Source organism: Mycobacterium sp. 1081908.1 (genome assembly GCF_001673535.1).
Lineage (GTDB): Bacteria > Actinomycetota > Actinomycetes > Mycobacteriales > Mycobacteriaceae > Mycobacterium.
Genome location: NZ_LZLY01000058.1, coordinates 1 through 56,038, shown reverse-complemented (window position 1 = coordinate 56,038; position 56,038 = coordinate 1). Strand labels below are relative to the sequence as shown.

The following is a 56,038-nucleotide window of genomic DNA, read 5'->3' as shown; positions in this document are numbered from 1 at the left end:
ATCAAACGGGACGAGTTGGTGGTGATATATCTGGCCGCCGCCAACCGCGATCCGTCGGTGTTCCCGGATCCCGACCGCTTCGACATCGAAAGACCAAACGCGGGAAGGCATCTCGCGTTCTCCGGCGGACGGCACTTCTGCCTGGGGGCCGCCCTCGCGCGGGCCGAGGGCGAGGTCGGCCTGCGGACGTTCTTCGACCGTTTTCCGCAAGTGCGGGCGGCGGGCAGCGGGAGCCGGCGGGACACGCGGGTGCTGCGCGGCTGGTCGACGCTGCCGGTGGTGCTGGGGCCGGCGCGGTCGATGGCGCCGGTCGACGCCTAGTGGGTTGCCCAGGCGCTAGCGGCGCCGCCGACGTCGCCGGCCCGGCCAGCTTCTGTTACCGGAACAGGCCGCGATGAGCGTGGTGGGGGCCGCCGTCACGGCGACCAGCGCCAGCCGCCGGATAGCGTCTCGCCGAGTCAGCAGGCCGTCGACCGGATCGGCACCGATCTCCTCCGGGTTATCGCGCTGCGTTGTCACGTTGCCAAGTATGCAGCAAAGTCGCAGCGGGTGACTGCATTTGCGCGCGGTTGGTCGGCTTCCTAAGGGGCCTGGCCCGGGGACCGCGTCGCCGGCGGAACGCACCCGACGCGACAATGATCACCGCGGGCAACGCGCCGGCCGCGAAAATCCCGAATTGCCAAGCCCATCCGGTCGCCTTTTTGCGGAATTCCTCGTCGTGATAGAGCCCCGCGCCCGCGGGCGTTCGGGTGACGCAGCCGCGGGTCTTCGCCCACCAGTCGTCGCGCACCAAGTCGTAGCCGTGCGTGTTCGCCCAGTCGTGGCAATCCTCGCTGGTCCCCCAGAACCCGCATGGTCATCGAACGGCCGCGCACTGCGGGGCCAGTAGCGGCCGAACCAATCCAGCGTGGTCACCCTGGCGACTATCCGCCGAAAAGCCGGTGGTTGACACGTGTCCGGTAACCCGGTTTATTTGCCGCTATGACAGAGGTTTCTGAGCTTGCGGTCGAGGATGTCGTCATCGGGATGTGGCAGGCGCTCTCGCGGCGGGACTGGGATGCGGTGAAGACGTTCCTGAGCGACGACTGTCTCTACGTCGACATGCCCGTCCCCGCGCTGGCGGCGCGCGGCCCCGAAGACATCGTGAAACGGCTCAAGATCGGGCTCGAGCCGCTGGCGGGCTACGAGAACCATGACGGCGTGCTGGTGTCCAACGGCTCCGACGTCATCTACGAGCATTCGGAGACTTGGACTTTCGCGTCGGGTGAGCGGGGCGTGCTGCGGTTCGTCACCGTCCACAAGGTCGAGAACGGCAAGATCACGGTGTGGAAAGACTATTGGGACATGCAAAGCCTGGTCAGCTTCGCGCCGCCGAACCACTTCGAGAATTTGGCGACGGCGGACACCAGCTGGGTGTTTGACGCGTCAGCGCTCGTCTGACAACTCGCCGTCGAAACGGCTACCGCTCCAACCGATTCGTTATGCGATGCTGGCCGTCAGAGGTGCTCCATCAGGCGGGACATCAGCTCGTCCTCGAAAAACCGGGGTTCATGCAGCGGATAGGTCCGCGGCTCGGGCAGCCCAAGGTGAATGTGCCCGATCGCCGCGACAACCGAGGCGCCGCGCCAGTGGTGACGGGTCTCGGCGTCGGGCGCCGGAGCATCGGACGGCGTGTGGAGTTTGGGCAGCAAATGCAGCATGGTGGATGCCTTCGGGTCGTGGCTGGCTCCTACCAGTAGTCAAGCCTATTCAACACATGTTAGACAGGCATGGTGGCGTCGGCAAACGCCGACGGCCGACGTAGAACGAACCCGACCCCGATCGGAAGGGGCGCACGGATCCGATGATCACCCGGCGATGGAACGAGTCCGACGAGGCCAAGAGCAGCTACGTCAAGGATCTGTTTTCGGCGTTGGCGTCGCGCTACAACGTGATGACCGATCTGTGGACCCTCGGGCTGCACCGCCTGTGGAAGCGCCAGGCCATGGAACTGTGCGCACTCCGGCCGGGCGAACGCGTGCTGGACGTGGCCACCGGGACCGGCGACCTGGCGTTCCTGGAGGAGGCGGCGGTCGGGCCGGACGGTCAGGTCGTGGGGGTCGACTCCTGCGCGGCGATGCTCGCGGTCGCTCGCGGGCGGCACCTCGGCGGCGTCGAATTCCAGGAGGGCGACGCCATGGACCTGCGGTTCCCGGACGCGTCGTTTGACGTGGTCACGATCAGCTTCGGGCTGCGCAACGTCGCGGACCGCGGCCGGGCGCTGCGCGAATTCCGGCGCGTCCTGCGGCCGGGCGGCCGGTTGATGGTGCTCGATTTCAGCAGGCCGAACTCGAGGACGTTGACGCTGCTGCACGACGCGCTTTACTTCGTCCTGATGCCGGCGCTCGGCTGGGCCGTGGCCTGGCATCGCGACGCCCATCACTACACCTCCGATTCGATCCGCACCTGGCTGTCGCGGGACGGGCTGCGCAAGGCGATGCTGGAGTCGGGCTTCGTCGACGCCCGCTACGTCTCACTGAGCAGCGGGTTCGCGACCGTCCATTTCGGTTTGCGCGCGGCCGCCTGACGGCGCATACGGTCCGCGACGACGACTTCCGTTACGGCGCAACGACGGCGCCCGCGAGCGCGTTTCGGCATGTGCTGGGCCCCGATCCGCGCATATCGGAATATCAGGCCACCCAGACCGTCGCGGGGGCAGACATCGTGGTCGTCGGGGATCCGGACCGCGAGACCCTAATTTCCGCGCTGGTCGCCGCGCTGCGACGCTACGGGTTGGCCGAACCGGCGATTCGGATCCAGGCGGCCGACGGTCTGTCGCGCTATCGGGGCAGCGGGAAGCTGCGGCGGTTCATACCGCTTTCGGTTTCGGTGGCCACCGCGAGCAGACGCAAAATCGCCCCCTAGGGGCCGAAATTGGGCGATTTTGCGTCTGTTCGCGGTAGAACGGCTAGGACTCGGCCAGGCTCTTGAGGCACTTGAGGGTTTCGGACAGGTTGCGGCCCACCTGGCGCACGGCGATGCGGTCGGCGATGTAGCCGATCAAGCCGCCGGGCGCCTGGTACGACAGCCGGAACGTCACCTTGGTCTTGCCGTCGCTGCCGTCGCGCAGCCGGATCCGCCCGCGCAGGTTGACACCGGTGATGCCCACCCACGCCACGTCGCGGCGGTCGTCGAACTCGACCACCTCGATCAGCCCGCCGACCGGCACCGAACCGATCTTCCAGTGCACGGTGTAGCGCGCGCCCAGGCCGCGGTCGATGTCGTTGGACGACTCCCAACGCTCGAGGCTGGTCATGAACGACGGGTAGCAGTCCGGGTCGCTGACGATCTTCCAGACCGCGTCGCGGTCGGCGTTGATCACGCAGCGGCGTTCGACGCGCATCAGCCGATCACCGGGAATCGACGCTCGGCGGCCAGGCGGTCCACGCCGCCCTGCAGGCTGGCCATCACCTTGTCGTGCACGGCCTGGTCATCGCCGTCGACGTCGATGGGGTGCTGCACCTCGATGACGATCTTCGTCGGCAGCGGAATGTGGCCGGCGAGGTCGCTGATGTTGAGGCCCCAGGGCAGCGCCAACGAGATTGGGATGCTCTTGAGCCGCAGCAACTTGTCCGCCATCAGCAACTTGGCCAGCCACTGCCCGCGGTTGAGGAACAGCGCGCTCTCCTGGCCGCCGACGCTGGCGACGGGGACGATCGGCACACCCGTTTCGCGGGCCAGCCGCACGTAGCCCATGCGGCCGCCGAAGTCGACCCTGTGGCGTTCCCATGACGGGCGGAAGACCTCGTAGTCGCCGCCGGGATAGACGAGCAGCGCTGCCCCGGATTCCAATGCGAGGCGGGCGTTTTCGGGGTTGGCGGCGACGGTGCCGAACTTGCGCAACCAGCCCAGCGGCGGCGCGGAGACGACGAGGTTGTGGGCCAACTGATAGAAGGGCCGCTCGACGCCGAAGTAGGAGCAGAACGCGAGCGTGAACACGAACGTGTCCGGGGGCACGTTGCCGCCGCTGTGGTTGCCGACCAGCAGCACCGGCCCGTCGGCCGGGATCCGATCCAGGCCCCGCACGTCCGCCCGGAAGTACAGCGACGCCAGCAGCCAAGTTCCCGGAAGCTGGTCGCGGATGTAGTCGGGGTCGCGCTGATCCAGGTCGGCTTTGGGGACCCGCGACACGACCTGGTCGCGGGCCCAGTTCACGAGGTCCCCCATGGTCGCCATTGGGGCGGGGTACCCCGGTACTACCGCACGTCAAACGCGGTAGATGCGGGCGGCGTTGTCCCGGGCGATCAGATCAACCACGCGGATGGCGTCGTCCTGGCTCCAGTCCCCGTCGGCGACGAATCCGCTCAACACGCGGTGAATACCCTTGCGCCACAACGCCGCACCGAGATAGTGCAACTCCGCGGGGCCGTATCCGTCCGACGAGTACAGGATCCGGCGGAAGGGCGCCATTTCCAGCAGCCGCGCGATGAACGACGGTGCCCGCGCCCCCAGGTGATTCACGCTCAGGCCCCCGTCGACGTAGACGTTGTCGAAGGCCTGCGCGAGGTATCCGGCCTCGCGCTCGTAGGGATAGCAGTGCAACAGCACGATCGGCGTGTCCGCGGACTGGCGCAGGAAATCGAGCAGGAGCAACGGGTTGGCCTTATGCAGGTCGCAGTCCCGGTCGCCGAAGCCGACGTGGAATTGCAGGGGCTTGCCGAGCCGCAGCGCCTGGTGCAGCCCGAAACGCAGTAGCACCCGGTCGCGTAACCGGGTGCCGCCGCCTTCGCGCCACCGGGCCGCGGCGTCGACGACCTGGGGCGCCGGCGGTTCGCTCAGGTCCCCGTCGAACCCGCCCCGGTAGGCCAGGATGGATTTGGTGCCGACCGCGGTGGCCGCGCGCCGGTGCAGGATCTCCTCGAAGGCCCAGGCGTAGTCCCCCGGCGCCTGCGCGGCCTGCTCGGCCACCTGCTCGAGCCGGACGACCTCGTGGGCGCGGTTGCCGGACCACTCGCGAAGCTCGTCGACGCCTGCGACGCCGTCGATCCCGGTGTCGACGAGCCAGTCGCTCACCTTGGCGGCCGGTAGGAACAACCGCGCCAGCTCGGCTTCGGTGTGCTGGCTGCGGCGCTCCCAGTAGGCCTGCGGTTCAACGTGTTTGGGCAGCCCCAGGATGGGTGCGCAATGGGCGCGCACGGCGAAGCCGAGCTGAGAGTCGAAGCCCGAGTCCACGAGCGGCTCGGTGTTGGCCTCGTTCAGGGCGTTCTCGAACCGCCGCCGGTCCCCCGCCGTCAGCCAGCATCCGTGCGCGTGCTGGTCGATCAGTGCCACACCGCCGATGTGGTGCTCCAGCTCGGTCACAGGCTCCAGGCCATCCGGAATTTGTCCGCCAGCTGTTCCGGGTCGAGGTCGCCGTAGCGCTCCTGCTCCATGCGGCGTACCGCGACCACCATGTCGACCGCGTCATCGCCCAAGATGGAGCGCATCAGCTCCGAATTATCAAGTGCCGCTATCACTTCAGACTGGTTGTCGGGCAGGCGCACGATACCGGCAGCGTCGCGGTCCGCGTCGGAGAGCTTGGCCGGGTCGATCGTGGTTTCGGGTGGCAGGGCCGCCTCGTTAATGTTGCCGTCCAGGGCCAGCCCGAGTATCGCCGCCGAGGCGAGGTAGGGGTTCGCCGACGGATCGACAATCTTCACCTCGACATTCGCGCCGTACACCGTGCCGGGACCTTCCTTGACGAAACGCACTGCGGCTTCGCGGTTCTCGGTGCCCCAGCAGGCATAGGCACCGGCCCAATTGCCGGGGCGCATCCGCAAGCCGGACACGATAGACCCGCACAGAATGCCCTGGGCCTCGGGCAATCCACGCACTACCCCGGCCACCGCTGCCTCCCCCGCCGCGGCCATGCCCGCCGCGCCGGTGCCGTCGGAAAACATCGGCTCGCCGGGAATTCTCAACGAGAAATGCTGATGGGCGCCGGATCCGACGCCGTCAGCGAAGGGTGCCGGGGACAGGCTGACGCGTAGTCCGTGGCGGCGAGCGGCCCGGGCGATGATGATCCGGGTCAGCACCAGCTGGTCGGCGGCGGCCACCGGAGCCAGCGGTGTCAGTGAGATCTCGAATTGGTTGGCGCCGTACTCGGGATGGAACTGCTCGATCCCGACGCCGGCCATCGTGGCGGCGGCGGTCACGTCCCGAACGAATGCCTCGTGCTCGAGCACCCCGGCCAGGCCGTACTGGGCCCATAGCGTCGACGGCAGCCGGCCACCGTCGGCATCGACCAAAACAAATTCGATTTCGTGGCCGATGGCCGCGCTCACTTCGATGCCCGGCGAATCGAGGAAGCGTTCGATCCGGCTCAGCGTCCCGCGGGCGCACATGGGAACGGGTGTGCCGTCTTGTTCGTAGAACGCGGCGGGTGCCCAGGCCAGCCCGTCGCCGATGATGCGCAACGCCGGCAGGTCGATGCGGAGGCGCTGATCGCCGATCACGCCAACGTCTTCGGTGAACGCGATGCCAGTTTGGTCGATGGCGAAGGCATGCCAGGAGGGGCTGGCGCCCAGCCCGGGGTCGGCGAACGTGTTGGTACGCCGGATCGGAACGGTCTTGGCGAGCGTGAGCCCGGCGGGGTTCACGACGGTGCCGATCACGGTGTCGACGCCTTCCCCCTCCAGCTGGGCGATCGCGGCGGCGGCGAGGGGCGTGGCTGTCATGGCAGCCATTGTGGCAACTCGATCAGTTCTGGCGCGGGATCAACTCGGCGGCGAACCGGTCGAGGAAGCCGTCCAGCGGCGCTTGCCCCGCCGGCCGGATGACGAACTTCGTCAGTCCCGCGTCGATGTAGCCGTCGAGTTGGCGGTGCAGCCGATCCCAACCGGCGGCGATCAGCTCGCCCGGATCGAGTTCGGGGCGACGCCGGCGGACCGCCGCCACCAGCTCCGGGGACAGCTCGCCGTCGGCGACGGCCAGCGAGATGCCGTAGTGATCGGGCTCGATTCGCCTGCCGGCCCGCTCCGCGGCCCGTTCGATCGCCTCGCGCCCCGCGCGCGCCTCGGCCGGGGTGAGGAAACTGCCCAGCCAGCCGTCGGCCAGCGCGCCGATGCGCCGAAACGCCGCCGGCGCCGAGCCTCCCAACCAGATGTCCAGCGGCGGGGTGGGCCGCGGGGCGACCGCGGCCCCGCTCACCGTGAAATACCGGCCGCTGTAGCTCGCCGAATCGTCGACCAGCGCCGCGCGCAGCACCCGCAGCGCCTCGTCGAAGACCGCGGCGCGTTCCCCGTCGGGGACCACGAACACCTCGCGTTCGGCCGGGATCGCCGAGCGCAGACCGAAGACGGGCAGGACCCGCTTGGGGGCGACGGCCGCCAACGAGGCCAGCTGCTTGGCCACCAGCACCGGGTGCCGGCCCGGCAGCACGGCCACCGACGTGCCCACCTTCAGCCGGGACGTGCGGGCCAGCGTGTAGGCCATGCCGACGACCGGGTCGACCGCCGGGGAGTAGACCAGCTCGGAGAACCACAGCGAGTCCACCCCGCTGCTCTCCAGGTGGTCGACGATGCCGGCCAGCCGGGCCGGAGGGGTGTCCGCGCCCAGGCTGACGCCGAAACGAATCTTCACAGGTATCGCAACGCCGGCGGCGTGCCCGTTTGTGCCCGCGAAACTTAACCGGCTGCGACGTTTCCCGGCGCGCCGTCGCAGCCGTTGCAGTGTCGCGGCGGCTAGGCGCGGCTGGGCAGGGTGAACTTGCAGGCCTGGCCGATGTCGAGGGTGCGCAGCATCCGCCCCATCCCGACCCACAGGGCGCACGACATCGCGAGGTCGGCGAGCAGTTCCTCGGTGAAGTGCTCGTTGGCGCGGGCCCAGAAGTCCTCGTCGTCGCGCAGCTTGGTGTGCTCGGTGCCGAACCGGTGGGCGAACTCGGCGGCCAGGCGCTCCTGCTCGCTGTAGCCGGGCCAGGTGCGCCACTCCAGCGCGTGCTCGTAGAGCTCTTCGTCGACGCCCGCCGCGGGCCCGTCGGCGTCGCGGGTGTTCATGCACACCGTGCATTCGTTGTCGTGGGCGATCACGGTCCGCGCCAGTTCGCGGGTGCGCATCGGCAGCCGGTTCTTGGTGTAGACCGCCTGGCTGAAGTTGGCGATCGCGCCGCCCAGGTCCGGGGACTTCGCGGCCCAGCCATAGATGTCGTCGTCAGCGAATGTTCCGATTCGGCTCATTGCGTGATGGTACGCCCAGCCGCCGGATCCAACGCCTTGATGGCCGCCGTTGGTTGCTCGTCCTGCCAATCGCGTTGGGCCAGAACTCGATGCGCGACGCGTTCGAGCGCGGCTTGCACCTGGCGCCGGTCGGGCCGGCCCTCGAAGCCGGGCGAGCGTTCCAGCTTGTCGACGAGCCACGCCAGCAGCAGCGATTGGACGTAGTCGACCTGCTGCGTCCCGGCCGGGGTGAGCCACATTTCGTCGCCGTCGAGCACCACGTACCCGCCGGCGGCCAGGCGGGAGAAGGTGGGCTCCAGCACCTCGAACGGGATGCGCAACAAGTCGGCCATGTCGGTGAGCCGCGCGACCCCGTACATCTGCCGGTAGCGGTTGACGCGCAGGACGCCCCACAGCCCTGCCACGTCGAGCCGGCAGTCGGATCGCATCGCGATGCTGCGCAGCCGAATGCCGGGCTCGCCGCGCAACATCCGCGCGATGGCGACCTCAAGCATGTCGTCGGGTGACTGGCTGTTGGGCATGGCGAAGGCCTCGCCGATGTCGCCGCGGTTGTTGCCGATGCCCCGCAGCGGCACCTCGCGCAGGAACAGCGCCAGGACGAACCCGACCAGCGCGAACGGCACCGCCCAGAGGAACACGCGCGTGAGCGAATCGGCGTAGGCGGCCACGATCGGGGCCGCCTCCGAGTGCGGCAGCCGGTGCAGCGCCTCGGGTGAAGCGGCCGCGGCGGCCGGCGCGCGGCCGGCGGCCAGGGCCGGACCGATCCGGCTGTGCAGGAAGTTGGTGAACAGCGAACCGAATATCGCTGCGCCGAAAGAACTTCCGATGGTGCGGAAGAAGGTCACGCCCGAGGTGGCGACGCCGAGATCCTCGAAGTTGGAGGTGTTCTGCACGATGAGGACCAGCGTCTGCATGCACATCCCGATCCCCGCGCCGAGGATGACCAGGAACAGCGACTGCACTAGCGCCGACGTCGACGGGTCCATTCGCGACATCAGGAAGAACGCCACCGCCATCACCGCCGTGCCGGCGACGGGAAAGATCTTGTACCGGCCCGTGCGGCCCACGAGCACACCGCTGCCCATCGAGGTGGTCAGCATTCCCACCACCATCGGCAGCGTGCGCAGGCCCGACGTGGTGGCCGAGACGCCGTCGACGAACTGCATGTACGTGGGCAGGAACGTCAGGGCGCCCAGCATTGCGAACCCGACCACGAAGGACAGCACGCAGCACACCGTGAAGACCGGGCTGCCGAAAAGCCGGGTCGGCAGGATCGGCGCGGCGGCGCGGCTTTCCACCCAGACGAAGATCCCGAGGGCCACCGCGGATCCGGCGAACAGCCCGACGATGGCCGCCGAGCCCCACGGATACGTGGTGCCGCCCCAGCTGGTGGCCAGCGTCAGCCCCGAGGCGCCCAGCCCGACGAACAGGATCCCGACGTAGTCGATGACCGGCTTGCTGCGGTCGGCCAGCGCCGGGATGGCGGCGGCCGCCACGAAGAAGACGACGATCGAAATCGGCACGTTGATCCAGAACGCCCAGCGCCACGTGAAGTGGTCCGTGAAGTAGCCGCCCAGCAGCGGCCCGATCACGGTGGTGACGCCGAACACCGCGCCCATCGCGCCCTGGTAGCGGCCGCGATCCCGCAGCGGGATCACCTCGCCGATCAGCGCCATGGCGGTCACCATCAGCCCGCCGCCCCCGATGCCCTGCAGCGCGCGCGCCGCCACCAGCATGCCCATCGAGGTCGAGAGCCCGCACAGCACGGAGCCGCCGACGAAGAACACCACCGCCGCCTGGAACACCCGCTTGCGGCCGAACAGGTCTCCGAACTTGCCGACGAGGGCGGTCATGATGGTCGACGCCAGCAGGTAGCTGGTGACCACCCACGATTGATGGCCCGCCCCACCGAGATTCGCGACGATCGTCGGCAGCGCGGTCGCAACGATCGTCTGGTCCAGGGCCGCCATCAGCATGCCGAGCAGGACCGCCACGAAGATGAAATTCCGTCGCTGCGGATCGACGGCGACGTCGCCGGTCCCGGTATCCGCGGCCTGGCCGGCCGGGATCGCTGCGGGTGTCGTCCTCGTCATGCCTGCCTTCCCGTCGGCGCCCGATGCATACGGGTGCCCAGCGTCAGGTGACGGCAATCAGGGCGTCAGCTCGGCGGCCGCGACACGCACTGCGCCGAGTAGAGCTCCTCGCCCAGCTTTTCCATCAACTCCAGCTGGGTCTCCAGGTAGTCGATGTGGCTTTCCTCGTCGGCGACGATCTTCTCCAGGAGGACGGCGCTGGTGCTGTCCTGCTTCTCCCGGCACATGATGATTCCGGGCTTGAGCCGGTCCATCACCTCGTACTCGATGGCCAGGTCGGCCTCGAACTGCTCGCGCAGCGTCTGGCCGACGCGCAGCGAAAAGAGGCGCTGGTAGTTCGGCAACCCGTCGAGCAACAAGATGCGGTCGGTGATCTCCTCGGCGTGCCGCATCTCGTCGAACGACTCTTCGCGGGTCTTCGCGGCCAGCTCGGTGAAGCCCCAGTTGTCCTGCATCTTCGAATGCAGAAAATACTGGTTGATCGCGGTGAGCTCGCTGGTCAGTTGCTCGTTGAGCAGGCGCAGCACGTCCGGATCACCTTGCATGGTCACTCCTAGCGTCTGAGGGCTGTCACGTCTGGCCGCGGCGGCGGGCTGGGCTGAAACACCGGGCGCTAGCAGCACTTTGCCATGCCGATTTCGAATCTTCCAGCAAGGTTTGGCTGGGCTCAGTGCGTGTCGGGGGTCACCTACCTGGGGTTAGGCGTCGCTAACCTACTTAGGGTAGACTTCGCTAACATGCGGCTGGTTCGCTCGGCTTGTGCCCGCGCCCGAGGGGTGCGCTGATGTACGTATGCCTGTGCGTCGGGGCCACCAACCAGACCGTCTCGGACGTCGTCGCGCAGGGGGCATCGACCTCCAAGGAGGTCGCCGAGGCGTGCGGGGCCGGGGGCGACTGCGGGCGCTGCAGGCGCACCCTGCGCGCGATCATTGCCGCGTCGCGCCAATTTGAGCCCGCTCAGTAGCCGGTTAGCGCTTGTTGAAGTCCGCCAGGGCCGCGGCGTTGGCCTGGGCGCCCATCAGTTCGGCGAAGTGAGCGTTCTCGCGCGCGCTCGCCGCGGCGATTTCGGGACGGACCGGTTCCATCATCGTGTGCTTGACGGCCATCAGGCTCGAAATAGGCCGGGCCGCAAGGATTTCCGCGTGCCGGCGCGCCTCGGCTAGCAGCTCCTCCGGGTCGCAGACCCGCCAGACCAGGCCCATCCGCAGCGCCTCGTCGGCGTCGACCCACTCCGAGGACATCAGCAGCCACGCGGCGTTTTGCCGGCCCACCAGCTGCGGCAGCAGGTACGACGAGGCCGCCTCGGGTGCCACGCCCAGGCTAGTGAAGGGGCACTTCAGCCGCGCCGTCGACGACATGAACGCCAGGTCGGCGTACCCGAGGATGGTCGCGCCGATCCCCACGCCCACGCCGTTGACCGCGCAGATCAGCGGCTTGGGGAACGCGGCGAGCGCGTCGATCAGGCCGGGAAATCCGTGCTTTCCGGGGGTGAAGCCCGGGTCGGTGATGCGCGCCTGCATCTCGGCGAGGTCGGTGCCGGCGCTGAAGCCGCGGCCCGCGCCGGTCAGTAGGACGACGGCGACGTCGGGATCGTCGGCGGCCGCCAGCAACGCCTCCGCCGTCGCGTCGTACAGCGCTTCGTTGAACGCGTTGAGCGCCTCGGGCCGGTTCAGCGTGAGGGTGCGCACCCGGTTCTTGTCGTCGATCTGCAGCGTCACGGCTGCAGCCTAACGGGTGCGGTTCAGCCGTTGCTGTAGACGCGGGTCGGCGCGATCAACACCACCGCGCGACGCTCCTTGGCCATCACCCGGTCGTACTCGTCCCAGTCGTCGTGGGTGCCGCCGGCGGCGGCGAAGACCTCGCGCAGCAGCAGCCGCAACTGGTCGGCGTCTTTCAGCCAGGCCGCCGCGTCGTCCGGGCCGGCGAGCTCGGCGCGGCCCTCGACGGTCGCCCACTGCCAGCCGTTCTTGAACGTGACGGCCAGTTGCGGGCGGGCCCGCAGGTTGGCGAGCTTGACCTTGCCGTACGTGGTGAAAGCCAGGCAGGGCTCACCGGTGGCCGGGCTCGGCAGCAGCCCGACGTTGACCAGCGAAGCCTGCACGGTTTCGTCGGCGCGAATCGTCGAGACCACGGCCAGACCGCTTTCCCCTTTGGCGAGCGCCACCGCGTCGTCGAGCGTTGTCATGAGCGGTCCTCAATCCCGAAATGGTGTCCTGAACACGTAGCGGCTGGTCGGCACGGTGTCGATGTTCTCGTTCGCGCCGAATGCAGTTGTGCTGGCGACCATCCGGCCGAGCCGGTGTTGCAGGTCGTCGTCGTCGGCGGCACCGAAGAAGGCCTTGAGATCGGTGATCGCCTCCTCGGGGAACAACTCCTCGACGATGCCCGCGATTCCCGGGGCGTCCCGGGTGAGGGCCCGCACCACCCAGTTCTGGGTGTAGCCGAACGTCGACTGCGTCTCGATGGCCACCGAGGTGTGGTCCCCCTGCCAGCGGGCCAGCCAGGTCGCCTGGTCCAGATGCGCGGGGCGTCGCAGCAACGCGATGTTGGCCAGACCCGTTGTGCGACAACCGGGTTCGGTCGGCGGCGCGGCCAGCGGAACCGACTCGGTCACCAGGTAGGCGGCCAGCTGGTCGCATTCCTGGGCGAGGAACTTCAGCGCCGCCTGCGCCTGGTCGCCATAGCATTGCTGGGTCCACATGCTAACCACCGCGGCCGCCGGCGGGTCCATGGTCGTCAGCGTCATCAGCGAGTGACGCACCGCGCCGTCCCGAACGTTCACCTGGAGGCCGAACAGGCCCAGTTCCAACAGCGCGTCGGCGACGTGACCCCGTTGCCGGGCGCACCAGTCGTCGTCCGGCTCCGAGCGCATCAGGACCGCGATCACCTTTTCCATGCGCCGAACTTACCGCCGGCGGACGACTATTTGACCGGCTGTACCTGGTGTTGCTGGCCGATCAATTTGCCGATCGTCGCCGCCAGTTGCCGGTAGGACTCGTCGCGGCCGCTCGAGGAGCGAAACACCAGGCCGATCCGCCGGCCCGGGCGGGGCGCGGCGAACTGCGCGAGGCCGAGCCGGCTCCTGGCGGCCTCGACCGGCACCGCGCTCTGCGGGATGAGGGTCACCCCCAGCCCGCCGGTCACGCACTGCACCGCGGTGGCCAGCGACGCGGCGCGGGTGTTGGCCAGCTCCGCCCGAACGCCGGCCTTCTGGCAGACGTCCAGCGCCTGGTCGCGCAGGCAGTGGCCCTCGTCCAACAGCAGCAGCGGCAGCTCGGCCAGCGCGGTCGCCGGCACCCGGCGCTTGCCGGACAGCGGGTGCCCGGGCGGCAGCGCGAGCACGAAATCCTCGTCATAGATCGGGACGGCGGTCAACCCGACAGCGTCCGCCGGCAACGCGATCAGCGCTGCGTCCAGCGCCCCCTCGCGCAGCAGCCGCAGCAGCCGTTCGGTTTGGTCCTCGACCACCCGCAACGTGAGCGACGGCAGTTGTTCGGCCAGCCCGGCCAGCACCGTCGGCAGCACGTAGGGCGCCACGGTGGGGATCATCCCCAGCCGCACGCCGGCCTGCAGCGGATCGGACGCGCCCGCGGCGGCGGCACTGAACGCGTCGACGGCGTCGACCACGGCCTGGGCGCGGGGCAGGAGCTGCGTGCCCTCCGTAGTCAAGAAGACACGCCGGGTCGACCTTTCGATCAGCTGCGTGCCCAGACCCGCCTCCAGCGCCGCCAGCGCCTGCGAGAGTGTCGACTGGCTGACGCCGAGAGTTGTTGCGGCGCTGCTGAAGTGCTGCTTTTCGGCCACCGCGACGAACGCGCGGAGACCGGCGATGGTCGGCTGATAGGTCTTATCGGGCATGCCAATAAGTATAGTGTGATATATCACCTTTACTTCAAATCGGCGGGGCGGCATCATGGTGACAGACGGCTAATTTTGAATAATTCCAGTTAAGGAGCGGCATGTCCCTGCTGACGATCGGCGATCAATTCCCCGCCTACCAGCTCACCGCGCTGATCGGTGGCGACCTGTCGAAGGTCGACGCCAAGCAACCCGGCGACTACTTCACTACCATCACCAACGAGGACCACAACGGCAAGTGGCGCGTTATCTTCTTCTGGCCCAAGGACTTCACGTTCGTGTGCCCGACGGAGATCGCGGCGTTCGGCAAGCTCAACGACGAGTTCGAGGACCGCGACACACAGGTGCTCGGTGTCTCGATCGACAGCGAGTTCGTGCACTTCCAGTGGCGCGCGCAGCACGAAGACCTCAAGAAGCTGCCCTTCCCGATGCTTTCGGACATCAAGCGGGAGCTTTCGCTGGCCACGGGCGTGCTGAACGCCGACGGAGTTGCCGACCGGGTCACGTTCATCGTCGATCCGAATAACGAAATCCAATTCGTCTCGGCGACCGCCGGATCCGTGGGGCGTAATGTCGACGAGGTGCTGCGAGTGCTGGACGCGTTGCAATCCGACGAGCTGTGCGCGTGCAACTGGCGCAAGGGCGACCCGACGATCGACGCCGGCGAGCTGCTCAAGGCATCGGCATAAAGGGGGCGGGATGAGCGTCGAAAACCTCAAGGCCGCGCTGCCCGAGTACGCCAAGGACCTCAAGCTCAACCTGGGCTCGATCACCCGCAGCACCCTGCTGAGCGAGGAGCAGCTGTGGGGCACCCTGCTGGCCAGCGCCGCGGCCACGCGAAACACCCAGGTGCTGGCCGAGATTGGTGCCGAGGCGGGCGACTACCTGTCGGCCGAGGCGTACCAGGCGGCGCTGGGGGCCGCGTCCATCATGGGCATGAACAACGTGTTCTACCGGGGCCGCGGCTTCCTGGACGGCCAGTACGACGATCTGCGGGCCGGGTTGCGGATGAACATCATCGCCAATCCGGGTGTGGACAAGGCGAATTTCGAGCTGTGGTCCTTCGCGGTGTCGTCGATCAACGGGTGTTCGCACTGCGTGGTCGCGCACGAGCACACGCTGCGCGAGGCGGGTGTGGATCGCGAGGCCATCCTGGAGGCGCTGAAGGCCGCGGCGATCGTCGCGGGTGTGGCGCAGGCGATCGTCGCCTCCCAGACGCTGACCGCCGTCGGCTGACCAGTGACCACGCCAGCCTGGGTAGAGCACGCGATTTGGTGGCAGGTCTATCCGCTGGGGTTCGTCGGGGCATTTCCGCAGTCCGAGCCGCCGCAGCCGAGCCAACATCGGCTGCGGCGGCTCGTCGACTGGTTCGACCATGCCATCGCGCTGGGGGCGTCGGGCGTCGCGCTGGGGCCGATATTCGCCTCGCGCACACACGGTTACGACACCACCGATCACTACCGGATCGATCCCCGGCTCGGTGACGACGGCGACTTCGACTACCTCGTCGAGCAGGCCAAGCGCCGCGGGCTGCGCATCCTGCTCGACGGCGTGTTCAATCACGTCGGCGTGGACTTTCCGCGCTATCGCGACGAGGCGCCGGGCTGGTTCAGCGGCGGCACGTTCGAGGGCCACTCGGAACTGATCACGCTCAACCATGACAACCCCGAGGTCATCGACTACACCGTCGACGTGATGACGCACTGGCTGCGTCGCGGCGCCGACGGCTGGCGCCTGGACGCGGCATACATTGTGCCGGAACAATTCTGGGCGTCGACGCTGCCGCGGGTGCGCGAGCAGCATCCCGATGCGTGGTTCGTCGGCGAGCTCATCCACGGGGACTACGCCGCGGTGGTCGAGGCGGCCAAGTTCGACTCGGCGACCCAGTACGAGCTGTGGAAGGCGATCTGGAGCAGCCTCAACGACGGCAACTTCTTCGAGCTGGACTGGGCGCTGCAGCGCCACAACGCGTTTCTGGCCGGCTTCGCCCCGCTGACGTTCATCGGCAATCACGACGTCACCCGCATCGCCAGCCGGCTCGACCGACCCGAGCACGTGGCCCACGCGCTGGTGATCCTGCTCACCGTCGGTGGGGTGCCCAGCGTGTACGCCGGTGACGAGCTCGGATTCCGCGGCATCAAGGAAGAGCGGTACGGCGGCGACGACGCGGTTCGCCCCGAGTTCGATACTCCCCCACTGGAATTGGATGAGTTCGGCGCGCAGATGTGGGCCTTGCACCAGTTCCTCGTCGGGCTGCGCCGTCGCCATGCCTGGCTGCATGGGGCCTCGACGACTGCGTTGCGGCTGGAAAACCGGCACTACGTCTACGAGACCCGCAGCGGTGACAACGCGCTGCTGGTCGCGCTCAACATCGGCGACGAGCCGATGCGCCTCGCGCTGCCGGGCGTGGGCTGGCCGCGCGCACAGGTCGTCGCCGGGTCGTCGGCGCCGCCACCGGAAGTTCTCGACGCGGTGGTAGTCGAGCCGCACGGCTGGCGGATCCTAAGCCCGGCCTAGCTGTCCCGGGAGCGCCTTGCGGGCTTGACTGTGCGATGAGGGTTTTCAGCGTGCGCTCCGGGCGGGATTTCGCCGAATTCTCCGCCCCGGGCTCACACGCAAGGGCCGCGATTCACACTCAACGCCCGAAAGGCCCGGCCTAGGGGTCTGTCAGCCGCGCCAAGGTCAGAGGGTCCTCCTGGCCGTAGAAGTAGTTGTCGAGCAGGGTGACGAAGTCGTGGTTATCGTCGGTCGCGTGGGCGAACAGCGTCATCGACGAGCGCAGCTTGAGGTCATCGGGCGAACCGAAGATGTCGATGATCGAGCGGTCCTGCACCTCGTTGACCAGCTGAGTGCACTCGTGTAGTCGCGGCCCCAGGAGCTCATGCTGCAGATAGGCGCGGGCTTCCTCGAGCGACGTAATGCCGTAGCGGGCCGCCATTGGACTGCTGCCCAGACCGCGCAATTGTGGGAAGACGAACCACATCCAGTGACCGCGTTTTCGTCCGTCGCGCAGCTCTTCCACGGCGGTGCGGTAGATCCCGGACTGGGCCGACACGAAACGTCTCAGATCGAATGGGTCGCTTGCCGATGCCACACGACTACGGTTGCACACATGGCCGTCAAACGACGAGTGCCCAAGGCGCGCGATCTGGCGCCGCTGATCCAATTCAAACGGCCGCAGCTCGACCCGACCAAGCGCCGCCTGGCCGCCGCGTACACCATCGAGGACCTGCGCCGCATCGCCAAACGCCGCACCCCCAAGGCGGCATTCGACTACACCGACGGCGCCGCCGAGGACGAGCTGTCCATCGCGCGGGCCCGACAAGCGTTCCGCGACATCGAGTTTCACCCGACCATCCTGCGCGACGTCTCCAACGTAACCGCCGGATGGGATGTGCTGGGCCAGCCGGTCGTGCTGCCGTTCGGGATCGCGCCCACCGGATTCACCCGGCTGATGCACACCGAGGGCGAGATCGCCGGCGCCCGTGCGGCCGCGCGGGCGGGGATCCCGTTCTCGCTTTCCACCCTGGGCACCACGGCGATCGAAGATCTGGTCAACGCGGTTCCCCAGGGCCGCAAGTGGTTCCAGCTGTACATGTGGCGCGATCGGGAGCGCTCGATGGCGCTGGTGAAGCGCGCGGCCGACGCGGGCTTCGACACCCTGCTGGCCACCGTCGACGTCCCGGTCGCCGGTGTGCGGCTGCGCGACAACCGCAACGGCATGACGATCCCGCCGACGCTGACGCTGCGCACCGTGCTGGACGCGGTGCCCCACCCGAAGTGGTGGTTCGACCTGCTGACCACCGAGCCGCTGGCGTTCGCGTCGCTGGATCGCTGGTCGGGCACCGTCGGCGAATACCTCAGCACGATGTTCGACCCCAGCCTGACCTTCGACGACCTGGAATGGATCAAGGCCCAATGGCCCGGCAAGCTGGTGGTCAAGGGGATCCAGACGCTCGACGATGCCCGCGCCGTCGTCGACCGCGGCGCCGACGGCATCGTGTTGTCCAATCACGGTGGGCGCCAGCTGGATCGCGCCCCGGTGCCGTTTCACCTGCTGCCCACGGTCGCCCGCGAGCTGGGCAAGCACACCGAGATCCTGGTCGACACGGGCATCATGTCCGGCGCCGACATCGTCGCGGCTATCGCGCTGGGCGCGCGGTGCACGCTGGTCGGGCGCGCCTACCTGTACGGACTGATGGCCGGCGGCGAGGCGGGCGTGACCCGCGCCATCGAGATCCTGCAGAGCGGGGTGACGCGGACGATGGCGCTGCTGGGCGCGACCTGCCTCGAGGAGCTTTCGCCCAAGCACGTGACGCAGCTGCGCCGGTTGGGGCCCGTTTCGCCGCCAGCGTAAAGCCGGTGTGAAGGCCGCGGTCCCGGGAACAAACCGGTGGCGGGCTGGGTTAAGCGCATCAGACTCAACTTTTGGAGGATTGATGGCTGAAGCCAAGTCCGTGCCGGTGTTGTTCACCGGGACGATCGTGTTGCCCGGAATGGTGGTGCCGATTGCGCTGGACGACGCCGCGCGGGCGGCGATCGACGCCGCGCAGGCCAGCGAGTCGGGCCAGCTGCTGATCGCTCCCCGGCTGGACGACCGGTACCCGACCCACGGCGTGATCGCGAAGATTCTGCAGGTCGGCCGGATCGCGGGCGGCGGCACCGCCGCCGTCGTGCGTGGCGAGCGCCGGGCACACATCGGGGCCGGCGCGTCGGGACCCGGTGCCGCGCTGTGGGTCGAGGTGACCGAAGCCCCGGAGCCGGAGCCGACCGACGAAATCAAGGCCCTGGCCGCGGAATACAAGAAGCTGCTGCTCGCCATGCTGCAGCGCCGCGAGGCCTGGCAGATCGTCGACTACGTCAACAGCCTGACCGATCCGTCGGCGCTGGCGGACACGTCCGGGTACGCGTCCTACCTGACCGACGTGCAGAAGCGTCAGCTGCTGGAAACCGTGGACGTGGCCGAGCGGCTGCGAGTCCTGATCGACTGGACCAGCTCGCATTTGGCCGAGGTCGAGGTCAACGAGAAAATCGCCGAGGACGTCCGCGACGGCATGGAGAAAACGCAGAAGGAGTTCCTGCTGCGCCAGCAGCTCGCGGCCATCCGCAAGGAGCTGGGCGAGGGCGAGCCGGACGGGTCCGATGACTACCGGGCCCGCGTCGAGGCCGCCGACCTGCCCGAAAAGGTGCGCGAGGCCGCGCTGCGCGAGGTCGGCAAGCTGGAACGCGCCAGCGACCAAAGCCCGGAGAGCGGCTGGATTCGCACCTGGCTGGACACCGTGCTCGACCTGCCCTGGAACGTGCGGACCGAGGACTCGACCGACCTGACGGCGGCGCGGGCAATCCTGGACGCCGACCACCACGGGCTGGACGACGTCAAGGACCGCATCGTCGAATACCTGGCCGTTCGCACGCGCCGGGCGCAGCGCGGGCTGCAGGTCGTCGGCGGGCGTGGCTCCGGCGCCGTGATGGTGCTGGCCGGTCCCCCCGGCGTCGGCAAGACGTCGCTCGGCGAGAGCGTGGCCCGGGCGCTGGGCCGCAAGTTCGTGCGCGTCGCCCTGGGCGGCGTGCGCGACGAGGCCGAGATCCGCGGGCACCGGCGCACCTACGTGGGCGCGCTGCCGGGCCGGATCGTGCGCGCGATCGGCGAGGCGGGGTCGATGAATCCCGTTGTGCTGCTGGACGAGATCGACAAGGTCGGCTCCGACTACCGGGGCGACCCGAGCGCGGCGCTGCTCGAGGTGCTCGACCCGGCGCAGAACCACACGTTCCGCGACCACTACCTGGATTTGGACCTGGACCTGTCCGATGTGGTGTTCCTGGCGACCGCCAACGTGATCGAGAACATCCCGTCGGCCCTGCTGGACCGCATGGAGCTGGTTCAGATCGACGGCTACACCGAGGACGACAAGGTCGCCATCGCGCGCGATTACCTGCTGCCCCGGCAGCGGGAACGGGCGGCGCTGAACGACGACGAGGTCGCCGTCACCGACGCCGCGCTGCGCAAGATCGCCGCGGATTACACCCGCGAGCCGGGGGTTCGGCAGTTCGAACGGCTGCTGGCCAAGGCGCTGCGCAAGGTGACGACGAAGATCGCCGACGAGCCGGTGACCATCGACGAGCCCGATTTGGTTGGCTACCTGGGCCGTCCGCGGTTCACCCCGGAGTCTGCCGAACGGACCGCGGTGCCCGGCGTGGCCACCGGCCTGGCCGTGACCGGCCTGGGCGGCGACGTGCTCTACATCGAGGCGGGCGCCACCGACGGCGAGCCCGGCCTGCAGTTGACCGGTCAGTTGGGCGACGTGATGAAGGAATCGGCGCAGATCGCGCTGTCCTACGTGCGCTCGCACGCCGCTGAGCTGGGCGTCGACCCCCAGGCGCTGGACCGGCGCATTCACGTGCACGTGCCCGCCGGTGCGGTGCCCAAGGACGGCCCTTCGGCCGGCGTCACGATGGTCACCGCGCTGGTGTCGATGGCCACCGGGCGCCAGGTGCGCAGCGATGTCGGCATGACCGGCGAGGTCACGCTGAACGGGCGGGTGCTCCCGATTGGCGGCGTGAAGCAGAAGCTGCTGGCCGCCCAGCGTGCCGGCCTGTCAACGGTTTTCATCCCGTCGCGCAACGAGCCGGACCTGGACGACGTCCCGGCCGAGGTGCTCGCCGCGCTGGAGGTGAAGCCGATGACCGACGTCGCCGAGATCGTCGCGCAGGCGCTCGAACCCGTGCCGCAGGCCGCGACCGTCGCCGCCTAGGGGCGTTGGCTGCCGATCGCTTGTCGAACAGCTGGCAGTCCGCTGGCAATAAATTGCCGCGAGCGTGTTTTCGTCTCTCCCGTCCCGGGTAGCCGAGGAACCAGGGGGTTATCCCCTGTGCCTCGGCCCAAACCCGGAGCTGGGGAAACAACGGAACAACACCGTCAATGCTGGTGTGCTGCGCGCGTCGCAGCCAAGCTGGACAAGGAGTTCACATGAAGCTCAACAAGATCGCCGCCACCGCCGCGATGGCCGGTGGCCTCGGATCTGCGGCCCTTATCGGCGCCGGTTTCGCGCAAGCCGATCCCGGCCCGAATGTGCCGGGACCGGGCCCCAACGTGCCGGGCCCGAACGTGCCGGGCCCGGGGCAGGTGCCGGGCCCCAACCTGCCTGGACAACCGATTTGTAACGGCGGACCGGGCGTCAACTGCAACGGGCCGGGCACGCCGCTTCCCCCGGGCCAGAACAATTTCCCGCCGCCGGGGCACTACAACGACCCGGGCAGCTACGGGCTCCCGGCCACCTGGATTCCGCCGGTTGGTGACCCTGACGGCACCCAGCTTCCGGTCGTGTTCAACCCGCAGCTGGGCCAGTGGGGCGTCAACACGTCTGCCGGCTTCCAGGCGTACACGCCCGCGGGCGGGGCCGGAGGCAACGTGAACGGCGGCGTCGGAACGCCCGGCTAAAACCGGTCCCTAAAAGCCGGAATGTGGCAGCCGCCCCCGAAAGGGGGCGGCTGTTTCCCTGCAAAATTACGGCTCGGCGCTTGTCGTACCTCGGGGTTAAGGTCGGCCCATGGCCTACGACGAAGACCTGGCCAACCGGATCCGCGAACTGCTCGGCGCCCAGCGCGGCGTCGAGGAAAAGCGAATGTTCGGTGGTCTGGCGTTCTTGATCAACGGCAACATGTCGGTCGCCGCCAGCGGGCAGGGCGGACTGCTGGTGCGGGTGCCGCCGGAGGACACCGACAAACTGTTGACGCGCGCCCACGTCGGCCCCATGGTGATGGCGGGCCGGGAGGCCCGCGGCTGGCTGCGCGTCGACGCCGACGGAGTGCGAACCAAACGGCAACTGCAGGATTGGGTCACCCGGGGCGCCGGCTACGCCCGCGGCCTGCCCCCGAAGTGACAGCAGCCGTTTGCCCGAAGACGGCGCGGGTAAGCGGTGCCTGTGGACAAGCGCGAGGAAGTGGTCCGCCGGCTGATCAAAGTCGCCGGCACAACGTACGCGGCCGAGGCCGGCGTCAAGATCCGCGACAAGCCGATGCCACTGTTCCAGTTGCTGGTGCTGTGCATGCTCGCCAGCAAGCCGATCGACGCCGCCATCGCGATGAGCGCCGGCCGTGAATTGTTCAAGGCGGGCCTGCGCTCCCCCAAGGCCGTCCTGGCCTCCGACCGGCGCAGCACGATCGGCGCGTTCGGCCGCGCCCACTACGTGCGGTACGACGAGAGTTCGGCCACCCGGCTCACCGACATGGCCGAGCGGGTCCGCGACGAGTATCACGGCGATCTGCGCGAAATCGCGGGAAGCAGCCGCCACGACGTCGCCGCGGCGAAACGGATGCTGAAGAAATTCAACGGAATTGGCGACACCGGCGCCGACATCTTCCTGCGTGAGGTGCAAGACGTCTGGCCCTGGGTGCGCCCGTACTTCGACGACCGCGCCACCGCGACGGCCAAGAGATTGGGCCTGCCCGCGCAGCCGGCGAAGCTGGGAGCCCTTGCGCCCCAGGCTAATTCACGGCTGGCGGCCGCGCTCGTCCGGGCGTCGCTGGACGACGACGTGCGCCGGCGGGTGGCAGGTTGAGCCGGCATTGACCGTACGGATCGGTACCTCCGGATGGTCCTACAACCACTGGGCGGATGTCCTCTATCCGACCGGTTTGCCCTCGGCGCGCCGGTTGGCCCGCTACGTCGAGGTCTTCGACACCGTCGAACTGAACGCGAGTTTCTATCGGTGGCCCAAGGATTCGACGTTCGCCGGTTGGCGCGATCAGCTGCCCGACGGATTCCGGATGTCGGTCAAGGCGCATCGCGGGCTGAGCCACTACCGCCGGCTATCCTCCCCGGAACCATGGATCGAGCGGTTCGAGCGCTGCTGGCAGCTGCTGGGCGACCGCCGCGGGGTGCTGCTCGTCCAGCTGCACCCCGAGCAGCAGCGCGACGACGCGCGCCTGGACGCCTTCCTGGGTCAGGTGCCCGAGCCCATCCGGGTGGCCGTCGAGCTGCGCCACCCGTCCTGGAACGAGCCGGCCGTGTACGACTTGCTGGCACGCCGCCGCGCCGCGTACGTGGTGATGAGCGGCGCCGGGCTGGCGTGCGTGCCGCGCGCCACCACGGATCTGGTGTACGTGCGGATGCACGGCCCGGATCAGGAGGCGATCTACGCCGGTTGCTACTCGCACGACGACCTGCGGCGCTGGGCCGACCGGATCGGCGAATGGGACGGCGAGGGCAGGGACGTGTGGATGTATTTCAACAACGATCTGGGCGGCCACGCCGTGCGCAACGCGCTGTTCTTGCGCGGGCTGGTGGGTTGATGCCGGTCAGGCGTCGTCCCGCTGGTCGACGGGGGCCCAGGTCCCGTCGATCACGTCGGGCGGGCGCTGCACCTGCAGCCGCTCCCGTTCGGCGCGGCGGCGCTTGACGCGCAGCCGAGCGTCGGCGGGCATGGTGACCAGCTCGTCGCAGGTGAGGTAGTAAACGTCGTCGACGGCGTCGAGCAGGTCCGCCGTGACCCGTCGAGACCCCAACTCGCGCAACGTCATCCGCAGTTCGTGGGTGAACCGGATGGTGGTGTCGTGGGCCAGCTCGCGCGAGCCGCGCGCGTTGGCGGCCACTCGCCGCACGAGCGTCGGCGGCCGGGCCGGCTCGGTGACCGCCGCGGCTTGCGCCACCTCGGCGGCCGCCGTCAGCAGCATCGCCGGGTCGTCGCTGAACACCGGGCCGGCCAGCTCGGCCTCCCCCGGCCCGCGGTGCCCGATCCTGGCGACGGCGGCGTCGAGGGCGCCGGCGGTGTCGGGAGACAGGGCGCGGATGCTGCCGATGTTGCCCTCGGCGGCCAGCGCGCACAACGGCGGATCGCTTCGCAACGCCGCCGCCAGCTGGGCGGTCTCGGCCGCGATGCGGGTGCTTTCCATCATCATGCCCAGCCCCGACACCCGGGAGGCGGCACGCGTGGGTTCCAGCGCCGCCGCGGTGACGCCCGAATCGATCAGCCACAGCGCCGTGAGGATCCAGCCCTGGTGGATGCGATCCCGCAGCAGCGGCACCCGAACCTCGAGCGCGGCGTCCGGCAGCGCGGCCAGCTGCCCGGCGTCGGCGTGTTCGGCAGTCGCGGCCGCGCCGTAGGCCATCGTGTCCCGCTTGAGGTGGCGCATCACCGTCAGCGAGCGCGCCGTCACGACCGCCTTGGCGAGCGACCCCAGCGCCCCCTCGGCCAGCTTCGGTTCGCCGAATGGCAGGACGTCGCCCACCTGCGGCTGGTCGGCCAGGGCGTGCCGGGCGACGGCGTGCTGGTCCCATCCGGGCAGCTGGGTGGCGGCGACGACGTTGGCCGACACCCCGACGTAGGCGCGGTGGCCGAAGACCGCGATCGCCCGGCTGCTCCACTCGTCGTCGACCACGCCGCCGAGCGCGAGCACCTGGCCCATCACCCGGCTGGCCGTGCGCAGCCCGCTGAGCTGAACGTCGAGCGTTATCGGGGTCAGCGGACCGGGCAGCGCCTCGGCCAGGCGGGCCGCGCTGAAGACCGGAAACCGGGGATCGATCCGGTCGTCGAACTCACCCTCCATGCCGTCCGGGGCCGCGCTGCGCAATTCGTCGGACGGACGGGGCCGCGGCAGGACCTCGACCGGGAGCGCCACCTGGCCGCCGTGGCTGAGGGCGCCGTCGGGAAGGAGCCGCCGCCCGGCGAGGCCGCGGGCGGTGTCGGCGACCGCATCGAGCGCTTGCCAGCCGAATTCGAAACCCCAATCCTCTTGCACCGCAGTGATATCCATCTTGGGGATCAATTTCGGCCAGCTGCGAACGCCGTTCAGTCGCGAACGCGGGCCGACCGCTCGCAGCAGGCGCCACGCGGTGACCACGTTGGTGGTGTCCGGGGTGGCGAGGTCCACCGCGCCGGTGCGGTCGGTGTCCAGCGAGAAAACCAGGAACCGCACCAGGTCGTCGACGTGCAGGACGCGCATCGGCCGGGTCGAGGCCGCGGAAATCTTGGTGCGCAGCAACGTCGCCACGGTGCGGCACACCATCCAGTCGAGCTGGCGGCCGGCCGGCGGCGCGATCCGGACGACCAGGCTGGGCGCCCAGCTCGTGGACACCAGCTCCTCGGCGGGTCGATACAGCTCCGGCCGGCCGGCGGCCTGGGACACGAACAGCAGCCGCGCGCCGGCGCGGGCGGCCGCGTGGGTCACATGGGCGACCCCGTCGATGTCCGCGCCGCCGGGGGCGCTGATGTCGACCGGGGCCAGGTGGATCACCGCGTCGGCTTCGTCGGCCAGGTCTTGCAGGACGGGGTCGGTCAGCGGCGCGCAAACTAACCCGACGGCGGGGTCCAGGCAGGGATGGGGATGCTCGGCAATCCCGCTGACCGTGTGCCCGGCAGCGATCAGCTGCCGTGCGACCAGCCGCCCTATTGCGCCGGTGGCGTCGGTAACCAGGACGTGCACCTGGGCTCACCTCCCCCAACGTCCAACCCGACAATAGGCAAGTTGGTGTCCCTTACGCGACCGTTGCCCCGTTTTGGGGTCTTTTGGCTATGGCGATGTAGCCGGCCGGTTACCGCAGCGCCGCGATGCCGTCCGGGGTGACGGCAACCTTGGCGCCACCGATGTCCTCGCACACGGTCGCTGCGGCGGCGCCGGGATCGGCGATGACGGCCAGGGTGCGGGCCCCGTCGGGCGTGCGCACCGCCACGAACGCCTTCTCGGGTCGCCCGTCGCGGTCGACCGGTGTGGTCCACGCTTCGACGGTCCCGACGCCGTCCCACTCGACCAGGCCCTCGCGGGTGGGCTCGCGGTCCACCGCCGGCTGCGCGTCCTCCCAGCGGAATTCGGCCGGCGGCTCGGTGCTGTAGACGCCGAAGCTGTGTTTGGTCAGGTAACCGCCGTTGCCGGTGATGAGGCCCCGGCGCCCGGGGTGGGCCGCCAGCAGCTCGGCCATCGTGGCGATGGAATGCATCACGTAGTTGCTCCACGGGCCGCCCGCGAAGGTCAGCCCGCCGGTAACGGTGAGCGGGCGGGCCGGGTCGTCGAGGCGCAGCCCGAGCTCGGCCGCGGCGACCTGAACGGCGGAGGGGAAGCAGGAGTACAGGTCGACGTAGTCGACGTCGTCGATCCCCAGGCCGGCCAGCTGCAGCGCCCGGGCGCCGGCGATCCGGATGGCCGCCGAGCGGTGCAGCTCGTCGCGCTCGGCGATGGACGGGGTGTCGTGCGCGTCGGCGCCGGCGTGGGGGAAGACCCACCGGTCGGCGGGGACGCGCAGGCGCTGCGCTTGTTCGACCGACGCCAGGACCAGCGCGGCGCCCTGGTCGACCATGTTGTTGGAGTTCATCAGCTTGGTGTAGGGCCAGCTGATCATCCGGTTCTGCGGCCCGGGCCGCCGGATTTCCTCGGCGGTCACCGGTTTGCGGATCCACGCGTGCGGGTTGTCGACCGCGACGGCGTTGAACCGCGCCCACAGTTCGCTGATGCGCTCGAGGTGGTCGTCGACGGATTCGCCGCTGGCGACGCGAAGCGCCTGCTCGAACAGCGGGTAGACGAAGGCCGGCAGGTTCAGGCCGCTCTTCAGCTCCGCCTCGCCGAACATCGGCACGTCCTCGCCGATGACCTCGGCCGCCGGCAGGGACTCGTCCTGCACGGTCCACTCGAGCCTGCCGCCCTTGGCTTTGAGGCCCCGGCGGGTGCGCCAGGTTTCCGCCCCCGCGAGCAGCACGACACCGGCCCGGCCGCGCTGGATGTCCAGGCAGGCGTGGTTGACCAGGGACTGCGGGACGTTGCCCCCGACGGGGCTGTACCGGGTGGTGAAGCCCGTGGCGCCGAGCCGCTCGCCCAGCAGCAGCGCGGGGTCGCGGTAGTGCGCCGACAACACGTTCACCACGCGGATGGAGTCCACGGCCTCGATCACCCGGGCGTCCGCGGCCTGCCGGGCCGCGGCGGCCATCAGGTCCACCGGTTCGACCGACCGCGTGGCGGGGTCGATTTCGTCGCGGTGGTTGACCTGGCCGTAGCCGATCAACACCGGTGTCCTGGGATCGACGGTCATGCGACGAATTTAGCGTGGCTATGGATCCGGCCGGCGTTCGGCATCCAACGTGCGGCCAGCCGCACGCTCGGCAGTCAACGTGCGGCCAGCCGCACGCTCGGCGCCACGTCGGGAATGCCAGCCGAACTAGTCCGCGGTCGCGAACAGCACGCCGTCGCGGATCAGCCGCTCGGTCTCTTCCGCGCTCATCCCGAGCAGATTCCGGCAGATCTCGCGGGTGTCCTGGCCCGGCAGGGGCGCCGGGCGTTGTGGGGCCGGCGGGATGTGCTGAAACGGCGCGGGGCCCGTCTCCGCGGGCATCGGGCGCTCGATCAGCGGATGGGTCATGGCGATGAACAGTTTTCGCTCGATCAGCTGGGGGTCTTCGAGGATGTCGGGCGGGCGGTTCATCGGTCCGGCGGCGACCCCGGCCGCCTGCAGCAGCTCGGCGTTGCGCGTCGGGGTGCGGGTGCGAGTCCAGGCCGACACCAGCTCGACCAGCTCGCGGCGGTTGGCCAGGCGCGACTCGCCGGTCGCGAACCGCGGGTCGTCGGCCCATTGCGGATGGTCGACAAGGTCTGCGAGGCAGCGCCATTCGTCGTCCGAGCCGATGGAGATGACGCACCATTCGTCGTCGCCCGCGCACGGATACACCGCGTGCAGGCTGGTGTCGTGGCGGATTGGGCCGATGCCCGCGGCCAGCGCGGCCTCGGTGACGTACAGCGTGTCGAGCTGGTTGATCACGACCTCGGCCTGCGAGACGTGGACGTGGGCGCCGCCGCCGGTGCGGTCGCGATGGATCAGCGCGGCCAGCGCGGCGATGGCGCTGACCCGCCCGACGACGTGATCGGGGAAGATCGTCGTCGCGTCGTAGAAGGCGTGCCGCCGGGTGCCGGCCTCGTCGACCGCGTCCTGCGACGTCCACAGCCGGGTGACCCCGGTGGCGGCGCGGACCAGCGGACCGTAGCCCAGCCGGGTGCGCCAGGGGCCGCCGTTGCCGTAGGCGCTGCTGCCAGCGAGCACGATCCGCGGGTTGACGGCGCGCAGCGCCTCGTAGTTAAAGCCTAGGGCGGTAAGGGTTCCCGGCTTGAAGTTGGCGAACACCGCGTCGGCCTCGGCGACCAGCCGGCCGAAGATGGACTTGCCCTCGGCGCTGCGCAGGTCCAGGCCCAGGCCGAGGTGATTGCGGTGGGTCCACGCGAACGACTCGCTCATGGCGTCGCCCGCGCGGGCCTGCCGCAGCCCGTCGGGATAATCGGCGCTTTCGACCTTGATGACCTCGGCGCCGAGGTCGCCGAACAGCCGGCTCAGCTCGCCGCCCGCGACGATGATGCCCAGGTCGAGGATCCGCAGCCCGGTGAGCGGATAGTCGCCGACCCTGCCCGACGGCGCCCGCACCAGCACCGGGTTCCCGCGCCAATACGGTTCGTCCTGCCCCGTGGCCGGGGCCGGCGTGCGGAAACCCGCGCGCTGCCCGTCGACGACGAAATATCCGGTGGGCACGCTGGTCCGAACCCGCGGCAGCAGCTCGGCCTCGGTGATGGCGCCCACCTCTTGGAAATGCTCGGCGCCCAGCACCCAGGACGGCGGCAGCACCGCGGCGATCGGCACCCCGTGCGCCTGCCCCGCGGCCACCAGGTCCTTCATCGTCCGGTCGGCGAACAGCGCCTGCGCCAGCACGCTGATCTCGGGCCAGGCCGCCATCCGGGCCCCGATCTCGTCGTATTTGGGGTCCTGAAACTCCTCGGGCTCCCCCAGCCAGCGACGCAACCCCCGCCACTGCCGCGGCGCCATCACGCACAACCGGACGTACCCGTCCTTGCACGGGCAGATCGGGTAGGCGTCCTGGTTCTTCGGGCGCCCGCGCCACCGCCCGCTGTGGCGGACCCCGGCGGCGACCTGCCCGTGCGCGCCGAACGCCGGGTCGAGCGCCATCACGACGGCGTCGAACCGCGAGAAGTCGATGTAATCGCCTGTGCCGCAGCGCAACCGGTTGTAGTAGGCGACGAGCGCCGCCCACGCCGCCTGCACGGCGGCGGTGGCCGAGGCGATGCCGTCCGGCGGCAACACCGGGGTGCCGGTGGTCGGACCCGAACGCGACAACGCGCCGCACATCGCGAACAACACCGCGTCGGTGGCACGCCACGCCGACCGCGGCCCCGTCTCGCCGAAGTCGGTGACCGACAGCACCACGAGATGCGGGTAGCGGGCCGCCAGCTCCGCGCCCGATATCCCGAAGGCGCCGACGTGTCCGGCCAGCCCGCTGTCCACGACGATGTCGGCCTCGGCGGCCAGGTCCAGGAACCGTGCGCAGTCGCTGTCCTCGAGCGGGTCCAGCACCGCGGCCCGCTTGTTCGCGTTGTGCAGCGCGAACGGGATGCTCGCGCCGGCCAGCGCCGGCAGGTCGTCGCGCCCCAGGCTGCCACCGGGGAATTCGGTCTTGAGGACGTCGGCGCCGAGATCGGCGAACAGGCGGCTCACCGCGTCGGCGCTGCCGCTGGACAGGTCCAGCACGCGCACGGTTTCGAGCAGCCCCTCCGCCATCCGCCCACCGTACCTGCCTGGTCAGCGGCCACCCGCGAGCACTTGTCCGGCGGCCAAATGCGCAGCCGCCCAAGCCGGTTCGTGCGCGAATTCGGACCCGCTACGCTCGGTAGTTCTTGCCGGTTCTCGCCCACGATCCCGGATGGAGGCGTCCCCACCCAATGACCGCGCAGTTGAGCTACGTCGAGGCGGTGGTAGTCGGCGCGTTCCAGGGCGTCACCGAGCTGTTCCCGGTCTCCAGCCTCGGGCACTCCGTGTTGGTGCCGGCGCTGGTCGGTGGGCAATGGGCCCGGGACCTCAACGTGTCCACCCCCGAATCGCCGTACCTCGCGTTCATCGTCGGCCTGCACGTCGCCACCGCCGCCGCGCTGCTGGTGTTCTTCTGGCGGGACTGGTTGCGGATCGTCGCCGGCTTCTTCGCCTCGCTGCGGTACCGCCGGATCCAGACGCCCGACGAGCGGCTGGCCTGGCTGATCGTCGTCGCCACGATCCCGGTGGGCCTGGCCGGGGTGGCCCTCGAGCACCTGTTCCGCACCACGCTGGGCAAACCCATTCCCGCGGCGGCATTCCTGTTGCTCAACGGCATCGCGCTGTATGCCGGCGAGGTGCTGCGCCGCCGCGTCTCGCCGACCGGCGACGAAGAGCACGAGGACCACCGCGGCGAGGCCATCGACAACCGGCTGGCCCAACTGCCGATGGCCCGCGGGCTGGTGATCGGCTCGTCCCAGATCTTGGCGCTGCTGCCCGGCATCAGCCGCTCCGGCATCGCGATGGTGGCCGGCCTGTGGCGCGGGCTCTCGCACGAGGACGCCGCCCGCTTCTCGTTCCTGCTCGCCACGCCGATCATCCTGGCGGCCGGCGTCTACAAGATTCCCGACCTGTTCGGGCCGCTGGGGGCCGGGATCGGCGGCCAGGTGCTGGCCGGCAGCGTCGCCTCCTTCGTCTGCGCCTACCTGGCCGTGCGGTTCCTGACCCGGTACTTCCAGACGCGCACCCTCACGCCGTTCGCCGTCTACTGCGCCCTGGTGGGCGGCGCCAGCCTGGTGTGGCTGAGCCTGCAATAAGCATGGGTGGCGACGAGATGGCTCGGGCGATCTTCGTTCCCGACGGTGGGTTCTACGTGCCCACGGCGCTGGCCGCCGGACCGTGGGGCCCGTATGTCGCGGGCCAGAACGTCGGCGGATTGTTGTGCCGGACGATCGAACGCGATTTCGGTGATCCCGACTTCCAATTGGCCCGCCTGACAGTCGATTTGCCTCGACGCGCCCTGTTGCAACCATGCGCGGTCACGACCACGGTGCACCGGGACGGCGGACGCGTCCGGCTCGCCGACGCCGTCTTGACGCAGGCCGACACCGCGGTCGCGACAGCCAGGGCGGTTTTCCTGCGCCTCGGCGAGCAGCCCGACAACACGATTTGGTCGTCTCCGGTCTCGATGCCCGCGATCCCGCGCACCCCGAGCCCGGTGCCCGAGGACTACCCGCTGCACGTCTGGGCCTTCAACAGCGACGAGCCCGACCGAACCGAGTGCGATTTCTCTGCCCTGCAGCAGGCATGTCAGAAGTTCCTGTGGGTGCGTTTCGTGGTGCCGCTGATACTCGGCGAGGATGCCACCCCGACGACGCGCGCGGCGATGGCCGCCGATGCCACCAGCGCGGTCTGCCAGTACGGGACCAACGGACTGCACTTCATCAACGCCGACTACACGCTGGCGCTGGTCCGCCCGCCCGATGGGCCGTTCGTCGGGCTGGCCGCCATGACCCAGTGCGGCCACGCCGGGTTGGCCAACGGCGTCGCAACGATGTTCGACCAGCACGGTCCGATCGGCAACTGCCTGGCCACCGGCATCGCCAATCACGGCTTTCCGCAGACGAACAGGCAGCGGTAGCGGACCTGGCGCGCGGCCGCGTTTCCGAAATACGTTGTGCGGCAAGCGCCGTCGAAATGCCACCCGTCCCGTTCGTAGAACCGCCGCGCCGGGGTGTTGCCCTCCAGCACCCACAGCAGCGCGCCCGCGACGCCGGCCGCGCGGAGCCGCGCCCGCGCGGCCGCCATCAGCAGCCGCCCGACGCCCCTGCGCACGTGCGCGGGATCGACGTAGATCGCCATCAGCTCACCGAAATTCGGGAACTCCGTCTCGCGGCACAGCCCCGTGGTGGCCAGGCCGCGGATCGCGGACCCGTCGACGGCGACCATGGTCGACGGCAGCCGGAGCCCCATCCGACCGAACGTGTATCGGTCGGCGAAGAACTCGGGCGTGAGGCCGTCGAGGAAGTCCTGGGCGATCAGGCCCCGGTACGCCGACCGCCACGACCGCACCTGCACCCGGGCCACCTCGTCGGCGTCCCCCGGGACGGCCGCCCGCACCTCGGTCACGGTTGTGAGTATCGGCGTGTTCGGCGCCATTTGCGCGGCGCCGCGTCGAGTGCTGTGCTTACCCCATCGCAAACCTGACACCCGTCAACTTTTTTTGGGAGGACCCACCATGGCAGATGCGGCATCGATCGGCCTGAAGGTCCGCGACAAGGTGATCGTGATCACCGGTGGCGCCCGCGGGATCGGGCTGGCGACCGCGACCGCGCTGCACAACCTGGGCGCCAAGGTCGCGATCGGGGACATCGACGAGGTCCGGGTCAAGGAGTCGGGCGCCGCGCTCGGCCTCGACGTCTACGGGAAACTCGACGTCACCGACGCGCATTCGTTCGGCGACTTCCTCGACGAGGTCGAGCGCCAGCTGGGGCCGATCGACGTGCTGATCAACAACGCCGGCATCATGCCCGTCGGCCGGATCATCGACGAGCCGGACGCGGTCACGCGGCGCATTCTCGACATCAACGTCTACGGCGTCATCCTGGGCAGCAAGCTGGCGGCGCAGCGCATGGTCCCCCGCGGATCGGGGCACGTCATCAACGTCGCCTCGCTGGCCGGCGAGCTCTACATCGTCGGGCTGGCCAGCTACTGCGCCAGCAAGCACGCGGTGATCGCGTTCACCGACTCGGCGCGGCTGGAGTACCGCCCGGCCGGGGTGGAGTTCTCCACGGTGTTGCCGACGTTCGTCAACACCGAGCTCGTCGCCGGGACACCCGGCATGAAGGGATTCCGCAACGCCGAGCCCGCCGAGATCGCCGAGGCGATCGTCGGGCTGGTGGCCCACCCGAAGCCGCGGGTGCGGATCACGAAGGCCGCCGGCGCGATGGTGGTGTCCCAGAAATTCTGGCCGCGCAGGCTCGCCGAGGGGCTCAACCGCCTGCTCGGCGGCGACCACGTCTTCACCGACGACGTCGACGTCGAGAAGCGCAGGGCCTACGAGGCGAGGGCCCGGGGCGAAGAGTAGAGGGGCGTCGTTCAGCTGAGGCGGGGACAATCGGCGGGGTGACTGTACAAACCTCGACCACCAATGTCGCAGCCCTCCCCGACGACGAGCTTGCCCTCATCGACAAGTATTGGCGCGCAGCCAATTACCTCTCGGTCGGACAGATCTATCTGCTGGACAACCCGCTTTTGGCCGAACCGTTGTCGTCCGAGCACGTCAAACCCCGGCTGTTGGGTCACTGGGGCACCACGCCCGGACTCAACCTCATCTATGCGCACCTGAACCGGGTCATCCGCAACCGCGACGCCAGCGTCATCTACGTCACCGGGCCCGGGCATGGCGGGCCCGGGCTGGTCGCCAACGCGTACCTGGAGGGCACCTACAGCGAGGTGTACACCGGCATCGAGGAGGACGCCGAGGGGCTGCGGAAGTTGTTCCGGCAGTTCTCCTTTCCCGGCGGCATCCCCAGCCACGTCGCGGCCCAGACGCCGGGATCGATCCACGAGGGCGGCGAGCTCGGCTACGCGCTGGTGCACGCCTACGGGGCGGCGTTCGACAACCCGGACCTGGTGGTGGCGTGCGTCGTGGGCGACGGCGAGGCCGAGACCGGCCCCCTGGCCGCCGGCTGGCACTCCAACAAGTTCCTGAACCCGGTCACCGACGGCGCCGTGCTGCCCATCCTGCAGCTCAACGGCTACAAGATCGCCAACCCGACCGTGCTGGCCCGGATCCCCCACGCCGAACTCGAATCCCTGCTGCGCGGGTATGGCTACCGGCCCATCACCGTCGCCGGGGACGACCCGGCCAACGTGCACCAGCAGCTGGCCGCCGCGCTCGACGACGCGTTCGACGACATCGCCGCCATCCAGCGCGCCGCCCGCACCGGCGGCCGCACCGACCGACCCGTCTGGCCGATGATCGTGCTGCGCACCCCGAAGGGCTGGACCGGTCCGAAGGTGGTGGACGGCAAGAAGGTCGAGGGCACCTGGCGGGCGCACCAGGTTCCGCTGGCCGAGACCCACGACAATCCCGCGCACCGCGCGCAGCTGGAGGAATGGCTGCGCAGCTACCGGCCCGAGGAGTTGTTCGACGGCAACGGCGCGCTGCGCCCCGAGTTGCGCGCGCTGGCGCCGCGCGGCGATCGGCGGATGAGCGCCAACCCGCACGCCAACGGCGGGCTGCTGCTGCACGACCTCGACCTGCCGGACTTCCGCGACTACGCCGTCGCGGTGCCGCAGCCGGCGGCCGAGACGCACGAGGCCACCCGGATACTGGGCACCTTCCTGCGCGACGTGATCGCCCGCAACTCCGATCGATTCCGGCTGATGGGTCCCGACGAGACCGCCTCCAACCGCCTCGACGCCGTCTACGGGTCGACCGACAAGGTGTGGCTCTCCGAGATCGGCCCTGACGACGAGCACCTCGCGCCCGATGGGCGCGTGATGGAGGTGCTCTCCGAGCACCTGTGCCAGGGCTGGCTGGAGGGCTACCTGCTGACCGGGCGGCACGGGCTGTTCAACTGCTACGAGGCGTTCGTGCACATCGTCGACTCGATGCTCAACCAGCACGCGAAGTGGCTGGCCACCAGCCGGGAGCTGCCGTGGCGGCGGCCGATCGCGTCGCTGAATTACCTGCTGACCTCCCACGTGTGGCGCCAGGACCACAACGGCGCGTCGCACCAGGACCCCGGGTTCATCGACCTGGTCGCGAACAAGCGGGCCGAGCTGACGCGGGTGTACCTCCCGCCCGACGGCAACACGCTGCTCTCGGTGGCGGACCACTGCCTGCGCAGCCGCAACTACGTCAACGTGATCGTCGCCGGCAAGCAGCCCGCGCTGGCCTACCTGGACATGGACCAGGCCATCGCCCACTGCGCGCGCGGCCTGGGCATCTGGGAGTGGGCGAGCACGGCCACCGCGGAGCCCGACGTGGTGCTGGCCTGCGCCGGCGACATCCCGACGCTGGAGACCCTGGCCGCCGCCGACATCCTGCGGCGCGAGCTGCCCGGCCTGGCCGTGCGGGTGGTCAACGTCGTCGACTTGATGCGGCTGCAGCCCGACTCCGAGCACCCACATGGCTTGCCGGACAGGGAGTTCGACGCGCTGTTCACCCGCGACAAGCCGGTCATCTTCGCCTACCACGGTTACCCGTGGCTGATCCACCGGCTCACCTATTCCCGCGCCAACCACGCGCACCTGCACGTGCGCGGCTTCAAGGAGCGCGGCACCACGACGACGCCGTTCGACATGGTGATGCTCAACGACCTCGATCGGTTCCACCTCGTCATGGACGTCATCGACCGGGTCGACGGGCTGGCCAGCCAGGCGGCCGTGCTGCGCCAGCGCATGGTCGACGCCCGCCTCGCCGCCCGCGCCTACACCCGCGAGCACGGCGAGGACGACCCGGCGATCTCGGGGTGGACCTGGGAATCCGAGACGCCGAACTGACCGCGAGCGTGTGCAGAATGACGGCCTTGTCGGCGTGTCCCTGTACAAACGCGCACGCTCGCGCGGAACGGATGTGGGCGCCGGGCCGCGGGTAAACTTGCCGGATGCCCGACGCCACCGCTGCCGCACAGCCGTCGGCGCTACACCGGTTCCGCATCCATCTCGACATCGTCGTGGTGGTCGCCGTGCTAGTGCTCACCAACCTCATCGCGCACTTCACCACGCCGTGGGCGAGCATCGCGACCGTCCCGGCCGCCGCCGTCGGGCTCGTCGCGTTGATGCGCTACCGCGGGCTGGGCTGGACGGATCTCGGGCTTGGCCGCGAACACTGGAGGCCCGGGCTGGCGTACGCGCTGGGCGCCGTGGCGGTCGTGGCGTCGGTGATCGCGATCGGGATCGTGTTGCCGGCGACCCGGCCGATGTTCCTGAACAACCATTACGCCACGATCTCCGGCGCGCTGATCGCCTCGATGGTGATCATCCCGCTGCAGACCGTGATCCCGGAGGAGCTGGCGTTTCGCGGCGTGCTGCACGGCGCGCTGAACCGCGCCTGGGGTTTTCGGGGGGTGGCGCTGGGCGGGTCGCTGCTGTTCGGCCTGTGGCACGTCGCCACCTCGCTGGGGCTCACCAGCAACAACGTCGGCTTCACCCGGCTGTTGGGCGGCGGGTTCGCTGGGATGGTGGCCGGGGTGACGCTGGCGGTGCTGGCGACCGGGGCGGCCGGCTTCGTCTTCAGCTGGCTGCGCCGGCGAAGCGGCAGCCTGATCGCGCCGATCGCGCTGCACTGGTCGCTGAACGGGCTCGGCGCCCTGGCCGCGGCGCTGGTCTGGCACCTGTCGACCTGAGGCCCGCTCAGACGAGCAGCACCGCGGCGCCCGCGATCCGGCCGGCGCTCAGATCGGTGAGGGCCTCGTCGGCCTGGTCAAGCGGATATTCCGGCGCGGTCACCTCGATGTGGTGCTTGCCGGCGAAGTCGAGAAAGGCCCGCGCATCGGCCCGGGTGTTCGACGTGACCGATCGGACCTGGCGCTCCTGGAACAGGTGACGCTGGTAGTTCAGGGCCGGGATGTCGGACAGGTGGATTCCCGCGATCGCCAGGGTGCCGCCGCGGTCCAGCGCCTCCACCGCGGGCAGCACCAGCTCGCCGACGGGCGCGAACAGGATCGCGGCGTCCAGCGGCACCGGCGGCGGATCGGCCGCGCCCTGGGCCGACGCGGCGCCGAGTCCCAGCGCCAGCTCGCGCGCCTCGGCCCCGCGGGTCATCACGTGCACCTCGGCGCCCTGCGCCAACGCGACCTGCGCGGTGATGTGGGCGCTGCCGCCGAATCCGTAGAGGCCCAGCCGTCCGCCCGGCGGCAGCTCGGCGCGCAGCAGGGATCGGTATCCGATGATGCCGGCGCACAGCAACGGCGCCAGCTCGCTGTCGCTGTAACCGCTCGGCAGGTGGTGCGCGAAAGCGGCTGGAACGGTGGCGAATTCGGCGTATCCGCCGTCGGCGTCCCAGCCGGTGTAGCGGGATTGCGGGCACAGGTTCTCGTTGCCGCCGTGGCAGTATTTGCACACGCCGCAGGTGTGGCGCAGCCAGGCGATGCCGACCCGGTCCCCGGGTTCGAATCCGTCACCCGCGCCGGCGCCGACTTCGACGACCTCCCCCACCACCTCGTGCCCGGGCGTCACCGCCTCGCGGTGCACCGGGAGGTCGCCCTCGGTGACGTGCAGGTCGGTGCGGCACACGCCGCACGCGCGCACCGCGACCAGCAACTCCGACGGTTCCGGTCTTGGCACCTCGGCGGTGACCTGCTCGAGTGGGCCGGTCTCCATGGGGCCGGGGCGGCGCACTCGCCACGCGCGCATCGTCGTGGTCGTCACCGCCGAGGCCATCACTACATCCTGCCGCTATTCGTCACGGCCGCAATGGGTTAGCCGCGATCAGGCGCGGTGGCGCACCATACCGACGACCCACAGCAGGATGAGCGCGCCGAGCAGCGCGGTGAAGAAGGTGAAGATGATCCCGCCGCCGGCGGTGTTGACGAAGAAGCTCAGGATGAAGCCGCCGATCAACGCGCCGACGATGCCGATCACGATGTCCATCAGGATGCCGGCCCCGCTGCCCCTGATGATCCTGCTGGCGAGTGCGCCGGCCAGGCCGCCGATGATGATGTAGCCGATCCAACCGACGCTGGTCAGCGTGGATGACCGGGCGAGAACTTCGGTTGCTGCGATGACGTCCATGCGGGTCTCCTTGCAATCGCTGGCAAAGCCCAGCGGAACCGCTGGGCCGTGCTGTGGGAGTACCCGATTTCCGCTTATAAAACATATGCCCAATTGATCGCGATTGGGCGCACCGGCGCGAGCCGGGAAGGACGGTCAGGCCCGCTGCGGCGTCGGCGCCGCGGCGGGAGCGACGTCGCCGGCGGGCGCTTGACCCGGCGCGGGCGCGGGTGCCGGTGCGCCGGGGGCGGGCGCCGGAGCGCCGGGTGCGCCGGGAGCGGCCCCGGGGGCGCCCGGCGCCGGGGCGGGGGCCGCCGGCGGTGTCCAGGGCTGGATCGACTCGGCCAGCGCCTTCGCGCCGCCCTGGTCCACCGCGTCGTTCGAGGTCCCGAGCCACACCACGAACCAGCGCTGCGGTGGCCCGTTGCCCGCCGAGGGCCCGCTGACCACGCCGGTCCAGATCTGACCGTTCGGCTTGGACGGGTCGCTGAACTTCACCTCGTAGTACGACGCGCTTCCGGTGATGCCGTTCGCGCCCGTCAGCGGGGTGGCGCCCTGGTTGATCCGGGTGCCGGGATAGGGCATGAAGAACTCACCCATGTCCGAGCCCAGCCGGACGGCGGCCTTGGCGTCGCTGGCTTCGGCACTGGCGTAAAGCTTTTGGTCCAGCCGGCCCATCACGATGCGGGTGTCGTTGGCGACCGGCGGCGCCTGCCCCGGCGCCGGCGGCTGGCCGGTGGTCTTGCTGAGCAACTCCGAACCGTAATCGAGGTGGGTCGCATCGGACTCCACCCAGCCGGCGGGGAGGACGAAGCTGAAGCCGCCGACGGCGTTGCCGATCCGGCCCGCGTTGGGGTCGACGGGAGGCGGCGGCGGCGCGTTCGGATCGACCGGCGGGGGCGGCGCCGCGTTGGGGTCGCCCGGCTGGGGCTGCGGCGATCCCGGCGCGCCCGGCGGCGGGGGGGTCGTGGGCGTCGGCGACCCGGGCGCCGGTGCGGCCGTTGTCGTGCTTGGCGGGACCGGCGTCGGAACCTCGGGGTCGGCGCTGGAGGTCGCAGGTAAGGCGATGGCGACGGCGCTGGCACTGGTCACCGCGGCGATCGCCAGCGTCGCCCACAGCCCTTTCCGACGTGTCGAGTTCGGGTCCACCTGATCCATGGCGACGAACCTACCGCGTTACGGCTGTGACGCAAGGGTGCCGTGCGGCGGTTCTTGCGATGTTGTCGATGTGCAACCTTGCTCGCGTCGGCGCAGGTCAGTCAGTGCGGCGCCGGGTACAGCGTCACCTCGTGGGCCTTGACGGAGAACCACACGCGCTCCCCCGGCGTCAGCCGCAGCTCGGCGGCGGCGTCCGCGGTGATTTCAGCGGCCAGCCCCGGGGCGCCGTCGGACTGTTCCCGGCCCCGCACCAGGACGGCGGACCCGTGGGCGTCCAGCTCCGCGACCGTCACCTCGACGGTGTTGCGGGGGCTGCCGCGCGGCCGCTCCCGGTAGACGGACACGGCCGTGGGCGGGAACACGGCGACCGCGTTGACCAGCTGGGCGTCCAGCTCCTGGGCCGGGTTCGCATACCAGCGGGCGCCGGCGCGGTCGTGCAGCGAGCCGTCGGTTCCGACGGTGCCGTTGACCAGGTTGATGCCCGCGATGCGGGCGCCGAAGTGACTGCGTGGCGCCGTGAGAACGTCTGCCACCGGTCCGATTTCGGCGATCCTGCCCGACTCGAGCACCAACACTCGATCGGCCAGCGTGAACACGTCGAGCAGGTCGTGGGTGATCAGGATGACCGCGCAGCCGGTGCGGGTGACGACGTCGCGCAGCGCCGCGCGGACGCCCGCGGCCGCGGCGACGTCGAGCCCGGCCAGCGGCTCGTCGAGCAGCAAAACGTCGGGTTCGGCCGCCAGGGCGCGGGCGATCGCGACCCGCTGGGCTTGACCGCCGGAGAGCTCTCGCGGCTTCCGGTCGGCGAGGCGCTCGGCGTCCACCTCGCGCAGCCAGCGCAGCGCCGTCGCCTTCCTGTCGGCGCGAGCGAAGCGGAACGCTCCCCGGCGGCTGTGCGGTCCGAACGCCACGTTCGCGGCGACGCTCAGGTGCGGAAACAGCAACGGGTCCTGCAGCAGCAACCCCACCCGGCGGTCGTGTGTCGCCAGGTGCACGCCGGCCGCGGTGTCGGTCAACACCCGGTCGCCCAGCCGCACGACGCCCTCGTCGGGTCGGAGCAGCCCCGCGATGACGTGCAGGGCGGTCGACTTGCCGGCGCCGTTGGGTCCGAGGACGGCGAGTACCTCGCCCGCCGACACCGAGAACTCCACATCCAGGCCGCGGTCGGCGACGACCGCGCGGATCCGCAACTCGCTCATGCGGACACCCCGGTGAGCCGGCGCGCGCCCAGTCCGAGCACCACCACCGCCGCCACCGCCACCAGCAGGATCGACAGCGCCACCGCCGCGTCCGCGTCGCTCACCCGCTGCAGGTAGATCTCCAGCGGCAGCGTTCGGGTGACACCCTGGCGGGAGCCGGCGAACGTCAGCGTCGCGCCGAACTCGCCCAGCGAGCGGGCGAACGCCAGCACCGCCCCCGACGTCAGTCCGGGCAGCAGCAGCGGCAGGGTCACCCGCCACCAGATCGTGCTCGGCCGCGCCCCCAGCGTCGCCGCCACCACCTCGTAGTCGGCTCCCGCGGTGCGCGCGGCGCCCTCGAGGGAAATGACGAGAAACGGCAGCGAGACGAACGTCTGCGCCAGCACCACCGCGGTCGTACTGAAGGCGATGCTGACCCCGCCGGCCTCGAGGTATCGCCCGATCAATCCGAGCCGACCGAACGCATAGAGCAACGCGATGCCGCCCACCACCGGCGGCAGCACCAACGGCAGCAGGATCAGTGGCCTAAGCAACCGGACCCCGCGCGCCGTGCTGCGGGCGAGCACCAGCGCCATCGGGACGCCCAGCAGCACGCACAGGGCGGTGCTGGCGGCGGCGGTCTTGAGGCTCAGCAGCAGCGCCGTCCGCGACGAGGGGCTGGTGATCAGCGACCAGAAGTTCGGCCAGTCAACCTTGACCGCGATCGCTATCAGGGGCACGACCACGAACGCGGTCCCCGCCGCGGCGGGGACGTACACCCACCGCGGCAGATCCATAGGTCGGTGCACGGGTCAGGGCTTGGCGAAGCCCGACTGGGCCAGGATGTTCTGACCGGGGTCACCGGTCACCATCGCCACGAACTTTTGGGCCAGCGTGGCCTGCGTGGCGTTCCTCAACACCGCGATCGGATAGACGTTGACCGCGCCGGCGGCCTCCGGGAAGTTCACCGTCGCCACCTTGTTCCCGGCGCTGTGAGCGTCGGTGACGTACACCAGCCCCGCGTCGGCCTGCCCGGTGGTGACCTTGTTGAGGACGTCGGTCACGTTGAGTTCCTCGCTGACCGGGCTGAGTCGCACGCCGGTGCCGTTCTCGATGCGCTGGGTCGCCGATCCGCACGGCACCGGCCTCTGGCAGATCACCACGCTCAGCCCCGGCTTGGCGAGGTCGGCGAAGGACCCGACCTTCTTCGGGTTGCCCGGTGCCGTGACGATGACCAGTGTGTTCGAGGCGAAGTTCGTCGGGTTGCCGGCTAGCAGGCCCGCCCGGGCGACCGTGTCCATCTGCGCGGTGTCCGCCGACGCGAAGACGTCGGCCGTCGCGCCCTGAGTCAACTGGGTGGCGAGCTCGGATGAACCCGCGAACTCGAAATCGACTGTGCTTCCGGGGTTTTGGGCCTTGAACCGCTCGCTGATCTGACCGAACGCCGGCTTCAGCGAGGCCGCGGCGAAAACCACGACCTTTCCGGACGGCTGGGCGGGCTGACCGGGCGACGACGACGGCGTTTTCGAGCCGCACGCGAGCAGGCCCACCGCCAGCCCCGGCACCAGCAGGGTCGAAACCAAACCGCTCACGATCCCGGTCCGCCGCATGAGTGCACCCTAGTCCGCCGACGATGCGGTCCGCCCGGCTGCTGACCGCCGCAAAAAAGTGACGGCCGAATAGTTATGCAAATAATCCGCGCGTCGCGGGGCCCGGAGTTTCGCGGACTAGCTACCGTCCAGTAACATCTTCTTAGATTTATGCCATAAACGCGCTGAGATCCAGGCAGCTGCTGGGTTCAACGTTGAACACGAGGAGGTCATGGCAGTGGAAGTTCTGGTCACCGGGGGCGACACGGAGCTGGGGCGCACTGTGGCCGAGGGTTTCCGCGACGACGGTCACAAGGTGACCCTCGTGGGCGCACGGCGCAGCGATCTCGAGATCGCCGCCAAGGAACTCGACGTGGACGCCATCGTCTGCGACACCACCGACCCGGCGAGCCTCGCCGAGGCGCGCGGACTGTTCCCCCATCACCTCGACACCATCGTCAACGTGCCGGCGCCGGCCTGGGACCCGGGCGACCCCCGCACCTACTCGATGGCCGACACCGCCAAAGCCTGGCGCGACTCCCTCGATGCCACGGTGCTGTCCGTGGCGCTGACCGTGCAGGCCGTCGGCGACAACCTTCGCTCGGGTGGCTCGATCATCAGCGTGGTGCCCGAGAACCCGCCCGCGGGAAGCATCGACGCCGCGATCAAGGCGACGCTGTCGAATTGGACCGCCGGGCAGGCGGAGGCTTTCGGCACCCGCGGGATCACCGTCAACACCGTGGCCAGCGGGCGCAGCGCGCAGGCCGGTTACGACGGGCTGTCGCGCACGCCGCCGACGGTCGCCGCGGAGGTCGCCCGCCTGGCGCTGTTCCTCACCACCCCGGCGGCCCGCCACATCACCGGCCAGACGCTGCATGTCAGCCACGGCGCGCTGGCCCGTTTCGCCTGAGGCTGAATCGCATCCGTTTCACACCCTGGTTCTGATACCGGGCCGGTGGCTACGGTGAACAACGTGGCTATCCGACTTGGTTTGCAAATTCCCAACTTTTCCTACGGCACCGGGGTGGACAAGCTCTTCCCCACCGTTGTCGCCCAGGCTCAAGAGGCCGAGGCGGCCGGATTCGACTCGGTCTTCGTCATGGACCACTTCTACCAATTGCCCATGTTGGGCGATCCCGATCAGCCGATGCTGGAGGCCTACACCGCGCTGGCCGCGTTGGCCACCGCGACCGAACGGGTGCAGCTTGGCACCCTGGTGACCGGCAACACGTATCGCAATCCGACGCTGCTCGCCAAGATCATCACCACGCTGGACGTGGTGAGCCAGGGCCGGGCCATCCTGGGCATCGGCACCGGCTGGTTCGAACTCGAGCACGATCAGCTGGGCTTCGAATTCGGCACCTTCACCGACAGGTTCAACCGGCTCGAGGAGGCGCTGCAGATCATCCTGCCGATGATCAAGGGCGAACGGCCGACCTTCTCCGGCAAGTGGTATCAGGCCAAGGAGGCCATGGCCAATCCCCGCTTCCGCGACCACATTCCGTTGATGATCGGCGGCAGCGGGGAGAAGAAGACGATCCCGCTGGCCGCGCGCCACTTCGACCACCTCAACGTCATCGCCGGGTTCGACGAGCTGCCCGCCAAGCTGAAGGTCGTGCGGGAGCGATGCGAAGAGATCGGCCGCGACCCGGCCACCCTGGAGACCAGCACCCTGACCACGGCGGTCGTCGACGAGAACTTCGACGCCGACCAGATCCCCGCCGAGATGGCCCAGCGGATGGTCGTCGGCAGCGCGGAGTCGGTTGCCGAGCAAATCAAGACCAAGGTCATCGACGCCGGGATCTCCGGGGTGATCATCAACATGCCGTTCTACACACCGGGCGTCATCACCGCGGCCGGCGAAGCCCTTCGCCCGGTCGTGGGGCTGTAACGCAAACCGCATTGCGCCCCGGGGCATGACGAGCATCACGTTCGCTCGACCAGGCCCGATGCGTGATGTGGTTCATTACACATGCTTACGATCTGGGTTTCGGGGTACCGCCTTCACTAGCGTGGTAGCTAACTGGAATCGCGCGTCCAGCGACCCCGATCAGGAGCCTGCCCGAACATGAGCACGCAAGCAGAAACCACTGCTGCACCCGACCGTCGTCACCAGGTGGTCATCATCGGATCGGGATTCGGGGGACTCAACGCGGCAAAGAAGCTCAAGCACGCCGACGTTGACATCAAACTGATCGCGCGCACCACCCACCACCTGTTCCAGCCGCTGCTGTACCAGGTGGCCACCGGCATCGTGTCCGAAGGCGACATCGCCCCGCCCACCCGGGTCGTCCTGCGCAGGCAGCGCAACGTCCAGGTGCTGCTCGGCGACGTCACACACATCGACCTGGAGGGGCGGTTCGTCGTATCGGACCTGCTCGGCCACACGTACGAAACCCCTTACGACACACTGATTGTCGCGGCGGGGGCCGGCCAGTCCTATTTCGGCAACGACCAGTTCGCCGAGTTCGCGCCCGGCATGAAATCGATCGACGACGCCCTGGAGGTGCGGGGCCGGATCCTGAGCGCCTTCGAGCAAGCCGAACGGTCCCGCGACCCGGAACGGCGGGCCAAGCTGTTGACGTTCACCGTCATCGGCGCCGGCCCCACCGGCGTCGAAATGGCCGGGCAGATCGCCGAACTCGCCGCGCACACCCTCAAGGGGTCCTTCCGCCACATCGATTCCACCCGGGCGCGGGTGATCCTGCTCGACGCCGCCCCCGCGGTGCTGCCGCCGTTCGGCGAGAAGCTCGGCGAGCGGGCGGCCGCGCGGCTGGAGAAGATGGGCGTGGAAATCCAGCTGGGCGCGATGGTCACCGACGTCGACCGCAACGGCATCACGGTCAAGGACTCCGACGGCTCCACCCGGCGCATCGAATCCGCGTGCAAGGTGTGGTCCGCCGGGGTGCAGGCCAGCGGGCTGGGCATGGACCTCGCCGAGCAGTCGGCGGTCGAGGTCGACCGGGCCGGACGGGTCAAGGTGCTGCCCGACCTGTCCATCCCCGGACACCCGAACGTGTTCGTCATCGGCGACATGGCCGCGGTCGAGGGCGTGCCGGGGGTGGCTCAGGGAGCCATCCAGGGCGCCAAGTACGTCGCCGGCACGCTCAAGGCGGAACTCAACGGGGCCGATCCGGCCGAACGCGAGCCGTTCCAGTACTTCGACAAGGGCTCCATGGCCACCGTGTCGCGGTTCTCCGCGGTGGCCAAGATCGGTCCACTGGAGTTCAGCGGCTTCATCGCCTGGCTGATGTGGCTGGTGCTGCACCTGGTGTATCTGGTCGGGTTCAAGACGAAGGTCAGCACGCTGCTGTCGTGGACGGTCACCTTCCTGAGCACCCGCCGCGGCCAGCTCACCATCACCGAGCAGCAGGCGTTCGCCCGAACCCGCCTCGAACAGCTTGCGGTAGCGGCGGCCGAGGCGAAGCGCCCTGCGGCCAGACGGGCGAGCTAACCCCCCGGCCGATCGGATCGAGGGGTGCCGGTCGGCTCGGAGCGGGGGATTCCTTTTGCAGCACAGCAGCTTTCGTATCGAATTGGGCCTGTCTTAGCTAGGCGGATTATTCGAACGTTGGGTGTGAATCGTCGGCGTTGCGAGTGTGCTCTGGGCGGGAAAAACGCCGAAACCCCGCCCTACACACACATTGAAAACCGCCACTGCAAACTCGAAGCCCTGGCCGCGCGTCCACTGCCGGCTAAGCCTCGAGGTTTTGCAGCCGCACCTGACCGCGGGCCACCACCCGATCGTTGTCGTCGGTGATGGTGACCAGCCACAGCTGCTGGCGCCGGCCGCGGTGAATGGGTTCGGCGCTGCCGTACACGGTCCCGGAGCCGATCGAGCGCAGGAAGTCCGTGTTGTTGTTGACGCCCACCACGTTGCCGCCGTCGCCCTTCGCGTTGAGCCAGGTGTAGGCCGACACGCTGGCCATGCTCTCGATGATCGAGCAGTAGACGCCGCCATGGACCAGGCCCATCGGCTGCAGCAGTTTCGGCGTGACCTCGAGCTGCGCGCGGGCGCCGTCGGGACTGAGGTCGGTGAACCGCAGCCCCAGCTCCGTGTCGAACGGTGCGGTGAAGTTCGGCGGGAGGGTCGCGTCGGGCGGTGTCGGCACGCTCATGTGTCTACACGATCGGCGGAAACAGGCGAGCCCCGCGCCAGGCGCGGGGCTCGCCGATCGAGTAGACCGGGGGTCACTGCAGCCCTCAGGACTCTCCACGGTCGTGTCGCTCGACCGCCATCAGCATAGGCAAGGCTGCCCTAATTTCGCAAGGTATGGTTTGGGTGTGCCCGAGCCGCATTGCGCCCGGATAGATACGACGGCCGGTAGTAAGCGGAGTACGCTGGTTTCGACGCTCTCAGGAGATGAACGCACTATGGCCAAGCTGACCCGGCTAGGGGATCTGGAACGCGCCGTGATGGATCATCTGTGGTCCACGGCGGAGCCCCAGACCGTCCGCCAAGTCCACGAAGCGTTGTCGGCGCGACGCGACCTCGCCTACACGACGATCATGACCGTGCTGCAACGGCTGGCCAAGAAGAACCTGGTCTCCCAGCTCCGCGACGACCGCGCCCATCGGTACGCGCCGGTGCACGGGCGCGACGAGCTCGTCGCCGGGCTGATGGTCGACGCGCTGGCGCAAGCCGAGGACTCCGGGGGCAGGCAGGCCGCCCTGGTGCACTTCGTCGAGCGCGTCGGCGCCGACGAGGCGGAGGCGCTGCGGCGCGCGCTGGCCGAACTCGAAGCCAATCCGCGCGACAAGGCCCCGTCGGCTGGCGCGCCAGCGGAGGACTGAGGGAGACTGGCAGCGTGTCCGCGCTGGCCTTCTCCATCCTCGCGGTGCTTTTAGTCGGCCCGGCGCCGGCTTTATTGGCACGAGCGAAGTGGCCCCTGCGCGCCCCGCGTGCCGCGATGGTGTTGTGGCAGGCAGTCGCCCTGGCCGCGGTCCTCTCGGCGTTCAGCGCCGGTATCGCGATCGCCAGCCGGGTCCTGGTCCCCGGCCCCGACGGGCGGCCGACCGCCAGCGTCATGGGCGCCGCGGATCGACTCGGCTGGCCGCTGTGGACCGCGTACATCGCCGTCTTCGCGCTGACCGTATCGGTCGGCGTCCGGTTGATGGTCGCGGTCGCGCGGGTGGCCATCGCCAACCGGCGGCGGCGGGCCCACCACCGCATGGTCGTCGACCTGGTCGGCGTCGGCCACGACGCGGCCCTGGCCCAGACCTGCGCCAACACGCGCGACCTGCGCGTCCTGGACGTCGCGCAACCGCTCGCCTACTGCCTGCCGGGCGTGCGCAGCCGGGTGGTGGTCAGCGAGGGAACGCTGAACACGCTCGGCGACGCCGAGGTCTCCGCCATCCTCACCCACGAGCGCGCCCACCTGCGCGCCCGCCACGATTTGGTTCTCGAGGCCTTCACCGCGGCGCACGCCGCCTTCCCGCGGATCGTCCGCAGCGCCAACGCGCTGCGCGCGGTGCAGCTGCTCGTCGAGCTCCTGGCCGACGACGCCGCGGTGCGCGCCACCGGGCGCACTCCCCTGGCCCGGGCGCTGGTCGCCTGCGCCTCCGGGCGGGCGCCGTCGGGCGCGCTGGCAATGGGTGGTACCAGCACGGTGGTGCGGGTGCGCCGGCTCTCCGGCCGGGGCAACAGCCTGATGCTGGCGGCCGCCGCGTACCTGGCCGCGGCCGCCGTATTCGTGGTGCCCACCGTGGCCCTGGTCGTGCCGTGGCTCATCGAGCTGCGGCGGCTCTTCAACGTCTAGCGTCGGAGCGGGCCATCACCCTGGAATGCCACTCGGAGTCGGCTGTGCCACAGTGTGATCCGACAGCTCGTCGGAAAAGTTCCGCAACCTGAGAGGCGAACACATGAGTGCCCCGAATTCCAAGGACTCGAAGACCGGTACCGCGCAGATCGGCGTCACCGGCCTCGCCGTCATGGGTTCCAACATCGCCCGCAACTTCGCCCACCACGGCTACACGGTGGCGCTGCACAACCGGTCCGTCGCCAAGACCGATGCGCTGCTCAAAGAGCACGGCGACGAGGGCAAGTTCGTGCGCTCGGAGACCATCGCGGAATTCCTCGACGCGCTGGAGAAGCCCCGGCGGGTGCTGATCATGGTCAAGGCCGGCGACCCGACCGACGCCGTCATCAACGAACTCGCCGACGCCATGGAGCAAGGCGACATCATCATCGACGGCGGCAACGCCCTCTACACCGACACAATCCGCCGGGAGAAGGCGATGCGCGAGCGCGGCCTGCACTTCGTGGGCGCCGGCATCTCCGGCGGCGAGGAGGGGGCCCTCAACGGGCCGTCGATCATGCCGGGCGGCCCGGCCGAGTCGTACAAGTCGCTTGGCCCGCTGCTCGAGGAGATCTCCGCGCACGTCGACGGCGTCCCGTGCTGCACCCACATCGGCCCCGACGGCGCCGGCCACTTCGTCAAGATGGTGCACAACGGCATCGAATACTCCGACATGCAGCTGATCGGCGAGGCCTACCAGCTGCTGCGCGACGGCCTGGGCAAGACCGCCGAGGAGATCGCCGACGTCTTCGACGAGTGGAACAAGGGCGACCTGGACAGCTTCCTGGTGGAGATCACCGCCAAGGTGCTGCGCCAGACGGATGCGAAGACCGGCAAGCCGCTCGTCGACGTCATCCTCGACGAGGCCGAGCAGAAGGGGACCGGGCGCTGGACGGTGAAGTCGGCGCTGGACCTCGGCGTGCCCGTTACCGGCATCGCCGAGGCGGTGTTCGCCCGCGCGCTGTCGGGCTCGGTCACCCAGCGCAAGGCCACCACCGGGCTGGCCTCCGGTCGGCTCGGCGAAAAGCCAACCGACGCAACGCAATTCGTCGAAGACGTCCGGCAGGCCCTGTACGCGTCGAAGATCATCGCGTATGCCCAGGGGTTCAACCAGATTCAGGCCGGCAGCGCCGAATACGACTGGGGCATCACGCCGGGCGACCTGGCCACAATCTGGCGGGGCGGCTGCATCATCCGGGCCAAGTTCCTCAACCGCATCAAGGACGCGTTCGACGAGGACGCCGACCTGCCGACGCTGATCGTCGCGCCGTACTTCCGCGCCGCGATCGAGGCCGCGATCGACGGCTGGCGCCGCGTCGTGGTGACCGCCACCGAGCTGGGCATCCCGATCCCGGGCTTCTCCTCGGCGCTGTCCTATTACGACGCGCTGCGCACCGAGCGGCTGCCCGCGGCGCTCACCCAGGGGCTGCGCGACTTCTTCGGCGCGCACACCTATGGCCGCACCGACGACGACCCGGACAAGCGCTTCCACACGCTGTGGAGCGGGGACCGCAGCGAAGTGCCCGCCTAGCGGGTCCGCGTGTAGAAGGGGCCAAAGGGGGCAAGCCGAACACATGAGGTTTCTGGACGGGCACCGACCCGGGTACGACCTGACGTACAACGACGTCTTCATCGTGCCGAACCGCTCCGATGTCGCGTCGCGCTTCGACGTCGACCTGTCCACCACCGACGGCTCCGGCACCACCATTCCCGTCGTCGTCGCCAACATGACCGCGGTGGCCGGGCGCCGCATGGCCGAGACGGTGGCGCGGCGGGGCGGCCTGGTGATCCTGCCCCAGGATCTGCCGATCCCGGCGGTCCAGCAGACGGTCGACTTCGTCAAGAGCCGCGACATGGTCCTCGACACCCCGGTGGTGCTCGAGCCCGACGACTCGGTGTCCGACGCGGTCGCGCTGATCCACAAGCGCGCGCACGGCGTCGCCGTCGTCGTTTTCGAGGGCCGCCCGATCGGTCTGGTCACCGAGGCCTCGTGCCTGGGCGTCGACCGCTTCACCCGGGTGCGCGACGTGGCCGTCACCGATTTCGTGACGGCCCCGGTGGGCGCCGAGCCACGCAAGATCTTCGACCTGCTCGAGCACGCCCCGATCGGCGTCGCGGTGGTGACCGGCGCGGACGGCACGCTGGCGGGCGTGCTCACCCGCACCGGGGCGGTCCGCGCCGGGCTGTACACCCCGGCCACCGACGCGCGCGGGCGGCTGCGCGTCGGCGCGGCCGTCGGCATCAGTGGCGACGTGGGGGCCCGGGCCCGGTCCCTGGCCGAGGTCGGCGTGGACGTACTCGTCATCGACACCGCGCACGGGCATCAGGTCAGGACGCTGGACGCGATCAAGGCGGTCGCGTCGCTGGACCTGGACCTGCCGCTGGCGGCGGGCAACGTGGTGTCGGCGGAGGGCACCCGCGACCTGCTGGGCGCCGGGGCGACCATCGTCAAGGTCGGCGTCGGGCCCGGCGCCATGTGCACCACCCGGATGATGACCGGCGTCGGGCGCCCGCAATTCTCCGCCGTGCTCGAATGCGCCTCCGCCGCAAGGAAACTCGGCGGGCACGTGTGGGCCGACGGGGGCATCCGGCATCCGCGGGACGTGGCGCTGGCGCTGGCCGCGGGCGCGTCGAACGTGATGATCGGGTCGTGGTTCGCCGGCACCTACGAGTCGCCCGGCGACCTGATGCGCGACCGCGACGACCAGCCCTACAAGGAGAGCTACGGCATGGCGTCCAAGCGGGCCGTCGTCGCCCGCAGCGGCGCCGAGACCGCGTTCGACCGCGCCCGCAAGGCGCTGTTCGAGGAGGGCATCTCGACGGCGCGGATGGGGCTGGACCCCGACCGCGGTGGCGTCGAGGACCTGATCGACCACATCACCTCCGGGGTGCGCAGCACCTGCACCTACGTCGGCGCCTCGACCCTGGCCGAGCTACACGAGCGGGCCGTCGTCGGGGTGCAGTCGGCCGCGGGGTTCGCCGAGGGCCATCCGCTGCCGCTGGGTTGGTGAGCGCGTTCTGCCCGCTGGACGTCTGGCTACCATGTGAATTCACGTGATTTTTCGGCTGGCAGCAAAGCGCTGTCCCGCATCGAGGGAAGGGATGACGTGCCGCAGGCACGCGTCGAGCTCGTAGGCTTCGAGACGGAGCGGCGACCGGCAGCGTCCCCGGAGCCTCCGTCATGAACGTCGCCGTCACGCTGATCAGCGTCCTGGCAATCGCGCTGCTGATCTTCGCCAACGGGGTCTTCGTCGCCGCCGAATTCTCGCTGACCGCCCTGGACCGCAGCGTCGTGGATTCCAACGCCCGCCACGGCGGCCGGCGCGACCGCTTCATCCAGCGCGCCCAGCAGCGGCTGTCGTTTCAGCTGTCGGGAGCCCAACTGGGCATCTCGATCGCCACGCTGGCGACCGGTTACCTGACCGAGCCGTTGGTCGCCGACCTGCCGCACCCGGCGCTGAGCGCGATCGGCATACCCAACCGGGTGGCCGATGCGATCCTCGCGTTCCTGGCGCTGGTGATCGTGACGTCGGTGTCGATGGTGTTCGGCGAGCTGGTTCCGAAATATCTCGCCGTGGCGCGCCCGCTGTCGACCGCGCGCGCCGTCGCGGGGGTCCAGCTGCTGTTCTCGCTGCTGTTCACCCCGGCCATCCGGCTGACGAACGGCGCGGCCAACTGGATCGTGCGCGAGCTGGGCATCGAGCCGGCCGAGGAGCTGCGCTCGGCCCGCTCGCCGCAGGAGCTGGCGTCGCTGGTGCGCAACTCGGCGCGCAGCGGCACCATGGACGCCGCCACCGCCGCCCTGGTGCGGCGATCGCTGCAGTTCGGCGAGCTGACCGCCGAGGAACTGATGACGCCGCGGTCGAAGATCGTCGCGCTGGAAACCGACGAGACGGTCGCCGACCTGATCGCCGCCGCCGCCGAGTCCGGCTTCTCGCGCTTCCCCATCGTCGACGGCGATCTCGACGAGACCGTCGGCATCGTGCACGTCAAGCAGGTGTTCGCGGTGCCGGCGGCCGCGCGGGCGACCACCCTGCTGACGACGCTCGCGCAGCACGTTCCGGTGGTGCCCTCGACGCTGGACGGCGACGCGGTGATGGCCGAGATCCGCGCCAATCCCCTGCAGACCGCGATGGTCGTCGACGAGTACGGCGGCACGGCCGGCATGGTGACCGTCGAGGACCTGATCGAGGAGATCGTCGGCGACGTCGACGACGAACACGACGACGCGACCCCGGACGTGGTGGCGGCCGGCGCCGGCTGGCGGGTGAACGGGCTGCTGCGCATCGACGAGGTCGCGACCGCCACCGGGTTCCGGGCCCCCGAGGGGCCCTACGAAACCATCGGCGGCCTGGTGCTGCGCGAAATCGGCCACATCCCCGTGGCCGGCGAGACGGTGGAGCTGACCGCGCTGGACTCCGACGGCCTGCTGGACACCTCGATGCGCTGGCAGGCGACGGTGGTCCGGATGGACGGTCGCCGCATCGACGTGCTCGAGCTGCAGGAGCTGGGCAGTCGGGCCGAAACGCACGCCGGGCGGGGCCCGTCGTGAGCGACGCACTGGGAGTCCTGCTGGCGATCCTGCTGATCGGCGTCAACGCGTTTTTCGTCGGGGCGGAGTTCTCGCTGATTTCGGCGCGCCGCGACCGCCTCGAGGCGCTGGCGGAGCAGGGCAAGGCGAGGGCCGTCGTGGTGATCCGCGCCGGCGAGCAGCTTTCGTCCATGCTGGCCGGGGTCCAGCTGGGCGTGACGGTCGCCTCGCTGTTGCTCGGCCGCATCGGTGAGGCCGCCGTCGCGGACCTGCTGCGCTCGGCGTTCGGCCTCACCGGTTGGCACCCGGCGCTGCTGCATACGCTTTCGCTGGCGATCGCGCTGGCCATCGTCGTGACGCTGCACGTGCTGCTCGGTGAGATGGTGCCGAAGAACATCGCGCTGGCCGGCCCGGAGCGGGCGGCGATGCTGCTGGTGCCGCCCTACCTGGCCTACGTGCGCGCGGCGCGGCCGTTGATCGCGTTCTACGACAAATGCGCGAACGTGGTGCTGCGCGCGCTGCGCGTCGAGCCGAAGTCGCAGCTCGACGTGTCGGTCTCCACCCGGGAGCTGCGGGTGATGATCACCGAATCGGTGTCCGAGGGGCTGCTGGACGCCGAGGAGCACGGCAGGCTGACCCGGGCGCTGCAGCTGCGTTACCGGCGGGTCGGCGACGTGGCGCGCCCGCTCGCCGAGATCCGGGCGGTGCCGGTGGCCGCGGCCGGCTCGGGGCCGACCGTGGGCGCGGTCGAAGAGGCCCTGGCCCAGAGCGGATATTCGCGGTTTCCCGTCGCCGACGCCGACGGGAAGTTCATCGGTTACCTGCACATCAAGGACGTGCTGACGCTCGACGACGACCCGGACACGGTGATCGACCGGGCCTGGGTCCGACCGCTGCCACAGGTCCCGACGTCGCTGCCGCTGGCCGACGCCCTGTCGCGAATGCGCCGCAGCAACAGCCACCTGGCGTTGGTGACCGACGACGGCGGCGCGGTGGTCGCGATGGTGGCGATGGAAGATCTGGTCGAGGACCTGGTCGGCACGATGCGCGACGCTTAGTGCCGCTGCCCGCGGACGGCGCCGCAGCCCGTATGATCTCCAAGGCTGCCGGGCCGGATAGCGATCCTCGCGGTTCGCCGCGGCGCCGCCGTTGGAGCTCTTAGCGCGCGCCTGACCTGCTGTTGAAGGTCGGGCGGATAACGTCTGTCGGGCCGCCGGTCGGTACGCTGAAGGCAATGCGTGTTGAGGGCCAGTGAGGTGTTACGTGGCCCACGATGGAGGAGAAAAATGACTGATCGCGTGTCGGTGGGGAACCTGCGCGTCGCCCGAGTGCTCTACGACTTCGTGAACAACGAGGCCCTGCCCGGCACCGACATCGACCCGGACAGCTTCTGGGCCGGCGTCGACAAAGTCGTGGCCGACCTGACCCCGCAGAACCAGGATTTGCTGAACCGCCGCGACGAGCTGCAGGCCCAGATCGACAAGTGGCACCGGCACCGCGTGATCGAGCCGATCGACGCCGAGGCCTACCGCGAGTTCCTCGCCGAAATCGGCTACCTGCAGCCCGAACCCGAGGACTTCACCATCACCACCTCGGGCGTCGACGACGAGATCACGACGACCGCCGGCCCGCAGCTGGTGGTGCCCGTGCTCAACGCGCGGTTTGCCCTGAACGCGGCGAACGCCCGCTGGGGGTCGCTGTACGACGCCCTTTACGGCACCGACGTCATCCCGGAAAGCGACGGGGCGGAGAAGGGCACCAGCTACAACCGGGTGCGCGGGGACAAGGTGATCGCGTACGCGCGCAAGTTCCTCGACGAGGCGGTGCCGCTGGCGTCGGGCTCGTGGGCGGACGCGACCGGCGTGAGCATCGGCGACGGGCAGCTGCAGGTCGCCCTCGGGGACGAGTCGACCGGCCTGGCCAGCCCGGAGAAGTTCGCCGGCTACAGCGGGGAGCTCGGCTCCCCCAGCTGGTCGGTGCTGCTGGTCAACCACGGCCTGCACATCGAGATCCTGATCGACCCCGAGTCGCCCGTCGGCCAGACCGACCGGGCCGGCATCAAGGACGTGATCCTGGAATCGGCGGTCACCACGATCATGGACTTCGAGGACTCGGTGACCGCCGTCGACGCCGACGACAAGGTGCTGGGCTACCGCAACTGGCTGGGGCTGAACAGGGGTGACCTGGTCGAGGAGGTCAGCAAGGGCGGCGAGACCTTCACCCGCGCGCTGAACGCCGACCGCACCTACACTCGGCCTATTCCCGGCCCTGAGGGGCCTGAGCTGACCCTGCCCGGACGCAGCCTGCTGTTCGTCCGCAACGTGGGCCACCTGATGACGAACGACGCGATCGTCGACGCGGACGGTAACGAGGTGTTCGAGGGCATCATGGACGGCTTGTTCACCGGCCTGACCGCGATCCACGGGCTGAAGACCGGTGACGCCAACGGCCCGCTGACGAACAGCCGCACCGGTTCCATCTACATCGTCAAGCCCAAGATGCACGGCCCCGCCGAGGTCGCGTTCACCTGCGAACTGTTCAGCCGCGTCGAAGACGTCCTGGGCCTGCCCCAGGGCACCCTCAAGGTCGGCATCATGGACGAGGAACGCCGCACCACGGTCAACCTCAAGGCGTGCATCAAGGCCGCCGCCGACCGGGTGGTGTTCATCAACACCGGCTTCCTCGACCGCACCGGCGACGAAATCCACACCTCCATGGAGGCCGGCCCGATGATCCGCAAGGGTGCGATGAAGAACAGCACCTGGATCAAGGCCTACGAGGACGCCAACGTCGACATCGGGCTTGCCGCCGGGTTCAAGGGCAAGGCCCAGATCGGCAAGGGCATGTGGGCGATGACCGAGCTGATGGCCGACATGGTCGAGCAGAAGATCGGCCAGCCCAAGGCCGGCGCCACCACCGCGTGGGTGCCGTCGCCGACGGCGGCCACCCTGCACGCGATGCACTACCACTACGTGGATGTGGGCGCCGTGCAGGAGGAGCTCGCGGGCCAGAAGCGCACCACCATCGACGAGCTGTTGACCATTCCGCTGGCCAAGGAATTGGCTTGGGCGCCAGAGGAAATCCGCGAGGAGCTGGACAACAACTGCCAGTCCATCCTCGGCTACGTGGTGCGTTGGGTGGAGCAGGGCGTCGGCTGCTCGAAGGTCCCCGACATCCACAACACCGCGCTCATGGAGGACCGCGCCACCCTGCGGATCTCCAGTCAGCTGCTGGCCAACTGGCTGCGCCACGGCGTGATCACCAGCGAGGACGTCCGCGCCAGCCTCGAGCGCATGGCACCGTTGGTGGACCGGCAGAACGAGGGCGACCCGGTTTATCGGCCGATGGCGCCCAACTTCGACGACAGCATCGCCTTCCTGGCGGCTCAGGAGCTGATCCTGTCCGGCACGCAGCAGCCCAACGGCTACACGGAGCCGATCCTGCATCGGCGCCGGCGCGAGTTCAAAGCCCGCGCCGCCGGTGCGTGAAAACGGCCCGACATGCGGTAGGTAATGCGGTCCGATGACTAGAATTTGCGCCGAGTTCACAAGTCACGCGACGGGTCGACGGAAAGGCGGCGGGCACCGGTATGGGTAGGCACAGCATGCCCGACCCCGAGGACTCCGTCGACCAGTCAACCGGCGACGAAAACCTCGACGACGACGCATACCCCGCCGCCGACACGGGCCACCACCGCGACGCCGAACAGCCGGAGGTCGCCGAGCCGTGGGCCGAATACGGGCGCTACCCGGACGAGGGCTTCCCCGCCGGCGGCGACCTCTATTCGGACGAGGACCCGTACCCCGCCGAGGGCACGTTCGCGGCCGACGACTCCGAGGGGTATCCCGAATTCGCCGCGGGCCCGGCGAGCCCGGAGCCGCCGTCCCGTTTCAGTGGCGGGCACCGCGGGCTCGGCGAGCGACTCGGTGGCCACCGCAGCGACGGCGGGCGCCGCGGGGTGAGCGGTGCGACAACGCGTCACCGAAGAAAGTCCACAGGATCACGCCGCCCACCACGACGACGACGGCGACGAGCGCGACGATCACCCCGATGCTCACCCCGCGGCGCCCGCCGTCGCTGCGGTGGCCACCGAGTCGCTCGCCGAGCCCGCGGTGCCCGCCACTGAAAC

At 69.6% G+C, this 56,038-nt stretch carries 56 protein-coding genes and 1 pseudogene (1 of these 57 cut by a window edge); 29 read left to right on the top strand and 28 right to left on the bottom strand.

What is annotated here, in order from left to right; translation table 11 throughout:
* Positions 1-321 carry the 3' portion of a cytochrome P450 gene (locus A5655_RS08725; protein WP_067008289.1) on the top strand. 1,002 nt of this gene lie to the left of the window's left edge, so only the last 321 of its 1,323 coding nucleotides appear in the window; the start codon falls outside the window, past its left edge; the stop codon is at positions 319-321.
* Between the two features lie 15 nt (positions 322-336).
* Here the strand turns inward: A5655_RS08725 and A5655_RS27815 are convergent, their stop codons facing one another.
* Positions 337-519: a hypothetical protein gene (locus tag A5655_RS27815; protein ID WP_197508635.1), complete on the bottom strand. Its 183-nt coding sequence runs from the start codon at positions 517-519 to the stop codon at positions 337-339.
* 462 nt (positions 520-981) lie between these two features.
* Here A5655_RS27815 and A5655_RS08720 point away from each other — a divergent pair, with 462 nt between their 5' ends.
* A complete protein-coding gene (locus tag A5655_RS08720) occupies positions 982-1,440 on the top strand; it encodes a limonene-1,2-epoxide hydrolase family protein (protein WP_067008286.1) in 459 nt (152 codons plus the stop codon).
* Between the two features lie 56 nt (positions 1,441-1,496).
* On the opposite strand, the gene A5655_RS08715 is transcribed toward A5655_RS08720, so the two are convergent.
* Positions 1,497-1,700: a hypothetical protein gene (locus tag A5655_RS08715; RefSeq protein WP_067008283.1), complete on the bottom strand. Its 204-nt coding sequence runs from the start codon at positions 1,698-1,700 to the stop codon at positions 1,497-1,499.
* A 143-nt stretch (positions 1,701-1,843) separates the two neighbouring features.
* On the opposite strand from A5655_RS08715, the gene A5655_RS08710 reads away from it, so the two are divergent.
* Both A5655_RS08710 and A5655_RS08705 read left to right on the top strand, forming a co-directional pair.
* Positions 1,844-2,566 carry a ubiquinone/menaquinone biosynthesis methyltransferase gene (locus tag A5655_RS08710; RefSeq protein WP_067008280.1) on the top strand — a complete coding sequence of 241 codons (723 nt, stop codon included), beginning with the start codon at positions 1,844-1,846 and terminating at the stop codon, positions 2,564-2,566.
* Positions 2,567-2,637: 71 nt separating this feature from the next.
* Positions 2,638-2,904: a hypothetical protein gene (locus A5655_RS08705; protein ID WP_067008276.1), complete on the top strand. Its 267-nt coding sequence runs from the start codon at positions 2,638-2,640 to the stop codon at positions 2,902-2,904.
* A 43-nt stretch (positions 2,905-2,947) separates the two neighbouring features.
* On the opposite strand, the gene A5655_RS08700 is transcribed toward A5655_RS08705, so the two are convergent.
* The 8 genes from A5655_RS08700 to bfr form a co-directional block, all read right to left on the bottom strand.
* Positions 2,948-3,382 carry an SRPBCC family protein gene (locus A5655_RS08700; protein ID WP_067008274.1) on the bottom strand — a complete coding sequence of 145 codons (435 nt, stop codon included), beginning with the start codon at positions 3,380-3,382 and terminating at the stop codon, positions 2,948-2,950.
* Positions 3,382-4,215 (bottom strand): lysophospholipid acyltransferase family protein, encoded by an 834-nt coding sequence (locus A5655_RS08695; protein ID WP_067008272.1) that lies wholly within the window; start codon positions 4,213-4,215, stop codon positions 3,382-3,384. The genes A5655_RS08700 and A5655_RS08695 overlap by 1 nt, the downstream gene beginning before the upstream one ends.
* Before the next feature lie 30 nt (positions 4,216-4,245).
* A complete protein-coding gene (locus A5655_RS08690; protein WP_231999106.1) occupies positions 4,246-5,340 on the bottom strand; it encodes an amidohydrolase family protein in 1,095 nt (364 codons plus the stop codon).
* Positions 5,337-6,695, bottom strand: a complete 1,359-nt coding sequence (locus A5655_RS08685; RefSeq protein WP_067008263.1) for a glutamine synthetase family protein — start codon at positions 6,693-6,695, stop codon at positions 5,337-5,339. Before A5655_RS08685 ends, A5655_RS08690 begins: the two co-directional genes overlap by 4 nt.
* A gap of 22 nt (positions 6,696-6,717) precedes the next feature.
* Complete coding sequence (locus A5655_RS08680) at positions 6,718-7,599, bottom strand: TIGR03854 family LLM class F420-dependent oxidoreductase (RefSeq protein WP_067008261.1); 882 nt, start codon at positions 7,597-7,599, stop codon at positions 6,718-6,720.
* Between the two features lie 101 nt (positions 7,600-7,700).
* Complete coding sequence (locus tag A5655_RS08675) at positions 7,701-8,195, bottom strand: carboxymuconolactone decarboxylase family protein (protein ID WP_067008259.1); 495 nt, start codon at positions 8,193-8,195, stop codon at positions 7,701-7,703.
* Positions 8,192-10,288, bottom strand: a complete 2,097-nt coding sequence (locus A5655_RS08670) for an MDR family MFS transporter (protein ID WP_067008258.1) — start codon at positions 10,286-10,288, stop codon at positions 8,192-8,194. The genes A5655_RS08675 and A5655_RS08670 overlap by 4 nt, the downstream gene beginning before the upstream one ends.
* A 65-nt stretch (positions 10,289-10,353) precedes the next feature.
* Positions 10,354-10,833, bottom strand: coding sequence for a bacterioferritin (bfr, locus tag A5655_RS08665; protein WP_067008324.1), 480 nt, complete (start codon positions 10,831-10,833; stop codon positions 10,354-10,356).
* A 239-nt stretch (positions 10,834-11,072) separates the two neighbouring features.
* Between bfr and A5655_RS08660 the strand changes: the two genes are divergently transcribed.
* Positions 11,073-11,252 carry a bacterioferritin-associated ferredoxin gene (locus tag A5655_RS08660; protein ID WP_067008254.1) on the top strand — a complete coding sequence of 60 codons (180 nt, stop codon included), beginning with the start codon at positions 11,073-11,075 and terminating at the stop codon, positions 11,250-11,252.
* 4 nt (positions 11,253-11,256) lie between these two features.
* Here A5655_RS08660 and A5655_RS08655 read toward each other — a convergent pair whose 3' ends face one another.
* The 4 genes from A5655_RS08655 to A5655_RS08640 are packed head-to-tail and all read right to left on the bottom strand — an operon-like array spanning position 11,257 to position 14,146.
* The gene (locus A5655_RS08655) at positions 11,257-12,006 is read right to left on the bottom strand and encodes an enoyl-CoA hydratase/isomerase family protein (protein ID WP_067008251.1); all 750 of its coding nucleotides are present in this window, start codon (positions 12,004-12,006) and stop codon (positions 11,257-11,259) included.
* A gap of 23 nt (positions 12,007-12,029) precedes the next feature.
* Positions 12,030-12,473 carry a TIGR03618 family F420-dependent PPOX class oxidoreductase gene (locus A5655_RS08650; RefSeq protein ID WP_067008248.1) on the bottom strand — a complete coding sequence of 148 codons (444 nt, stop codon included), beginning with the start codon at positions 12,471-12,473 and terminating at the stop codon, positions 12,030-12,032.
* Positions 12,474-12,482: 9 nt separating this feature from the next.
* Positions 12,483-13,184 (bottom strand): hypothetical protein, encoded by a 702-nt coding sequence (locus tag A5655_RS08645; RefSeq protein ID WP_067008245.1) that lies wholly within the window; start codon positions 13,182-13,184, stop codon positions 12,483-12,485.
* 26 nt (positions 13,185-13,210) lie between these two features.
* Positions 13,211-14,146 (bottom strand): hydrogen peroxide-inducible genes activator, encoded by a 936-nt coding sequence (locus A5655_RS08640; protein ID WP_067008241.1) that lies wholly within the window; start codon positions 14,144-14,146, stop codon positions 13,211-13,213.
* 101 nt (positions 14,147-14,247) lie between these two features.
* Between A5655_RS08640 and A5655_RS08635 the strand changes: the two genes are divergently transcribed.
* The 3 genes from A5655_RS08635 to A5655_RS08625 are packed head-to-tail and all read left to right on the top strand — an operon-like array spanning position 14,248 to position 16,663.
* Positions 14,248-14,835, top strand: coding sequence for a peroxiredoxin (locus A5655_RS08635; RefSeq protein ID WP_067008238.1), 588 nt, complete (start codon positions 14,248-14,250; stop codon positions 14,833-14,835).
* 10 nt (positions 14,836-14,845) lie between these two features.
* Positions 14,846-15,382 carry an alkyl hydroperoxide reductase gene (locus A5655_RS08630; protein ID WP_067008234.1) on the top strand — a complete coding sequence of 179 codons (537 nt, stop codon included), beginning with the start codon at positions 14,846-14,848 and terminating at the stop codon, positions 15,380-15,382.
* Positions 15,383-15,385: 3 nt separating this feature from the next.
* On the top strand, positions 15,386-16,663 hold the full coding sequence (locus A5655_RS08625) for an alpha-amylase family protein (RefSeq protein ID WP_067008232.1): 1,278 nt from the start codon (positions 15,386-15,388) through the stop codon (positions 16,661-16,663).
* Between the two features lie 139 nt (positions 16,664-16,802).
* Here the strand turns inward: A5655_RS08625 and A5655_RS08620 are convergent, their stop codons facing one another.
* Positions 16,803-17,240 (bottom strand): DUF1810 domain-containing protein, encoded by a 438-nt coding sequence (locus A5655_RS08620; protein WP_067008226.1) that lies wholly within the window; start codon positions 17,238-17,240, stop codon positions 16,803-16,805.
* A gap of 18 nt (positions 17,241-17,258) precedes the next feature.
* Here A5655_RS08620 and A5655_RS08615 point away from each other — a divergent pair, with 18 nt between their 5' ends.
* The 6 genes from A5655_RS08615 to A5655_RS08590 all read left to right on the top strand — a co-directional run bounded on the left by A5655_RS08615 (position 17,259) and on the right by A5655_RS08590 (position 23,437).
* Positions 17,259-18,503: an alpha-hydroxy acid oxidase gene (locus A5655_RS08615; protein WP_067008224.1), complete on the top strand. Its 1,245-nt coding sequence runs from the start codon at positions 17,259-17,261 to the stop codon at positions 18,501-18,503.
* An 82-nt stretch (positions 18,504-18,585) separates the two neighbouring features.
* Positions 18,586-20,898, top strand: coding sequence for an endopeptidase La (gene lon, locus A5655_RS08610; RefSeq protein ID WP_067008221.1), 2,313 nt, complete (start codon positions 18,586-18,588; stop codon positions 20,896-20,898).
* Between the two features lie 215 nt (positions 20,899-21,113).
* Positions 21,114-21,584: a hypothetical protein gene (locus A5655_RS27050; RefSeq protein ID WP_082978561.1), complete on the top strand. Its 471-nt coding sequence runs from the start codon at positions 21,114-21,116 to the stop codon at positions 21,582-21,584.
* A 109-nt stretch (positions 21,585-21,693) separates the two neighbouring features.
* On the top strand, positions 21,694-22,026 hold the full coding sequence (locus A5655_RS08600) for a TfoX/Sxy family protein (RefSeq protein WP_067008218.1): 333 nt from the start codon (positions 21,694-21,696) through the stop codon (positions 22,024-22,026).
* 42 nt (positions 22,027-22,068) lie between these two features.
* On the top strand, positions 22,069-22,704 hold the full coding sequence (locus tag A5655_RS08595) for an endonuclease (RefSeq protein ID WP_067008215.1): 636 nt from the start codon (positions 22,069-22,071) through the stop codon (positions 22,702-22,704).
* A 7-nt stretch (positions 22,705-22,711) separates the two neighbouring features.
* Complete coding sequence (locus tag A5655_RS08590) at positions 22,712-23,437, top strand: DUF72 domain-containing protein (protein ID WP_067008208.1); 726 nt, start codon at positions 22,712-22,714, stop codon at positions 23,435-23,437.
* Positions 23,438-23,443: 6 nt separating this feature from the next.
* On the opposite strand, the gene A5655_RS08585 is transcribed toward A5655_RS08590, so the two are convergent.
* The 3 genes from A5655_RS08585 to A5655_RS08575 all read right to left on the bottom strand — a co-directional run bounded on the left by A5655_RS08585 (position 23,444) and on the right by A5655_RS08575 (position 29,684).
* The gene (locus A5655_RS08585; protein ID WP_067008207.1) at positions 23,444-25,567 is read right to left on the bottom strand and encodes an NAD-dependent epimerase/dehydratase family protein; all 2,124 of its coding nucleotides are present in this window, start codon (positions 25,565-25,567) and stop codon (positions 23,444-23,446) included.
* Between the two features lie 109 nt (positions 25,568-25,676).
* On the bottom strand, positions 25,677-27,161 hold the full coding sequence (locus tag A5655_RS08580; protein WP_067008206.1) for an acetyl-CoA acetyltransferase: 1,485 nt from the start codon (positions 27,159-27,161) through the stop codon (positions 25,677-25,679).
* A gap of 126 nt (positions 27,162-27,287) precedes the next feature.
* Entirely contained in the window at positions 27,288-29,684 is a 2,397-nt protein-coding gene (locus tag A5655_RS08575) for a CoA transferase (RefSeq protein WP_067008205.1), read from the bottom strand.
* A gap of 161 nt (positions 29,685-29,845) precedes the next feature.
* Between A5655_RS08575 and A5655_RS08570 the strand changes: the two genes are divergently transcribed.
* Positions 29,846-30,748, top strand: a complete 903-nt coding sequence (locus tag A5655_RS08570) for an undecaprenyl-diphosphate phosphatase (RefSeq protein WP_067008204.1) — start codon at positions 29,846-29,848, stop codon at positions 30,746-30,748.
* Between the two features lie 17 nt (positions 30,749-30,765).
* Entirely contained in the window at positions 30,766-31,572 is an 807-nt protein-coding gene (locus A5655_RS08565; RefSeq protein WP_067008319.1) for an acyl-CoA thioesterase domain-containing protein, read from the top strand.
* On the opposite strand, the gene A5655_RS08560 is transcribed toward A5655_RS08565, so the two are convergent.
* Positions 31,539-32,060: a GNAT family N-acetyltransferase gene (locus A5655_RS08560; protein ID WP_067008321.1), complete on the bottom strand. Its 522-nt coding sequence runs from the start codon at positions 32,058-32,060 to the stop codon at positions 31,539-31,541. The two genes, A5655_RS08565 and A5655_RS08560, sit on opposite strands and share 34 nt — an antisense overlap.
* A 109-nt stretch (positions 32,061-32,169) precedes the next feature.
* Here A5655_RS08560 and A5655_RS08555 point away from each other — a divergent pair, with 109 nt between their 5' ends.
* The 3 genes from A5655_RS08555 to A5655_RS08545 all read left to right on the top strand — a co-directional run bounded on the left by A5655_RS08555 (position 32,170) and on the right by A5655_RS08545 (position 36,289).
* Positions 32,170-33,018, top strand: coding sequence for an SDR family oxidoreductase (locus tag A5655_RS08555; protein ID WP_067008202.1), 849 nt, complete (start codon positions 32,170-32,172; stop codon positions 33,016-33,018).
* Positions 33,019-33,056: 38 nt separating this feature from the next.
* Positions 33,057-35,444 (top strand): phosphoketolase, encoded by a 2,388-nt coding sequence (locus A5655_RS08550; RefSeq protein WP_067008199.1) that lies wholly within the window; start codon positions 33,057-33,059, stop codon positions 35,442-35,444.
* Positions 35,445-35,548: 104 nt separating this feature from the next.
* Positions 35,549-36,289: a CPBP family intramembrane glutamic endopeptidase gene (locus A5655_RS08545; protein ID WP_067008197.1), complete on the top strand. Its 741-nt coding sequence runs from the start codon at positions 35,549-35,551 to the stop codon at positions 36,287-36,289.
* Between the two features lie 7 nt (positions 36,290-36,296).
* Here the strand turns inward: A5655_RS08545 and A5655_RS08540 are convergent, their stop codons facing one another.
* The 6 genes from A5655_RS08540 to modA all read right to left on the bottom strand — a co-directional run bounded on the left by A5655_RS08540 (position 36,297) and on the right by modA (position 41,601).
* Positions 36,297-37,325 carry a zinc-binding alcohol dehydrogenase family protein gene (locus A5655_RS08540; RefSeq protein ID WP_067008194.1) on the bottom strand — a complete coding sequence of 343 codons (1,029 nt, stop codon included), beginning with the start codon at positions 37,323-37,325 and terminating at the stop codon, positions 36,297-36,299.
* A gap of 48 nt (positions 37,326-37,373) precedes the next feature.
* Positions 37,374-37,676 carry a GlsB/YeaQ/YmgE family stress response membrane protein gene (locus tag A5655_RS08535; protein ID WP_067008192.1) on the bottom strand — a complete coding sequence of 101 codons (303 nt, stop codon included), beginning with the start codon at positions 37,674-37,676 and terminating at the stop codon, positions 37,374-37,376.
* Between the two features lie 135 nt (positions 37,677-37,811).
* On the bottom strand, positions 37,812-38,813 hold the full coding sequence (locus A5655_RS08530) for an alanine and proline-rich secreted protein Apa (protein ID WP_067008190.1): 1,002 nt from the start codon (positions 38,811-38,813) through the stop codon (positions 37,812-37,814).
* 101 nt (positions 38,814-38,914) lie between these two features.
* Positions 38,915-40,012, bottom strand: a complete 1,098-nt coding sequence (locus A5655_RS08525) for a sulfate/molybdate ABC transporter ATP-binding protein (protein WP_067008187.1) — start codon at positions 40,010-40,012, stop codon at positions 38,915-38,917.
* Positions 40,009-40,800 (bottom strand): ABC transporter permease, encoded by a 792-nt coding sequence (locus A5655_RS08520; RefSeq protein ID WP_067008184.1) that lies wholly within the window; start codon positions 40,798-40,800, stop codon positions 40,009-40,011. The genes A5655_RS08525 and A5655_RS08520 overlap by 4 nt, the downstream gene beginning before the upstream one ends.
* Positions 40,801-40,803: 3 nt before the next feature.
* A complete protein-coding gene (modA, locus tag A5655_RS08515) occupies positions 40,804-41,601 on the bottom strand; it encodes a molybdate ABC transporter substrate-binding protein (protein ID WP_067008181.1) in 798 nt (265 codons plus the stop codon).
* 211 nt (positions 41,602-41,812) lie between these two features.
* On the opposite strand from modA, the gene A5655_RS08510 reads away from it, so the two are divergent.
* The 3 genes from A5655_RS08510 (at position 41,813) to A5655_RS08500 (ending at position 45,034) form a co-directional block, all read left to right on the top strand.
* Complete coding sequence (locus A5655_RS08510) at positions 41,813-42,490, top strand: SDR family oxidoreductase (protein ID WP_067008174.1); 678 nt, start codon at positions 41,813-41,815, stop codon at positions 42,488-42,490.
* Positions 42,491-42,553: 63 nt separating this feature from the next.
* The gene (locus tag A5655_RS08505) at positions 42,554-43,471 is read left to right on the top strand and encodes an LLM class F420-dependent oxidoreductase (RefSeq protein WP_067008317.1); all 918 of its coding nucleotides are present in this window, start codon (positions 42,554-42,556) and stop codon (positions 43,469-43,471) included.
* A gap of 177 nt (positions 43,472-43,648) precedes the next feature.
* On the top strand, positions 43,649-45,034 hold the full coding sequence (locus A5655_RS08500) for an NAD(P)/FAD-dependent oxidoreductase (protein ID WP_067008171.1): 1,386 nt from the start codon (positions 43,649-43,651) through the stop codon (positions 45,032-45,034).
* A gap of 241 nt (positions 45,035-45,275) precedes the next feature.
* On the opposite strand, the gene A5655_RS08495 is transcribed toward A5655_RS08500, so the two are convergent.
* Positions 45,276-45,698, bottom strand: a complete 423-nt coding sequence (locus A5655_RS08495; protein ID WP_067008167.1) for a PaaI family thioesterase — start codon at positions 45,696-45,698, stop codon at positions 45,276-45,278.
* A gap of 256 nt (positions 45,699-45,954) precedes the next feature.
* On the opposite strand from A5655_RS08495, the gene A5655_RS08490 reads away from it, so the two are divergent.
* The 7 genes from A5655_RS08490 to A5655_RS08460 all read left to right on the top strand — a co-directional run bounded on the left by A5655_RS08490 (position 45,955) and on the right by A5655_RS08460 (position 55,397).
* Positions 45,955-46,374, top strand: coding sequence for a BlaI/MecI/CopY family transcriptional regulator (locus tag A5655_RS08490; RefSeq protein WP_067008164.1), 420 nt, complete (start codon positions 45,955-45,957; stop codon positions 46,372-46,374).
* Positions 46,375-46,388: 14 nt separating this feature from the next.
* Complete coding sequence (locus A5655_RS08485) at positions 46,389-47,339, top strand: M56 family metallopeptidase (RefSeq protein ID WP_067008161.1); 951 nt, start codon at positions 46,389-46,391, stop codon at positions 47,337-47,339.
* A 103-nt stretch (positions 47,340-47,442) separates the two neighbouring features.
* The gene (gene gndA / locus A5655_RS08480) at positions 47,443-48,909 is read left to right on the top strand and encodes an NADP-dependent phosphogluconate dehydrogenase (RefSeq protein ID WP_067008157.1); all 1,467 of its coding nucleotides are present in this window, start codon (positions 47,443-47,445) and stop codon (positions 48,907-48,909) included.
* 43 nt (positions 48,910-48,952) lie between these two features.
* Entirely contained in the window at positions 48,953-50,389 is a 1,437-nt protein-coding gene (locus A5655_RS08475) for a GuaB1 family IMP dehydrogenase-related protein (RefSeq protein ID WP_067008154.1), read from the top strand.
* 170 nt (positions 50,390-50,559) lie between these two features.
* Positions 50,560-51,930 carry a hemolysin family protein gene (locus tag A5655_RS08470; protein ID WP_067008151.1) on the top strand — a complete coding sequence of 457 codons (1,371 nt, stop codon included), beginning with the start codon at positions 50,560-50,562 and terminating at the stop codon, positions 51,928-51,930.
* Complete coding sequence (locus A5655_RS08465; protein WP_067008148.1) at positions 51,927-52,967, top strand: hemolysin family protein; 1,041 nt, start codon at positions 51,927-51,929, stop codon at positions 52,965-52,967. Before A5655_RS08470 ends, A5655_RS08465 begins: the two co-directional genes overlap by 4 nt.
* Before the next feature lie 228 nt (positions 52,968-53,195).
* Entirely contained in the window at positions 53,196-55,397 is a 2,202-nt protein-coding gene (locus tag A5655_RS08460) for a malate synthase G (RefSeq protein ID WP_067008146.1), read from the top strand.
* 146 nt (positions 55,398-55,543) lie between these two features.
* Here A5655_RS08460 and A5655_RS08455 read toward each other — a convergent pair whose 3' ends face one another.
* Positions 55,544-55,813 carry a hypothetical protein gene (locus tag A5655_RS08455; RefSeq protein WP_156764775.1) on the bottom strand — a complete coding sequence of 90 codons (270 nt, stop codon included), beginning with the start codon at positions 55,811-55,813 and terminating at the stop codon, positions 55,544-55,546.
* A 25-nt stretch (positions 55,814-55,838) separates the two neighbouring features.
* Positions 55,839-56,038 (bottom strand): annotated as a pseudogene (locus A5655_RS27045) (hypothetical protein); the annotation flags it as partial.

What these genes read in the sequence shown, in the direction of transcription:
- A5655_RS08720 (WP_067008286.1), top strand. Translation starts at nt 982, where the DNA reads ATGACAGAGGTTTCTGAGCTTGCGGTCGAGGATGTCGTCATCGGGATG.
- A5655_RS08715 (WP_067008283.1), bottom strand. Translation starts at nt 1,700, where the DNA reads ATGCTGCATTTGCTGCCCAAACTCCACACGCCGTCCGATGCTCCGGCG.
- A5655_RS08710 (WP_067008280.1), top strand. Translation starts at nt 1,844, where the DNA reads ATGATCACCCGGCGATGGAACGAGTCCGACGAGGCCAAGAGCAGCTAC.
- A5655_RS08700 (WP_067008274.1), bottom strand. Translation starts at nt 3,382, where the DNA reads ATGCGCGTCGAACGCCGCTGCGTGATCAACGCCGACCGCGACGCGGTC.
- A5655_RS08695 (WP_067008272.1), bottom strand. Translation starts at nt 4,215, where the DNA reads ATGGCGACCATGGGGGACCTCGTGAACTGGGCCCGCGACCAGGTCGTG.
- A5655_RS08685 (WP_067008263.1), bottom strand. Translation starts at nt 6,695, where the DNA reads ATGACAGCCACGCCCCTCGCCGCCGCCGCGATCGCCCAGCTGGAGGGG.
- A5655_RS08675 (WP_067008259.1), bottom strand. Translation starts at nt 8,195, where the DNA reads ATGAGCCGAATCGGAACATTCGCTGACGACGACATCTATGGCTGGGCC.
- A5655_RS08670 (WP_067008258.1), bottom strand. Translation starts at nt 10,288, where the DNA reads ATGACGAGGACGACACCCGCAGCGATCCCGGCCGGCCAGGCCGCGGAT.
- bfr (WP_067008324.1), bottom strand. Translation starts at nt 10,833, where the DNA reads ATGCAAGGTGATCCGGACGTGCTGCGCCTGCTCAACGAGCAACTGACC.
- A5655_RS08660 (WP_067008254.1), top strand. Translation starts at nt 11,073, where the DNA reads ATGTACGTATGCCTGTGCGTCGGGGCCACCAACCAGACCGTCTCGGAC.
- A5655_RS08650 (WP_067008248.1), bottom strand. Translation starts at nt 12,473, where the DNA reads ATGACAACGCTCGACGACGCGGTGGCGCTCGCCAAAGGGGAAAGCGGT.
- A5655_RS08645 (WP_067008245.1), bottom strand. Translation starts at nt 13,184, where the DNA reads ATGGAAAAGGTGATCGCGGTCCTGATGCGCTCGGAGCCGGACGACGAC.
- A5655_RS08640 (WP_067008241.1), bottom strand. Translation starts at nt 14,146, where the DNA reads ATGCCCGATAAGACCTATCAGCCGACCATCGCCGGTCTCCGCGCGTTC.
- A5655_RS08635 (WP_067008238.1), top strand. Translation starts at nt 14,248, where the DNA reads ATGTCCCTGCTGACGATCGGCGATCAATTCCCCGCCTACCAGCTCACC.
- A5655_RS08630 (WP_067008234.1), top strand. Translation starts at nt 14,846, where the DNA reads ATGAGCGTCGAAAACCTCAAGGCCGCGCTGCCCGAGTACGCCAAGGAC.
- A5655_RS08615 (WP_067008224.1), top strand. Translation starts at nt 17,259, where the DNA reads ATGGCCGTCAAACGACGAGTGCCCAAGGCGCGCGATCTGGCGCCGCTG.
- lon (WP_067008221.1), top strand. Translation starts at nt 18,586, where the DNA reads ATGGCTGAAGCCAAGTCCGTGCCGGTGTTGTTCACCGGGACGATCGTG.
- A5655_RS27050 (WP_082978561.1), top strand. Translation starts at nt 21,114, where the DNA reads ATGAAGCTCAACAAGATCGCCGCCACCGCCGCGATGGCCGGTGGCCTC.
- A5655_RS08600 (WP_067008218.1), top strand. Translation starts at nt 21,694, where the DNA reads ATGGCCTACGACGAAGACCTGGCCAACCGGATCCGCGAACTGCTCGGC.
- A5655_RS08580 (WP_067008206.1), bottom strand. Translation starts at nt 27,161, where the DNA reads ATGACCGTCGATCCCAGGACACCGGTGTTGATCGGCTACGGCCAGGTC.
- A5655_RS08575 (WP_067008205.1), bottom strand. Translation starts at nt 29,684, where the DNA reads ATGGCGGAGGGGCTGCTCGAAACCGTGCGCGTGCTGGACCTGTCCAGC.
- A5655_RS08570 (WP_067008204.1), top strand. Translation starts at nt 29,846, where the DNA reads ATGACCGCGCAGTTGAGCTACGTCGAGGCGGTGGTAGTCGGCGCGTTC.
- A5655_RS08565 (WP_067008319.1), top strand. Translation starts at nt 30,766, where the DNA reads ATGGCTCGGGCGATCTTCGTTCCCGACGGTGGGTTCTACGTGCCCACG.
- A5655_RS08555 (WP_067008202.1), top strand. Translation starts at nt 32,170, where the DNA reads ATGGCAGATGCGGCATCGATCGGCCTGAAGGTCCGCGACAAGGTGATC.
- A5655_RS08545 (WP_067008197.1), top strand. Translation starts at nt 35,549, where the DNA reads ATGCCCGACGCCACCGCTGCCGCACAGCCGTCGGCGCTACACCGGTTC.
- A5655_RS08540 (WP_067008194.1), bottom strand. Translation starts at nt 37,325, where the DNA reads ATGGCCTCGGCGGTGACGACCACGACGATGCGCGCGTGGCGAGTGCGC.
- A5655_RS08535 (WP_067008192.1), bottom strand. Translation starts at nt 37,676, where the DNA reads ATGGACGTCATCGCAGCAACCGAAGTTCTCGCCCGGTCATCCACGCTG.
- A5655_RS08530 (WP_067008190.1), bottom strand. Translation starts at nt 38,813, where the DNA reads ATGGATCAGGTGGACCCGAACTCGACACGTCGGAAAGGGCTGTGGGCG.
- A5655_RS08525 (WP_067008187.1), bottom strand. Translation starts at nt 40,012, where the DNA reads ATGAGCGAGTTGCGGATCCGCGCGGTCGTCGCCGACCGCGGCCTGGAT.
- modA (WP_067008181.1), bottom strand. Translation starts at nt 41,601, where the DNA reads ATGCGGCGGACCGGGATCGTGAGCGGTTTGGTTTCGACCCTGCTGGTG.
- A5655_RS08510 (WP_067008174.1), top strand. Translation starts at nt 41,813, where the DNA reads ATGGCAGTGGAAGTTCTGGTCACCGGGGGCGACACGGAGCTGGGGCGC.
- A5655_RS08500 (WP_067008171.1), top strand. Translation starts at nt 43,649, where the DNA reads ATGAGCACGCAAGCAGAAACCACTGCTGCACCCGACCGTCGTCACCAG.
- A5655_RS08495 (WP_067008167.1), bottom strand. Translation starts at nt 45,698, where the DNA reads ATGAGCGTGCCGACACCGCCCGACGCGACCCTCCCGCCGAACTTCACC.
- A5655_RS08490 (WP_067008164.1), top strand. Translation starts at nt 45,955, where the DNA reads ATGGCCAAGCTGACCCGGCTAGGGGATCTGGAACGCGCCGTGATGGAT.
- gndA (WP_067008157.1), top strand. Translation starts at nt 47,443, where the DNA reads ATGAGTGCCCCGAATTCCAAGGACTCGAAGACCGGTACCGCGCAGATC.
- A5655_RS08475 (WP_067008154.1), top strand. Translation starts at nt 48,953, where the DNA reads ATGAGGTTTCTGGACGGGCACCGACCCGGGTACGACCTGACGTACAAC.
- A5655_RS08470 (WP_067008151.1), top strand. Translation starts at nt 50,560, where the DNA reads ATGAACGTCGCCGTCACGCTGATCAGCGTCCTGGCAATCGCGCTGCTG.
- A5655_RS08460 (WP_067008146.1), top strand. Translation starts at nt 53,196, where the DNA reads ATGACTGATCGCGTGTCGGTGGGGAACCTGCGCGTCGCCCGAGTGCTC.